The sequence below is a fragment of the Sideroxyarcus sp. TK5 genome, assembly GCF_054601595.1.
The window spans coordinates 222,833-277,189 of record NZ_BAAHSJ010000004.1 but is presented as its reverse complement, the minus strand read 5'-3'; the positions used below and the strand labels follow the sequence as shown (position 1 = coordinate 277,189).

Below are 54,357 nucleotides of genomic sequence, written 5' to 3'. Positions count from 1 at the left end.
GCTGGTGGTGGGTCGCCGGCTTGCCGCGAAACTGGGCCGGGAGCCGCGCATCGCCGCAACCCTCGACGCACCCAGCGTCGCCGAGGAAGTGCAACCGGTATTGCAGCGCCTGATGGACGCGCTCGGCGAATTGCATGCGCGGGCGGGCGAAAACAAGCTGCTGACTGTTTCTGTGATCGCCCATCGCGAAGGGGAAAATCAGGTGGGCGTGCGCTCCATCCTGCCGGCGCCTGACCCTGGGCACACGGCCCCGCGCTTTGCCTATCCGCCCATGTTGAATCTGGCGGCAGCTCAGTTTTTTGCCGGGCTGGCCCGACACTACCTGTGGGCACAGATGCACGACGTTTTCTTCAGCTCCCTGATGGCGGAGAGCCGACGTCGGCTGCAACACATGGAAGGCGCCATGCAGCGCCTGGAAGAAAAATCCGGCGAGTTGCAGCGCAAATACAACCTGCTGCGCCAGGAGGAAATCACCGAGGAAATCGAGATCATCATGTTGAGCAACGAAGCTTTGCAGCGGTCGCGCCGGACTGAAATAGGCTCCAAGGCTGGCGGATCGGTCATGGCAGGCGCGGCATGATTTCTTCGACGCTACTGGCGCTGAGCGTGATTCCCGCGCTATATGCTTCGCTCAATACGTGCGAAATGAAAGGGCGGAAAACATGATCGAAATTATCCCAAATTTCCATCCTGCAATCGTGCATTTCCCGATTGCCTTTACTACGGCAGCGCTGGCCTTCACCGTTATCGGCACGCTATTCAGGAATTGGTCTTATGCGGCGCAGTGCTTGATTACAGGGCGTTGGATGTTATGGGGCGCGGCATTGTTTGCGCTCATCACCGCCGTGTTCGGCTGGTTCGCCTTCAACAGCGTTGCGCATGATGAAGTGAGCCATGCCGCCATGAAAGTGCATCGTAATTGGGCGCTGGGCGCATTGGCCGCATTGCTTGCGCTCGCAGCCTGGGATGTGTGGCGCGGGCGTTCCGGCAAGATGCCATCGCCAGTTTTGCTGGTTTTGCTGGTTGCAGCATGGCTGCTGGTGACAAGCACGGCGTGGTACGGCGCCGAGTTAGTGTATCGCTATGGTCTTGGGGTGATGGCCTTGCCCGATGTCCATGCCGGGCAAGGCGCAGCGCCGCATGATGCGGGTGAGCACGAACATGATCATGCGCATTAGATTTTGTCGTTGTTATTACTTAAAAGGAGAGCAGGATGCGTAAAACAGTTGTATTGATGATCATGTTGGTATTGAGTGGCTGTATGGGGCTGCATGGCGGTATGGGGCAGGGAGGTGGCGAGCGGGAGAGTGGCGGTAGCTCTCACCAACATTAGGGTGGCGGCGCAACGCAACCGGCTTGCCAGTTTGATTGTGTTGTGCCGGGCCAAAATTTACTGGCAGTCATCTAGCCAGCTTTTATACGAAGGAGGCAAACCATGAGTGCCAACATCAAGAGCAGCAAAGCTAAAGCGGAAACCAATCTGACCGAAGAGCAACGGCAGCAATATATTGAGGTTGCGGCATACCATATCGCCGAGAAAGGCGGATTTGACAGCGGTTGTGATTTAGCAAATTGGCTGGTTGCGGAAGCGGAAATCGATCAGTTGCTGGCTGAGGGTAAGCAAGCGTAGGTGGGCAAACTTGCCCACGCTGATTGAACAAAACGCGGTGAGCAAACTCCACCATACTCGATTGCAAGGCCGCTTGAAGCACGCTTAGTTAAAAATTATGTTCATCGTCATCCCCGGAAATTCAAGAGAGTTGCACCGCTACCTGACCACCAGATTCCTCATTTCAGGAATAGTGATCAGCGTGCTGGTCGGCGCGCTTGTTTATTATCTGGAAAACTGGCGAGTTGAAAAGATGGCCTTTGAACAAGCTGTGGCAAGCGCCAGACATTTTGATTCCCCTGAAATGCGCAAACTGGTTGCAGCGGACAATCAGGTGAGTCATCCAGAACTTGCCAAGCTATTGGAAAACTCCGGCTTCGTTGGCATACGTATTTTCGATCTTTCCGGGGAGGTGTTGATAGATGCATGGAGGCGTGAGGCAACAAACCTTCGATCTTCTGCACAAGCGCACCGGCATGATTTTCCGAAACCGGGCAAGCATCACTATAACTGGCTGACGAACGAGGGCGAAGATTTTTTGCAAGTGGTCATACCGTTGCTGGATTCGAGGGATATGGCCGAAGTGTATTTCGAAGGCGTTTATCGTCTCGATGCCGGAACGCAATACGCGAGAAAACACCAGGCGCGCAATGCTGTGCTGACATCTTTCGCTGCGGTGATTTTGATTTTAATCCTGCTCTACCCGGTTTTGTTGGGATTGACGCGGCGCTCCGAGTCCTTATCCCAATCGCTTCTGGATTCGAATCTCGAATTGTTGCAATCATTGGGTAGCGCCATTGCAAAACGAGATTCTGATACCGACACGCATAATTATCGCGTGGCGCTATATGCGGTCAGACTTGCCGAGGCAATGAGGTTGAACAGGGACAGCATTGAATTCTTGATTGTCGGGGCATTTCTGCACGATGTCGGGAAAATCGGCATTCCAGACCAGATATTGCTTAAGCCGGGACGATTGACTACGGAAGAGTTCGAGATCATGAAACGCCATGTGATATTTGGAGGCGAAATTATTCAGGATTCCACCTGGTTGAAGCGCGCCCGGGAAGTGGTGCTTTTTCATCATGAAAAATTTGATGGTAGCGGCTATCCGCACGGTATTTATGGCAAGGATATTCCGCTTAATGCAAGGTTGTTTGCGGTGGTGGATGTATTTGATGCATTGATGTCAAAGCGACCTTACAAGGAACCCATGCTGCTGGAGGATGCATTAAAAGTTTTGCAGGATGGCGCGAGTAAGCATTTCGATCCTGATGTCATCAGCACCTTTGAATCTGTTGCACCTGCGCTATATGGCGAGATTGGGCAAGCTGATAAAACCTATTTGCATGCGGCACTGAAAGCGATAATCAGCAAGTACTTTTGACGCGACGATGGTTATTGCAGAAAAGAAGGTGCTGTGGTCAGCGCTGAACAAAGAGCAGCATGCTGTTAGAAAGGTTGTAACGCCAACATCATGCTTTTCATCCCAGCGAAGTTCACGGCAACCTCATACCGCAAAGCATTTTCGGCGAATTGTGCGCGCTCTACATCCATATCGACCGTATTGCCATCGGCGCTCGGTTGGACAGGTTTCCGGTACATTACAGGAGAGCCAAGGATCGAAGCACCGGCATAACCCTCCAAGTGCGTCGGCGAGGTCTTCACTACCGGCAACGGAGAGGACGTACCGGCCATCGCGTTCTTCAACGCGCTGGCAAAGTCAATGTCCCTTGCCTTATAGTTCGGCGTGTCGGCATTGGCGATATTGGAGGCCAGTAATTCCTGGCGCGCTCCGAGCAAATTTAATGCTGTTTGCTGGAAGTGCATTGCGTTGTCTAGCCGGTTGATCATGGTACTCTCCTATGAATGTATAAACGCCGCCTACCACGACTGGCATCTTAAGTCAGGTTGTAAGTTTGTTATTTGCCGATTAGCAGCTGTTTTCTTCCCTTTTTCAGACTTATCCATTCGATTCGAAGAAAGCGTGCTATACGGTGGCGGAAGGGCTGGAACAAGTATAGACTTTGAACGGCGGAAAAATGCGCGCAGCCTCGTGTTCCCGCCATCACGCTAAACGCAAATAACATAGTGCAAAGGAGCCCATCATGACACCCGACATCGATCCGGTTTGTGGCATGAAGGTTGCGCGGGATAAGCCGCATTATCTGGAATATGCTGGTCTGCACTATCGTTTTTGTTCACAACACTGTCTGGAAAAGTTTCAGGCGAATCCTGCTGCATACCTCAAAGCGGATGTAACTCCGCCCGCCGTTCCGGCATCCCCTGTCGCCGGGAGCTACACCTGCCCGATGCATCCCGAAGTGGTACGCAGCGAGCCGGGCAGTTGCCCGATCTGTGGCATGGCTTTGGAGCCGCGCAACGCCCAGGCGGAAGACAATGCCGAATTGCATGACATGACGCGCCGCTTCCGGGTGAGCGCGACGCTGGCTTTCCCGGTGTTCGTGATGGCGATGGTCACCGACCTGCTGCCGCAGGCGATGCCGGAATCCCTCTCGATGACGACGCTGCAATGGCTGGAATTTGCGCTGGCCACTCCGGCGGTGCTGTGGGGCGGCTGGCCGGTCTTTCAGCGCGGCTGGGCTTCGGTGGTCAACCGCAGTCTCAACATGTTTACGCTGATTTCTCTGGGGGTCGGCGTGGCGTGGAGTTACAGCGTGGTGGCGATGCTGCTGCCGGGAATTTTCCCGCCCGCGATGCGCAGCATGATGGGGACGGTGCCGGTTTATTTTGAGGCGGCGGCGGTCATCATGGCCCTGGTGCTGCTGGGGCAGGTGATGGAATTGCGCGCGCGCAGCCAGACCAGTGCGGCGATCAAGCTGCTGTTGGGTCTCGCGCCCAAGACCGCACGCATCGTGCGCGCAGATGGTAACGAGGAAGACATTACGCTGGAGCAGGTGCAGCCGGGCGATGTGCTGCGCGTGCGTCCCGGCGAAAAGGTGCCGGTGGATGGTGTGGTGCTGGAAGGCGCCAGTGCGCTGGATGAATCCATGGTCACCGGCGAATCCATCCCGGTGGAAAAGACTAAGGGTGCGCGGCTGATCGGCGCCACGGTGAATGGTACCGGCAGCCTGTTGATGCGTGCCGAACGCGTTGGTGCCGATACGCTGCTTGCGCAGATTGTGCACATGGTGAGCGAGGCGCAACGTTCGCGCGCGCCGATCCAGCGACTGGCCGATGTCACGGCGGGATATTTTGTTCCGGCGGTAATTGGGGTTGCGCTCGTTACCTTGGCGGTATGGGGCATCTGGGGGCCGGAGCCGCGCTTGGCGCATGCCATCGTCAATTCTGTTGCGGTATTGATCATTGCCTGCCCGTGCGCGCTGGGGCTGGCCACACCAATGTCCATCATGGTTGGTACCGGACGCGGTGCGCTGGCAGGTGTGCTGATCAAGAATGCCGAAGCGCTGGAGATCATGGAAAAGGTGAATACGCTGGTGGTGGACAAGACCGGTACGCTGACCGAGGGCAAGCCGAAACTGACTTCGGTCATCCCGCTCGCCGGGTTCGACGAGAGTGAAGTGCTGCGGCTGGGTGCCAGCCTGGAACGCGCTAGCGAGCATCCGCTGGCGGCGGCGATTGTGAACGGTGCGCAGGCATGGACCCATCCCCCCTCCAACTCCCCCCTTGAAGGGGGGAGAGTGAGCACGCTCCCTCCCCTTCAAGGGGAGGGCTGGGGTGGGGATGGGTTAAAACTCGCGCCAGTTATGGACTTCCGCTCTTACACCGGCAAGGGTGTGGCGGGAATGGTCGAGGGGCGCGCAGTTGCGTTGGGCAACCTCAAACTGTTCGAAGAATTACAGATTGACGCAGGCGAATTGCCCGCACGCGCCGAAGCGCTGCGCGGCGATGGCCAGACGGTAATGCTGCTGGCGATTGACGGCAGGGCGGCAGGGCTGATCGGCGTGGCCGATCCGGTCAAAGCTTCCACGCCAGACGCGATTCACGCGTTGCATGAGGAAGGTGTGCAGGTGATCATGCTTACCGGCGATAACCGCATCACGGCGGAGGCAGTCGCGCGCAAATTGGGCATCGACCGCATTGAGGCAGAAGTGTTGCCCGAGCAGAAGGCTTCCATCGTCAAGCAACTGCAAACGCAGGGACACATCGTGGCGATGGCGGGCGACGGCATCAACGATGCGCCGGCATTGGCGCAGGCGCAAGTGGGCATCGCCATGGGAACCGGCACCGATGTGGCGATGGAAAGTGCCGGCGTCACGCTGGTCAAGGGTGACCTGAGCGGTATCGTGCGCGCAGTGCGCCTGAGCCGCGCCACCATGCGCAACATCCGCCAGAACCTGTTCTTCGCTTTCATCTACAACGTGCTGGGCATCCCGATTGCAGCGGGCGTGCTGTACCCGTTCTTCGGGCTGTTGCTCTCGCCCATCATCGCGGCGGCGGCGATGAGTTTCAGTTCGGTATCGGTCATTACCAATGCACTGCGGTTGCGCCGTACTGTGCTTTAAGGAGGTAGCCATGTCTGACACACACGAAACACAGCATCTATCCAGAGGACGCTGGGTGTTCTACGGTTCCCTCGCAATCGTCGGATTTCTGCTCTTCACCGAGCACCGCGCACATGTTCTTGGAATATTGCCTTACCTGTTTCTTCTGGCATGTCCGTTGATGCATCTGTTCATGCACCATGGCCATGGCAACCATGACCAGCACCCGCATGATCATGAGTCGTCGGAAGGAGGGGAAAAATGAATATGGACGCTCCTGCTTATGGGCTGTGGTCCCTGGTTATCATCAACTCTGCGGTGTTCATCATTTTTGCGTTCAGCTTCACCAAGCCGCAAACAAAGCGTGACTGGCGCTCCTTCAGCGCATTTTCCGCATTCATCGTGGCGTTGTTCGCCGAGATGTATGGTTTCCCGCTAACGATATACCTGCTGTCCGGCTGGCTGCAAAGCCGTTACCCGGGAGTGGATGTTTTTTCCCATGACGCCGGGCACCTGTGGCATACCTTGTTCGGCTGGAAAAGCGATCCGCATGCTGACCCATTGCACCTGCTGAGTTTTCTGTTCATCGGCGGCGGTTTCATCCTGCTCTCATCCGCATGGAAAATACTTTATCTGGCGCAGCGCAGGCATAGATTGGCAACCACAGGGCTTTACGCCAAGGTACGCCATCCCCAATACGATGCTTTCGTACTCATCATGTTCGGCTTCCTGTTGCAGTGGCCAACCATTTTGACGCTATTGATGTTTCCGGTATTGGTGTGGATGTATGTGCGGTTGGCGCGTACGGAGGAGCGGGATGCCGAAGCGGAGTTCGGCGAGCGTTGGCGCGAGTATGCTGCATGTACGCCAAGATTTGTTCCAAATCGTTTCATGAGCAACAAAATTAAAGGAGAGTCACCATGAACGAAACTGTCGAGGACTATGTCTGCCATATGCAGGTTCCATCCAACTCATTTGCCACAGAATACGCAGGCGACCATTACGCATTTTGTTCGGCCCAGTGCAAGGAACGCTTTCTGGCAAATCCGCATTTATATATTGGATTTCCCGGGCGCAAGGCACCTGCGCAGGAAGGGAAGCAAGTCATCAAGCGCCGTAGTTTTTTGTTGTCGAAGCCGCTTGTTACAACACAAGCCGAGCAGGTAAAACAGGCAATGCTTGAGATGATGGGAATACATGAGATTTACATCAAGGGGAGTAAAATCGAAATCCAGTATGACCTCATACAGGTTACCGCCGAGCAGATTGCAGACAAGTTGGGATTGATAGGAACCAATCTTGGTGGAGGCTGGATGGATCGCCTCAAGCTGGCGTTTATAAACAACCTGGAAGAAATCGAAATCAGCAGCCTTGAAGTTGAAAAGAAAAAGAAGTGTTGTCACTGATTGCCTAAAGAGGTAACCAAATAAACTCGACTTGGTTGTAGTCGAACAGCAAGGCGCATTCAGTTTTCGCGGATGACCGCTGTCCCACAATACGTCACCCTCGATACGCGCCACCGTGATCCCGCTTGATCGTAGTGGGCGTTTGTCTTCCTGATGCCGACTACCGCATTGGCACCGATGTCCCGCGCCTTCTGGGCCAGCCTGAGCAATGCATCCTTTTCCGCGAGGAGATACTCCCAGTCTGACGCTGCCTCCGTCGGCGAAAGCGCTTCCACGTAGCCAAGCGTCTTGGCAATCTTGAAGCTAGGTACATCGTCCGTTGTGACGAGTAGCACTTGGCTTCTGATCAAATCGAGTTCATGCTCAAGTTGATCGAGTTGTGGTTTAACCATGGCTTTGGTTCTGCGACTCCAGCGTATCAAGGCCGCGCCAGCCAGAAGCAAAGCGAATAGGGGTAACACGCCAAGTAGGCTGCTTGATTGAGTTGCTGCTGCGATAGTCATTGGTTTCTCCAATCAGTTTTGATCCAGCTTCGCACAGTTCTTCAAAACTGCAAGTACGCGGTGAGGAAGCAGCTATGGACAGGTTGCCTCTTTTTCAAGCCTCGTGTGCTCGAAATGTGTCCTTGCTGGGCACATTTCGGAAATCGCCTGGCTGATCGTGCCGATACAGTGGCGCAATGCATATCCGATTTTTCAATTTGTCTGGACGCTGGTTTCCTGTTGTCCTTTGGGGCATGGCGGCCTACCTGGCATTTGGCCGTGTCTATCTCGTTGCTTTGAATCTAACCGAAAGCCTTCCTGGAACCGTTTTCCTGATTGAAAAAGATGTCATGCCGCAACGCGGCGAATTGGTTGCGTTCAGATGGGAGGCTAACTGGCCTTATCCCCACGGGTGCATTTTCGTCAAGAAGCTGGTCGGGTTGCCAGGCTCGGTTGTATCAGCGCAGGGGAGGGAATTCTTCGTGGACGGCGCTCCGGTCGGGCGCGCGAAAGAATATGCCAGAACCGGTGAGCCTCTGGAGATTGGCCCGCGCGGGAAGATTCCAGACGGGCACTATTACGTGGCCGGTTCACATCCCGATAGCCTTGATTCACGGTATCAGCTTACTGGCTGGGTTGGCAGGAATCAGATTGTCGGGAAGGCGCATCGAATTTTCTGACGTGTGGCGCATTGGAATTGTTGTGATGGGTAACGAAGGCGTCTCAATGGAGGTCATCCAAAGGTTGCGGCGGCTCTGGATTGCCGTCCTTCATCAGGCGATCGAAGACGCGAAGGGCAACGTGAGGTCAGTCGAGAAACCGGGAAGAAATATTGGCGGCATACAGCGCGAAGCCTTGATGTGGATATTTAACGTTGAATTCGCGAAGCGAGACCTTGTCCCCCTCGCCCTCCGGGAGAGGGATGGGGAGAGGGAAACGGGCATGCCCGTTAATGGCATTTTCAATGGAGTTAATTCTTTCAACTCGGTCTGTGGCTTTCTGGATATTGATCCTGATCGGGCACGGCAGCGGCTTCGTGTTGTACCCGAGATTCGGTGCGGCCTGGGCAGAACGCGATTAGATGTTGGCGAAGAGGGAGATGGACTTTGTTAAATTTCATCAGGAAGGCGATTCGTCTTGACGGTGAAAGTCAGGAGCGTGTCGTGATGCCAGCCGTGAGCGCATCCATGCATGTGGAAATCGACGAGGAGATTCCTCGCTATCCGCCGTTCATGAAAGGACTGCCTGCAACAGACCCGGCAAAACTCATCGAGACGCAGCGGGAGTTAATTGATCAAATTCGCGAAGCTGGGCTTGCATCTCCCGACATTTTCGAGCGATTCTATCTTGAGTCTTTGCGCCGGTTTGCCTCCTACGCGCATCTCTTGCCGGCAAGCCAAACTCATCATCACAGGGGTGCAGGGGGGCTGCTTCGTCATGCGGCAGAGGTTGCACTGTGGTCGCTCCAGTCGGGTGATCGAGTGTTATTGCCCGGAGAGCAGGCGCCGCGAAGACGTCGTGAACTGGAGCCACGCTGGCACCTTGCAGTGTTCCTTGCCGCGCTTTGCCACGACGTGGGGAAGCCTGTGACCGATCTTGTTGTCAGCAGCAGGGATGGATCCAAGGTTTGGAACCCATTCGTGGAAGACCTGTACGCTTGGGCCAACAGGCATGGCGTGGATCGTTACTTCCTGCATTGGCGCGAGAATCGTGGCAAAAAGCATACGACTGTTTCCTCGTTGTTTGCCGAACGCATCATCAGTCAGGCTGGTCTTGCCTGGATTGCGGAAGGGGATGCAGAGTTCGTGCCCTGGATGATGGAGACGATCAATGGCCATCCCAGCGCGGAGAATCCGATTAACGATCTGGTCATTCGATCAGACCAGGTCAGTGTCGAGCGTGATTTGCGCAGTCTTGGCGTCGCGTTTACCGGTTACGAGATCGGCCTTCCGGTGGAACGCTTCCTGCTGGACATCATGCGCAGGCTTGTTCGGGACGGGAGTTGGAGGATCAACGAACCCGGCTCCCGTCTCTGGCACATGGATGGGCATCTCTACTTGATCTGGCCAATCGCCGGTGAAGAAATCGCCGCCGTCATCAATCAGGAAAAAATACCGGGGCTGCCGCGAACTCCAAACAGCATCCTGGACATGCTCGTTGATCGGAAGTTGGCGAACATCCGGGAAGATCAAGTTGAAGGGAATCGCTATTGGGTGATCGCTCCCGCTGTGCTGGCCGAGAAGATACCCAACATCAGACTGACCGCCATCAGGCTGCGCGATACGACCATGGTTATTGATCCTGCGCCGCCATCAGTTCAAGGAAAGATTTTCGGCCAAGAGAAGCAGTTAAAGGAGCAGCCCGATATTCCTGAACCCCAATTGCCGACTGTAACTGAACCGCCGATCTCGCCAGCGTCCAGCCAGGTTCACGATAAGCCAGAAAAGGCGGAAGCCGCCAAGCTGATTCAGATAGATCAACTCGACGGCCCAGTCGGTGAAGCAATGAAAGCGCTTGCCGATGACATTCAATCCGGCAAGAAATCTTCCAGGAGTTTGATCCACGTCGATTCTTCCGGAGCACCTTGCCTCAAGTGGCCTGATGCGCTAAATGGCTATGGGCTGGAGAGCAAAGCCATTCTCGATGAACTGTCGCGCCGGAACTGGCTCGTTCTTGATCCGCTGTCGCCCTTCCGCAAGGTTGTGGAGATAGAGATTGAGAGCGGCGAGAAATGGAAGGTTGTTCGGCTTCAACCGGTAGTGAGGCAACTTATGGAGATTGGGGGCGCCCAATCAGAACCGGCTGTCTCACCGACGCAGTCCAGTGTTTCCAGCCAGCAGCAGCCGACAAAGCAGGGCGAGATCGAGATGGCGGGCGAAGATACGCGACTTGAAGCGATACAAAGTATCATTGCCACCTTGAGGGACGGAGTGAGAGAAGGCATCCTGACATCGGAACAGGATGGCGACTTTATCTGGATACCATCACGGAAGGCCGAACCACTGTTGATAGAGCGACTCAAGTTGAAGCGGGTGAAAATAATGCAACTGGGCGGCGTTGTTCCCGACGCGTTTATATCTCAAACCCGGAAAAGGTCACATTGCTATCGAATACCAGCCATGCCTTTAACGAATAAAGCAAAAGAACGATGAATACGTTGCAACGAGCAGAGGTTGAATGTTTTCTTTCCAGCGGCAACCACGACGATATCTTATTCAAGATATGGCCAGGCGATTCGGTCGTTGGTCGGACGATAAATGGGGATACCGCACTGCGTAGCGCGCTCATTTCAGCGGTTCGGGAACGAGCCGAACAAGCTGCCGTATCTGCATACCAGGAGTATTTCGGCCTAGACATAATTTCACGCGAGAAATTTGCACCCATGGTGCGAGGGTTGTTTCCGCAGAGCGAGCAATTGGTCATCCTCGACATGCTTGAACGCTCGGTCGTCTTTCTTACACCTGCGACGATAAACACTGTCCTTGAGAAGACAACGTGGCTCAAGACCGCGTGGAATCTGGCGAATATTTACCTTGCCAGTTTGGATGCAAAGCCACTTTCTGAGAGTGCTCCAGACATTGTTGGCCTGAGCGAAGAAACAACCTGCTACGTGTCCATGAAGTATTTCAGCAACAGCAATCCGCTCGAAGATTACGTGGTTCACGAAGCGGCTCATATTTTCCACAATTGCAAACGTGAGACGATCGGACTGCCCGCAACCCGTCGTCGTGAATGGCTGCTTGAGATTGATTACGCCAAACGCGAAACATTCGCCTATGCCTGCGAAGCCTATAGCCGCATTCTTGAGCTTGGCGAAACCCGCGCAGCGCGCAGCAGACTTCTGTCAGAACTTGCCGAAGGGCCAATGCCGCCGGACGAGCGTGTTGAGGGGGCTGAATATGTCGATATTCTTCGAGAGGCCGTTGCCGCCAGAAATGGATGGAAGCGTATGTTTGAGCGGTGTTCTCCTCCAAGGCTAACTCACCACAATTAAGCGATAGCGGTACATTATCCCGTTGAACACTGAAGGCACATCTGCGAATCTGATGTGACTCGCGTCACCGAAATGCGCCCTAAAAGTTCGCATTTCAAAATCCATCGCTGATGCCACGCGCCCAGAATCGACCTCATGTCGATTTGCCACCATCTTTTTGCCATGCTGCTTTTCAGTCTGACACCTATCGCACACGCTGAAGAACTCGGTGTCGTCGGGCCGACCTACGATATTGCCGAGCCGGATCTGCTGGAAGTCATCCAGTCGCGCCTCAATCGGATGGAGAAAAGCGGTGAGCTTGCTAGGAAGCAAGCCGAATACCGCGATCATGTCATTGGTGCAGTCGAGAAGCCAAAACCTGTCCCAGGTCTTAAGACGACAGCTGCCAAGCGCACTTATTTTATCGACCCAACATGGACGCTGGATCGGGACATCCGAAGTGCCGATGGCGCGCTTCTGTTCGCGCGCGGACAGAAGGTAAATCCACTGGATCACACATCTCTTCGCGAAAAGCTCGTCTTCTTTGATGGCAGGGATCGACGGCAGGTCTCCTTCGCCCGGCAGTTGTTGCGGAATCAGGATCGAGCAGTAAAGCCGATTATGGTTGCCGGTGAACCCTTGAATCTCATGCGCGACTGGAAGCGCCAGATTTTCTACGATCAGGGTGGAACGCTGGTTCGCCGTTTGGGCATTCATCAGGTGCCAGCCGTCGTGAATCAGGACGGGAAGAGGTTAAGGGTCGATGAAGTCCTTCCGTGAATTCGCGCTCCTCCTCATGCTCACCATCGCCGCTGGTGGGGCATCAACGCCAGCCTCTGCAACCGCGACCTGTACCGGCCGATTTGCGAACCCGATCACGGATATATGCTGGAGTTGCATGCTCCCTATCAGGTTTGGCGGCCTTGACCTGGTATCCATGGGGCAGGAAGACACAACCAATCCCGGCGGCTCCCCTGTTTGCATGTGCCCGGCGCAATTGCGGGTGGGGTTCAAGGTGAGCTTCTGGGAGCCGGTTCGTCGCGTGGATGTCGTGCGTCGTCCGTTTTGCATGACCAGTCTCGGTGGCGTTGAGCTGAATCCAGGGTTTGATGCGCCGCGAGGTTCGCGTTTCAGCCAGGACAGCACCTCCACCTCGTCCTTCTATCAGGTGCATTGGTATGTCGATCCGATCATCTTCTGGTTGGAAGCCATCTTCGACAATGCCTGTCTGGAGCAGAGTTCCTTCGACGTGGCCTACCTCACCGAGCTCGATCCAATGTGGCACGACGATGAACTGACGTTCATTTTCAATCCCGATGTCGCTCTGTTCGGCAATCTGTCGGCCCGTGCTGCCTGTGCCGCAGATTGCGTTGCGGCAACAGCAGGGTTTCCACTGAACACGTTGTTCTGGTGCGCGGGATGCCAAGGAAGCCTCTATCCACTTAACGGAAACGTGCAGGCACATATTGGCGGTGTCCAGGCATCTAGTCTGGAGATGACCCGCCTGATTGCGAAGATGCATCGTGAGGGGCTGATGTGGGCGGCATCTGGCGAGGATGGGCTCTGTGGCTATTACCCGCAGCCGATCATGGACAAGGCCGGCTACAAGTATCAGATGCTGTACCCGATCCCGCAGACGGCACAGATTGCTGGCAAATGCTGCCAGCCCTTGGGGCGATCGACGGTCCTGTGGGGGGCGGGCAAGGAATATCCTTTTGAAGGCGAAGACTTCGCCTACATGGTTTTTCGAAAACGCAACTGCTGCCAAGGGGCCTTTTGAAACCATGAATCAATATCGATGCGGCGTACTCATCGCAGCTTCAATTGCGTGTTCAGTGTCGAGCATTGCATGGGCGCAGGCTGTGCTGCCAGGCGATGGCGACATGCGCGTGGCGCGGCAACGTATGGAGGAGGCTCTTAAGGGGATGGGGCCAGCAAGAGTAGCGAATCCGTTGTCTGTGCCGAAAACTGACGCATTACCGAAGCCAGTAGCCAAGAGTCCGGATATTTCCCAGATTGCAGAGTCCTATCGCCATGCGTCTCCGCCAAGATCAGAAATGCCATCTGACATCCCTGAGCTGATGGTCTTCGTCTCGTTCTCGATGCCGAAGGAAGCGCTTGAGCGAATCGTCGCCCAGTCGGAAAAGTCGGGCGCCGTCCTCGTCCTTCGCGGTCTCAAAGGCAACTCCCTGAGCCGAATGGGGGAGGAACTGGCCGCTCTGGTCGGGAAGAGAAATGTCACAGCCATTATTCATCCCCCAGCCTTCAAACAGTTCAAGGTGGCTCAAGTACCGGCGTTGGTAATCGCCCGGTCCGGGCAAGCGACCAAGATTGGTGAGGACGGATGTGCTGCTCCGGCAAGCTATATCAAGGTTGATGGCGACGTTGGTCAGGACTACGCACTTGATCTCATCGAACGCCAAGCACCGAACTGGGCAGAAGCGGCAAGGCGCTATGCCGCAAGATTGGCTGGGTCTCGTCCGTGAGGTGCCTATTTGTCTGGTGCATGGTTTTCATGGCGACCGCGACCAACGCGGTAGCACAGGGCTACGACGCAGGTACGGCATTCACTGATGGCAGGGCGCTTGGATCAGGCTCGATCAATGGTGCCTTTCAGGGCATCGGTAGCGGGAATGCCGCGTCCATGGTTCCAGGTTACGGGCAGAGCGCCACGCAAACTCAGTTGTTCCAAGGCGGGCAGGGGCAGCTATCTGGACCCGGTGTCACCAAGGTTACGGACTGCGCTAGCCAGGTGCCGGATGCCGACGCCTATCGGCGGCAGGAGTGTGATGCAGTGAATTTTGTGGCACGCAACCCGAGCGTGAGGCCTGCCTTCTCGATTGATCGTGCCACCGATCCTCTGATAAGTCGTGCCAATTCCATCGCCAGCAACCCAACCTTGCAGATCACTGGCGTTAATATCGGGGCGACTACGGAGCAGTGCCGTGTGGTGACGGAGACGACGCCGGCGACGTTTTCGACAGAGGTCTGTACCGAGTACCGGCCCGTGAGCAGTAATTTCTGTTCGACTGCCCGCCAGATCGCCGTCGATCAACATCATCTGTACCAATGTGTCGAGCAGATGCAAACGCTCAGCGATGCCACCTGCTACATCGGTCGGCAGATTTCGGTGAACACCAGCTACAACTATCAATGCAACCAGACGGTGCAGGGATATGAAACGTTGAGCTGCCGGCGTGGAGTCTCGGCCACAGTCGGGTTTGGCCAATGCACGCCCGGCGCCTGGCTGGGAAGGGCCGCGTTCATGGATTGCAGCTGGTGCGTAGACCCGTACATGGCCATGAACATCTTCTGCGGAAGCGATGGCCGGTCGTATGTGGTGGAACCTTACCGATCCTACGATGGTGTGAATCGCTACGATTACAACTGGATCGGCTATCCATGGGACGGGAGTTACGGCCGGTTCCCGGTTGCGGTGGCTCCAGGGCAGTCGGTTACCGACTATTACGTCAGCAACCTCGGGTTCGGCTGCAATCTCTATGTGTATTTCAGCGTCAGCTGCAGCTCAACGACCTGCACGCCTTCAATGCGCAATGTCAGTTCCGGGTGCAATTCCTCAGGAGGAACTGGCACTGGGGCGCCACTCCAATTGCCGATGTCAAAAACTGTCAGCAGTTGGACATCCAATGAGTGCGCCACTCTGCAGCAGCGGGCACAGTAATGAGGGCACTGACGTTTGTAGCTCTTCTTCTCATGGCTTTCGTGGGCCAAGCGGTTGCCGGCGATTGTCGACTGGAAAGCTCGACCTGCGTTGATAGCACCCCAAGCAAGACAATATCTGGTGTTGTCGTGACATTGGCCGACGTAGGCGGCTGTTGGGAGCTCCAGGATAACTACACCTGCATCAAACCAGATTCGATTGATTACTGTTCGGCACTGACAGCGGCTGGCTGCGGACAAACCAGCTCGACCTGTAGCGATACCGCCTTCAATGGGACCTGCAATACGTACACGAAGACATTTAGGTGTGGCTCCAGCCAAGGAACCCCCACCAACACGGTCCGCTTGGATAACACCTACACGCTGGCGACGGATACCGCGAATACGAGCCAGTGCAGCAGCTATGCTCAAAATTCCCGCTGTCGCCTGGCGGCTCATACCTGTGTCGATTCGATGCCATGCAAGGCCGATCCCAGCGGGGCGACGGTGTGTCTGGCCGGTGTGACGCCGCCAGCGGGTGGACTCAACTCTACGGCTACATGCTGGCGCTATCAGGATGACTATTCCTGCATTGCCGAGAATCACATCGACTATTGCGCGGCCATCAAAGCAACCGAAGGGTGTGCGCTGGTCAGTTCGACCTGCGACAGCACGGCATTCGACGGGTCATGCAACCAATATACCCGACGGTATCAATGCACCAACGTTACGGCTTCGACGAGCACCCCAACGGTGGTTGAGCTGAATACGTCCTACACCATCACGTCGAACACACTGGATACCAGCCAGTGCAGCTCATTCGCACAAAGCACCAATTGCGTCCATGCCGCGACGACCTGCACCGATAGCACGCCTTGCAAAACGATCAATGGCCTACAGGTCTGCTTGACTACCGTATCACCATTGCCGGTCGATGCACAAAGCTCGGGGGATTCCTGCTGGGCTCGCTCTGAGGATTACACCTGTGCCGGCGCGACGCTGACCAACGATTGCCAGGAGCTGATTGATCGGGGTTGTACGCAGGTATCCTCCCAATGTATTGATCAGTTAGCTTCCGGAGCCTGTGACATGAGCGAAAGGACGTATTCATGTCAGACGTCCCCGGCATCACAGAGCCAGCGCACGGTATGCGATCAGCGATCATTTTGCCAAAGTGGAACCGGATGCTTCGACACCAGTAATCCTGCCGATCAGGATTTTGGGAAAGCAATGGCATCGATGGAGGCGGCGCGCGAGGCAGGCGTTTATGGTGCAGATCAACGACTGTTTAAGGGCGTAGGGGAACAGTGCCGTAAGAAGCTCTTTGGCCTGGTGAATTGTTGCAAGAAGGGTGGGGGCGGTGCTGCCAGAAGCAACAATGTACTGATGTCCACCATGATTCAGGGCGCTTTTGCCGGTGGTCAGATGGCGATCAATGCGGGCAGCAAATACATGTTCGACTTCATGTACCCCCAGTACTCCGGCTATATCGAAGCCGGTGCCCAGGCAATGATTTCGTCGGAGGTGCTTTTTACGCCAACAGATTTTCAGCCGTCGTTCAGCTTTTATGGAATGACATTTTCCACGGGAGCAGTGACCAGCGGCCTGCTCGGTGGCCCCGTCTATTCGCTCGGATCGCTGGGTAGTTTCAATTTGTATTTCGATCCCTATTCTCTGGCGGCGGCAGTGGCAATTCAATTGATCTCGGAGCTTCTGTCGTGCGAGCAATCCGAGCAGCTTCTGGCGATGCACAGGGATGCCAACCTATGCGTTCATGTCGGGTCATTCTGCTCTGCGCGTGTGCCAATTATTAAAACCTGTATCGAGCAGACAGAATCGTATTGCTGCTTCAACTCCCGCCTGGCTCGGATCATCAATGAACAAGGCAGGGGACAGGTGGGTAAAGGATGGGGTAGTGCCGAGGGGCCAGACTGCTCTGGATTCACCACGGCGGAGTTTGAGCAACTCGATTTTTCTCGCATCGACATGAGCGAATTCGTCCAGGAAATCACCGCCAGTGTGCGTGTACCAAGTGCTTCGTCTTTCGGGCAGAACGTCCAAAGCACCGTCCAGCAACGCGTCAACAACTACTACAACCCATGAACCGATCTACGAAAGCACTCACGATGGCTCTCTGCTTTTTCGCGCTTCTCGCGAGCAAGGATATTCTTGCGGCGGATTTGAAACAGCATCTGATCGCAGCGATTGATGCACCCAATGGCCAGTCCGACGGAGAGTTGAGTGGGTCAATAGCTGAATTTTTCAAGGCACAGACACGTTCCTCTGCCCCCGTGATGGTTCATGTCAGGACGGTAAAGAAATTTGCCGAAGCGGGATGTGCTCGCCTGCAAGCGACCTTGATGCAGGATGCGGTGCCAACCCAGGACGGAAAGCTGATTCCGTTTGCAGTCCGCTACGAACTCAACCTGTGCCGTGACGGACAGCCGCCGACCGAAGGGATCGACCTCGATGCGGCATCACGGGCGCTTTCGCACAATCAACCCATTCAGAAATGAGATAAGATTCATTTTTCCATAAACAACCAACCGGGGAGAAACTCAATGAACAAATCCGATCTGATCGAAGCGCTGGCTACCAAAGCTGATTTGTCCAAGGCGGCCGCTGGCCGTGCCTTGGATGTTCTGATTAACGAGATTGTAACGGCTGTTGCCAAGGGCGATTCGGTAGCCCTGGTTGGCTTCGGCACGTTCAAGCCGGCAGCACGCAAGGCGCGCGAAGGCAAGAACCCGAGAACCGGCGAGAAGCTCAAGATCGCGGCGACGACGGTGCCCAAGTTTGCTGCCGGCGCCACCTTCAAACAGGCCGTTGCCAGCAAGGGTAAAGCCAAGAAGAAATAAACAGCACGGGAGCAATACCCGGCTGAATAATCAACGAGCGTTGAGTTTTTCTTGCATTTAGGGCCAATGCAAGGCAAAATTCAACGCTCGTTTATCTTTTGGGGGGCTTATGGCACACAGAGAGGTTGCTGTCTCCTCTGTCGCCGAGTTGGGGAAAATACTTCGTGCGGTTCGAAAGGAATCTGGACTGACCCAGCGCGATGCTGCGGCGCTGTGCAATGTCAGCCTGCCTTTCCTCAACGGACTGGAGCAAGGAAAGCCCACGGCCCAGATCGGGAAGGTATTGTCCGTCTGCAACCGTTTCGGCATTGATGTCAGTCTGAAACTGCCGGGTGAAACGGCATGAGCGCCTTGATTGTCTCGACCAACGGGATACCGGTCGGAGCCTTGGATGTCGAGAAAGGGCAGTGGAGATTTGCCTACGCGACCGGGTGGAAAGATTACGCGCTTTCGCCAAACTTCCCGATTGCCACCCAGAAATACGAAGACACTGCAAACGACAAGCCGGTCGAGTGGTTCTTCGAGAACCTGTTGCCCGAAGGCCGACTGCGCGATCTGATCGCCACGCGAGACAGGATAGATCCTCGTGATACATGGGCGCTTCTGGTCAGACATGGGCAGGACACCGCAGGGGCGCTTTCGCTGATTCCGGAAGGACTCGCGGCAGCGACACAGGAAATCCTGGCACCACTTTCAAAAGAGGCTCTACAGGAAAAGATCAAGGCATCCAGAGCGCGCAACCTTCCCCTGATGGCGTCATGGGACGAAATCCGCATGTCCCTGGCGGGCGCCCAGGAAAAACTCGGGCTGCATATTGACACCAATGGCGCAATGTTCCTCCCGGAAGGTTCGGCGCCATCAACCCATATTGTCAAGCCGGAAAATGCCAGCGCAGATTTCCCGCATTGTCCGGCCAACGAATTTTTCTGCATGCGTCTGGCTCAGGAGCTGAAGGTTCCAGTACCTGCGGTTGGATTGCTGCATCTCCCCGAGCCGCTGTATATCATCGAGCGATTTGACCGGGAGCCTTTGGAGAAGAGCGAGGAGAAGGGTGCTGCATGGGCATTCAGGAGGATTCACCAGATAGACCTGTGCCAGGCGATAGGAGTGGCGCCGTCGAAGAAATATGAGAGCGAAGGCGGCTTGGGTTTGCACCACCTGTTTGGTGTGCTGCAAGGCGGCTTCATGGATCGCCCCATCGTAGCTGCCAACGCCGTTGTCCAGTGGGTTGCTTTCAACTACCTGATCGGAAATCTGGATGCACACGCAAAAAATATTGCCTTCCTGATGCGCGGCCACAAAGCTGCGGTGGCGCCGTTCTACGACATGCTCTGTGTGGAAGCGTATCTGCCCAGGCAGACCATGGCCATGTCAATCGCCGGAGAGAACAAGCCAGGCTGGATAGAGGGGCATCATTGGGATGCGATGGCCTATGAGGCCGGTGTGGCGCCAAGGCTCGTCCGCAGCGTTTTGTCGCGCATGAGCGCGGATTTGCCGGAAGCGATTTCCAGGGTGATCGGCGATGAAAGGCTGCTGCCAACCGAACAGGATTTTCTGCGAGAGAAAGTGCTTTCCGTCATCGAAGATCGAAGAGGCTTCGTTGCCGATGCGCTCAAGACCAGGCAGTCTACAATCGCTGAACTATTGACGAAGCGGGAATTTGATCCGTCGGTAACGGAGCGGTTGTCCAAGATTTCCTGATGTGTAGTGATGGGTTGGTCAGCGGCAAGTATTGAGGAAAAAATGATTGAGGCACCTATCAGCACTCCACCGCAAGCGTACATGGACATCATCAGTTCGCAGATAGACAAAGCGCGGGGTCTTCTGGAGGCTGGCGAAAAGCTTCAGCCGTTCGCCTTAGTTGGCAACCTGACTACCAAGGAAATCATTCCAGTGATGATACAGCCGGGCAGCGGCGAGGACAAAGACCAGTCTGCGCGAATCATCCAGTCAGCGGCGTTGGCATTGGATGCTGATTTCGTGTTCACGATCATGGAAGCATGGTCGCTTCGGCCAGACAAAATACCGCAGATGAACGCGATCCTTGAAAAATACGGAAGCATCGGCGCATCACCCTACGCGATAGATGTATGTTCCCTCGCACTGGAAACACGACGTGGTGTGTGGGTCGCGCAGCAGCAGATAAAGCACAAGGGAATTTCCAAGAAGAAACGGACAATTGGGGTAGTCGAGTTTCGCTATTTCACGGAAGCTCAAGGTAGATTTATGCATCTGCTGCCAAAGAGAGAAGACGATGAACTACCGACAATTTTACATTGAGGGTTGAAGCATGAACCGGTCCGATCTCATCAATCGTTTAGCCGAACTGCATCCGCAACTACTCGCCAAGGATGCTGACCTTGCCGTTAAAGTGATTCTGGATGCCATGTCCGAGGCGCTGTCACATGGAGGGCGTATCGAGATTCGGTGCTTCGGTAGTTTTGGTCTGAATTTCCGGCCCCCACGTCTGGGGCGAAATCCCAAGACCGGTGAAAAGGTGAAAGTGCCGGCCAAATATATGCCGCATTTCAAAACGGGTAAGGAGTTGCGTGAGCGCGTTATCCTTGCCGCAGGGAAATGATATAAAGCTTTGAAGCAGGGCGTGCGTCAGGAAGCGGGTTGAGATTCCACAAAGCGCTTATTCCAGGCCGCAGCAGACAATGCCTCTGTTTGACCAATAGGCCCCGTCGCACGGCACCCCATACACTCCACCATCCATCCGTTGATATCCACTTCAAGAGATTTGGTGTGTTGGCTACCGCAGAACGGACACGGGGCGAGATTGTTCATGGTTTCTTCGCTGGTTTGTCATCAGTATATGAAAATATGGAACGATGCGCTCGATCTCAATGATGGCGTTACCACTCCGTCACCCCCTTTGAGGGGATACGTTTCTGGAAAAGGATGCGCCCTCGTCGGCTTGCTGGCGAAGGCCATCAAGGTAGCTGGCCAGTTCGTTGATATGAACATACCGGCGACGGTCTCGAAGTATGGTGGGTATCGGGAAGACGCCTTTGCTGATCTGGTTGTGAGCAGTTCTGGGATTGATGCCGATTTCCTGTGCCGCAGCAGCGAGAGGGAGCAGCAATCCGCCGTGCCGGCTAGTCAGAAGGGCGAGGCTATCTTGGTGTTCAGTGGCGTGCATCCGATTCTTTCGCAATCATGGTTGTTCATCGTACCTCCACGCAAAAAAACAAGAGGTTGAAATGCGTCCTCCGAGTGCACATTTCAGCTCCGAATAATTTTGTGACATCCCTATGATTCCTGAATGGCCTATATCTTTCGATAGGCCATTTTCAAGACACAAGTCATTCCGTATCTGAAACGAGATTTGGGATTGATGTATGTGAATCGTGGGCTTCATAGAGATGAATACCTTTGACGTGGTTCGCGCTGCTGCCGGAGGAATGGCGGTGGTGCCAGAAAAGCAGGCAGGTGAGATTGTTGGTGGAATCTCGGTAAAGACTCTAAGAAACCTTAGAGCCGAAGGAAAAGAACTGCTCCCAACTATTGAGATTGGCGGTCGCCGGTATGTCTGTATCTCTGATATTGCTGAATTCATTGACCGGCGACGCCCCAAATCAATTCCTGTAGCATCATCGACTCCAACACTTCAAGCTGATCCGCCACCAAGACGGGTCGGTCGTCCCAAAAAATCCGAGTTACGCAAAGCGATGGATTTGCCTAATCGTGCTGGCAGATAGGCTACGGACTGGAACTAAATTAGCCACGTATCCACCGCGAACGCGGTACAAACAATCATCAGACAGTCCATATTGGTAGACTCAAAAATTGAGAGTCGGGATTGCTTACGTCAATTCAGAGACAAAACGGGGACAGTTGCGTGGGGATGCAGCGGGACATTCGGGGACAAAACGGGGACACTGACAGAGGAATATTTAAAATTATCCACAGGAAAGTGCCCGATAATCGATAAAGTTGGCGTGTGATTATTATAAATAATAAGCCCGTAACGCATTGAGCTATATGGGCTTTTATTGAATAACTGGCGGAGAGGGGGGGATTCGAACCCCCGTTGGGATATTATCCCAAACACGCTTTCCAGGCGTGCGACTTAAACCGCTCATCCACCTCTCCGGAAGGGCGCGCAGAATAAACTAGAACGGCTTGCGAGGCAAACGGAATTGATCATGCCATCGGAGCAAGGCCGCGAATACGCTGGCCGGACTGTCATCAGCCAGCCCGTGAGCCTCCAGCATCTCTATCAGTCCCGCCCGGTCGACGCGAAGGAATGGGTTGGTCGCCTTCTCCAAAGCGATGGTGAACGGCACGGTCGGTCTGCCCTCTGCGCGCAGCTCCCGTGTATCTGCCATGCGTTGCCGGATGGCGGTATTGTCGGGTTCGCTATGCACGGCGAAGGCCAGCGTGTACTCGGTGTATTCGTGCGCGCAATAGACCAGCGTCTCGTCCGGCAAGCCGGCCAGACGCTGCAGGGACCGATATAGCTGTTCGGGAGTACCCTCGAAGTTCTTGCCGCACCCGGCTCCGAACAGGATGTCGCCGCTGAAGACTGCGCCCGGGGTGACATAGGCGATGTGGTCGACCAGATGCCCAGGCAACTCCCATATCTCGAATTCGGCCGGGATATCCTGCAACGCCAGCCTGTCCTGTTCCTGCAAGGGATGGGTGATGTGCGGATTGTTCGGATGGCTTCGTCCGTACACCGGCACGTTATATACTCCGCGCAGTTCCGCGATGCCGCCCACATGGTCACGATGTCGATGGGTACAGAGGATGGCGGTCAACCGCAAACCGTTCGAGCGCAGGAATTCGAGCACCGGCTCCGCCTCGCCGGGATCGACGATGACGACCGTGTCTGACTGGCCGTGGATGGCCCAGATATAGTTGTCTTCCAGTGCGGGGATGGGCGTGATTTTCAACATGATGGGTCTGCAGGTCCGATGCCGAATTCTAAAGTAATCACGAAGAGTCTGAGTGAATGGTTCGCCACGGAGCAGGGCGGCTATGTGCTGACACGCGAGCAGGCCTATTTCGACCATACAGTGAGTGACATCTTCGGCTTCAACGCGCTGCAGATCGGTGTACCCGGTCAGGACTTCCTGCGCAACAGCCGCATGCCGCTGCGCTTCACGGCCGGCAACCACACGGGCAACGACGTGCGCCTGATCTGTTCCGAACTGCCTTTTGACAGCGCCAGCCTGGATCTGGTGCTGATGCCTCATGTGCTGGAATTCTCCGACAATCCGCACCAGATCATCCGCGAAGTGGAGCGCGTGCTGATGCCGGAAGGCAATCTCATCATCAGCGGTTTCAATCCTTATAGCCTGTGGGGATTGCACCGCAAGCTCGGGCGCAAGCAAGGCTATCCATGGGATGCCCGTTTCATCGGCTTGCCCCGCTTGAAGGACTGGCTGGCGCTGCTGGGATTCGAAGTGGTCGGCGGCCGTTTCGCCGCCTATGCGCCGCCGTTCCGGCAAAAGAAGTGGCTGGAGCGCTCAGCATTCATGGAAAAGGCGGGCGACAGATGGTGGGCGGTCGGTGGCGGGGTCTATTTCCTGCATGCGGTGAAACGCGTGCCCGGCATGCGCCTGATCAAACCCAAATGGAACGAAGGCTTGGTGCGTAAACTGATGCCGGCCTCTCCCAAACTGAATAAAGGAACACAGAAGCGTGGAACAGATGAGTGATGTGGTGGATGTCTTCAGCGATGGTGCCTGCAAGGGCAATCCAGGTGTCGGCGGCTGGGGCGTGCTGTTGCGCGCCAAGGGCAAGGAGCGGGAATTGTGTGGCGGCGAAGCGCACACCACCAACAACCGCATGGAATTGATGGCCGCCATCGCGGCGCTGGAAACGTTGACGCGCCCCTGCAAGGTGCGCCTGCACACCGATTCGAAATATGTGCTGCAAGGTATCACCGAATGGCTGCCGGGCTGGAAGCAGCGCGGCTGGAAGACCGCCAGCAAACAGCCGGTGAAGAACGAAGACCTGTGGCGTCGTCTGGACGATGCCGTGACCCGTCACCACATCGAGTGGGTATGGGTCAAAGGCCATGCGGGCCACGAAGGCAACGAGCGCGCCGACGCGCTGGCCAATCGCGGCATCGAGACATTGAGGGAGCAGGCATGAGACAGGTAGTGCTGGATACGGAAACGACCGGACTGGACCCGAAGCAGGGCCACCGCATCATCGAAGTCGCGGCCATCGAACTGGACGGGCGCAAGTTGTCGGGACGCACCTTCCACCGCTATATCAATCCGGAACGAGAGATCGACGAAGGCGCCGCCGCCGTGCACGGCCTGACGCTGGACCGTTTGCAGGACGAGCCCAAGTTCGCCGAGATCGCACCGGCCTTGCTGGAATTCATCGCCGGCGCGGAGCTGATCATCCACAATGCGCCGTTCGATATCGGCTTCCTCAATGCCGAGTTGGCACTGGCCGGTCTGCCGAAACTGGACAACCCGGTTCTCGATACCCTGAAGGTTGCCAAAGAGCTGCATCCGGGCAAGAAGAACAATCTGAATGCACTGTGTGATCGTTATCAGATCGACAACTCGCACCGTACCTTGCACGGTGCATTGCTGGATACGGAGCTGCTGGCCGAAGTCTATCTCGGCATGACGCGCGGGCAGGGGAGCCTGCTGGGAGAAGACACCGTGAACACCGAGACCCCACGTGACAGCCAGCGCACCGAACGCATCTCAGCATCTGTACGCGTCTTGCTCGCCAGCGAAGAAGAACTGTCTCAGCATGAAGCGCAACTAGGCGACATCGACAAGGCCAGCAAGGGTGCCTGCATCTGGCGTCAGCTGGAAATGCCGGGATGAGCGCCGGATCGCCTGTTGCAACGGACGTCCTGATCATCGGTGCCGGTGCGGCGGGTTTGATGTGTGCGTTGACCGCCGCCCAGCGCGGCCGCACCGTGGTATTGCTCGATCACAACAACAAGCTGGCCGAGAAGATCCGCATATCAGGTGGCGGCCGTTGCAACTTCACCAACCTGAACGTCAAGCCGGACAACTACCTTTCGTACAATCCGCACTTCTGCCGTTCCGCGCTGGCCCGATTCACACCGCAGCACTTCATCTCACTGCTGGAGAAGCACGGCATCAGATATCACGAGAAGACGCTCGGCCAATTGTTCTGCGACGATGGATCGGAAGCCATAATCGACATGCTCAGATCCGAATGCGATGCCGCCGGGGTGCGCTGGGCCATGCCGTGCACAGTCGGACAGATAAATCATGGGGAAGGTTTCAGTGTGCAGACCTCGCACGGCCTCTACCGAACCAGTTCACTGGTCGTCGCCACCGGCGGACTTTCCATCCCCAAGATCGGCGCGACCCCCTTCGGCTACAAGGTGGCCGAGCAATTCAACCTGCCCGTGACCAAGCTGAAACCCGGACTGGTGCCGCTCAGTTTCCATCCGGAAGCCTGGGCCGTCTATGCCGACCTGTCCGGGGTGTCGTTGGATGCGATCGTCGGATTCGGCAAGCAGAGCTTCCGCGAGAACCTGCTGTTCACCCATCGCGGCCTGAGCGGCCCGGCTATCCTGCAGATATCTTCCTACTGGGAGCCGGGGCAGCCGCTATCTATCGATCTGCTGCCCGATCATGACCTGCACGCCATATTTATGGAACAACGCACCAACAGGATGCTGCTGGCCAACTTCCTGACGCAGTATCTGCCCAAGCGCCTGGCAGAGATCATCGCCACGCATTGGAGCGAGAACCTCCCGGTCAATCAGCATTCTTCCAAACAGCTCGCCGCCTTGGCAGACAAGATCAAGGGCTGGCAGATCACACCTAGTGGCACTCTGGGTTATGGCAAGGCGGAGGTGACCTGCGGCGGCGTGGACACCCGCGCCTTGTCCTCCAAGAGCATGGAATGCAACGACGTGGCGGGGCTGTATTTCATCGGCGAAGTGGTGGACGTCACCGGACAGCTCGGCGGCTACAACTTCCAGTGGGCATGGGCTTCCGGACATGCTGCGGGACTCGCCGCGTAGGGAGGAGAGGACATGGCGGTAGAAACCGAACTCAAACTGCACATCTCACCCGACCGGCTGCAACGTCTGAAGCGTCACCCGCTCCTGCGCAGCCACACTGTCGGGCGCGCGCGCGTGCTCAAGCTGTACAGCATCTACTACGACACTGCCGATCTGGCCTTGCAGCGCAATGCCATGGCCTTGCGCCTGCGCCGCGTCGGCAAGCAGTGGCTGCAGACCCTGAAGGGCGGCGGGCGATCGAGCGCCGGACTGCACCAGCGCAACGAATGGGAGACGCCCGTCCCCGCAGAGCGGTTGGATCTGGAGGCCCTCAAACTCATCGGCGGCAAACTCCCGCACGGCGCACGCAACCATCTGCAGGCGGTCTTTGTCACCGATTTCACGCGCAATGTACATCTGCTCGATTTCGAAGGCGCCCGGATCGAACTGTGCATGGACAGTGGCGAGATACGTGCCGGACAGAGTATGTGCCCCATCTCGGAACTGGAGCTCGAACTCATATCCGGTGCGCCGCAAAAGTTGTTCAAGCTGGCACTCGCGCTGATCGAGGTCGTGCCGTTGGAAGTCGAACACACCAGCAAGGCCGAATATGGTTACCGCCTTTTCTCCGCCTCCGGGCCAGCGGTAAGCAAGGGCAAGTTCGCCGCATTGACGCCGTCCCAGGGTGTCGGCAGCGCTCTTCAGGCCTTGGTCGCATCCTGCCTGTCGCATATACAGGCTAATGTGCCCGGGGCATTGCTGAAGCTGGACGAGGAATATCTGCATCAGATTCGTGTCGGCCTGCGCCGATTGCGCGTGGTGCTGTCGGTGGCCAGACGTTTCCAGCCCGAACCGGAACTGGATGTCTTGTATGGTGAGGTATCCGGGTTGTGCATCGAGCTGGGCCGCGCCCGCGATTGGGACGTGTTCGTCACGCAGACCCTGGCACCGATCTGCGCCCGCTTGCCCGAGCATGAAGGCTTGCGTGACTTGCTGGGCACCTGCGAGCGGATGCGTCGCAAACAGCATGCCGGCGTGGAAAATAGCTTGGCCTCACAGGATTTCCAGCGTCTGTTATTGCGTTTCGGCGTATGGCTGCATCATGACAAGGCAGAAAGTCCCAAGCCTATGCTTGAAAAGTTCGTCCGCAAGATACTCGAGAAACGCAGCAGACAAGTCATGGTGGTAGGGGATGCGCTATCCAACAAGGTGCCGGCACAGTTCCATGCCCTGCGTATCACCTGCAAGAAACTGCGCTACAGCCTGGAGATGTTCGGCAGCCTCCTGCCGCAGCACAAGTACAACGCCTATCTGGACAGGTTGACCGTCTTGCAAGACATTCTGGGCACCATGCACGACATCTCTGTCGCGCATCGGCTGCTTGATGAATTGGAGAATACATCCCGGCACGATACACTCGCGCTGGTACGGGGCTGGATGGAGCACGACTATGCCGAGCACATCACCCTGTTCAACAGGAACTGGGCCGGTTTCGCGAAACAGACAAAGTGCTGGTAAAGGCTCCGCAAGGGGAGAGTATCTTGAAGACAGGAAAGGCCATACAACGATGAGCAAGAAACCAACGAACCTGCGTGTCCCGGTCACACAGGGCTTGAAAGACATCTACGCGATGGATATGCACCTGCCATACCAGGCGGCATGCGAAGGCCGCTTCAGCGTGACGGCTTTCGGCCGCTTGGCCGCCGCGATCTCGGTCGTGCGTACCGCGCTGGTACAAAAGAACACCCGGATACCCGGGGCCATCGAGGCGCTGGACAAGGCGGTCGAAACACTGTCGATGGTGCGTGCACGCGGCGACAGTACCGATGTATGGGAGATCAGGGAGGATGAACGACCCAGTGTGGTGTCGGGGATCGAAGTCGCGGAGGAGTGCATCGGCGTGCTCGATGTAGCCTTGCTCGAACAAAGTGCTGCCATGCTGATGAGCTTGATGGCCGACACCTCCGGTGACCAGGTGACCAGCTGATTCAGGAAGGGGGAGTGGAGGCGCGACCCAGAGTCGAACTGGGCTCTACGGATTTGCAATCCGGTGCATAACCGCTTTGCTATCGCGCCGTGTGGCAAGAAGCACAACTTAAAAGCACGGGAAAGCAATTTGTGCTTTCCCGGAAATTTGGAGCGGGAAACGAGACTCGAACTCGCGACCTATACCTTGGCAAGGTATCGCTCTACCAACTGAGCTATTCCCGCAGAAGAGAAGGTGCGCATTATATGGTGAAAGATTTTTGTGTCAACACAGATACGAAAAAATTTCACACTTTCTCGCATCGAAATCCGCGTATGTATAATGCGCGCCCCATCGGCATCATATGAATCCTAGCTGATTCAGCGCGTCGCCAGCCCGGATGGTGAAACTGGTAGACACAACGGACTTAAAATCCGTCGGGAGGAAACTCCTGTGCCGGTTCGATTCCGGCTCCGGGCACCAAACAAAAAGTGGTTTCAGAATCCGATACTTGAATATTTTTCTACGCGTACCCCATTTTGCCCATGCGTGGCGGGGATTTGCGGCAATCCAACATTTTTTTGGCCTATATATTTTTTCCTGTTGCAAAAGCTCACAATATCTAGAACAATCCGCCTCGGAGTTGATTCCACCCGATAACCAAAGGAGAAACGTATGAACCGTAAAGAACTGATTGATGCACTTTCCGCAAAGACAGGCAGCAGCAAGGCTGACGCAGATCGCAACATCGCAGCACTGATCGAAATCATCACCGGCGCACTGAAGAAGGGCGACAACGTTGCATTGGTTGGCTTCGGCACGTTCGAAGTTCGCAAGCGCGCAGCACGTACAGGCCGCAATCCTGCTACCGGCGCAGAGCTGAAGATCAAAGCTTCCAAGGCACCTGCATTCAAGGCAGGCGCTACGCTGAAGGCAGCTGTGAACGGCGGCAAGAAGTAATCACTCCAAAAGACAATGCGATCCTGATGTTCCCATCAGGATCGCACTTGTAGGAATTAAAAAAGGTTGAATCTTTCGATTCAACCTTTTTTGTTTATTGCTTGTTTCCTAGAGCCGACGCGGATCACGTTTGTCCCTGTATGCCAGTCCGGCAAGCCTTGCGCTATCGCATGATGCAATGAGTTCGGGCGTTATGCGCCACTCCCAGTTCCCGCTTCCGGTCCCTGGCAAATTCATGCGATGTGCACTGTCCAGCCCCAGCACATCCTGCAACGGGAAGATCACTGCATTGGCAACCGAAGCCGAAAGCGCGCCCATCATCACCCAGTTGATCTCCTGCCCATCCGTGCGCAGATAGCTTTGCGCGAATTCCCGCTCGTGAGTCGATGCCCTATGCCACCAGCCGATGCTGGTATCGTTGTCGTGCGTACCGGTATAGGCAACCGCATTCGCCGTGTAGTGATGTGGCAGGAAATAGTTGCGTTCGTCTTCACCGAAAGCGAACTGCAGGATGCGCATGCCGGGCAGATTGAACTTGTCACGCAGGGCGATCACCTCGGCCGTGATCAGTCCCAGGTCTTCGGCGATGATGGGAAGTTCCTTGAACGCACCGAGTAGCGCTTCGAAGAGCGCCTCACCCGGGCCCGGCATCCACTGCCCGTCGATGGCATTCGGTGCCCCTGCAGGGATGGCCCAGTAATCGGCGAAGCCGCGGAAATGATCGACTCGCACCAGATCGAACAGATTGAATGCGTGGCGCAAGCGCGCGATCCACCACCCATACCCGGACGCTTGGTGGGCAGCCCAGCGATAGAGCGGATTTCCCCACAGCTGGCCGGTCGCACTGAAGTAGTCGGGCGGCACGCCCGCCACGACAGTGCATCGGCCACGTTCATCCAGCTCGAACAGTTCCTGGTGCGCCCATACATCGGCACTCTGGTATGCCACGAAGATGGGCACATCCCCCACCAGATACACACCACGCTCGTTGGCGTACTTCCTTAGCGCCTTCCACTGCGTATCGAAGCACCATTGGCTGAATTTCCAAAATGCGATCTCGCCGGCATGTTGCCTGGCCGCTTTGCTCAGTGCCTTGGGATCGCGTTTGACCAACTCGTCCGGCCATTCAGACCAGTCGCGCCATGACTCGTGTGCCCATAGTGCCTTGAACATCGCGAAGTCATCCAGCCAATGTTTCTCACGTTCGCAGAAGTCCTCATAGGCATCTCCCATGCGCTTGCCCGGCTGGGCGAAGAACCGGCCGGCCGCCAATCTCAGCAGGCCGGTCTTGAAGGCGATGACAGCCGGATAGTCGACGCGGCTTCCCGAGAAAGTGAGCGGGGCGACCAGCTCGTCCGGCGTCAGCCATTTGTGTTCTTCCAGTGCATGCAGATCGACCAGCATGAGATTACCGGCAAAGGCTGAACTGCTCATGTAGGGGGAATTGCCGGGGCCGACCTCACCCAAGGGCAACATCTGCCAGAGGGACTGGCCGGTCTGTTCCAGCCAATCGACGAAGCGATACGCTTCCTGACCAAAATCCCCGCAACCGTGAGGGCCCGGAAGGGAAGTGGGATGCAGCAGAATGCCGCTGGAGCGGATGGATAATGGATTCAACTTGTTTACTCGTTGTTGTGTTCCGCCTGAACGCATGCTACCAGCTTTCGAAACGGTAATATCCTTGTTGCATATCCGGCTATCAATCCTTTCCGAACAGGTCGCGGCTATAGACCTTGTCTGCCACGTCGCGGATATCGTCGGTGATACGGTTGGCAACGATGACATCAGCCTCTTTCTTGAACTGAGCCAGGTCGTTCACCACGCGAGAATGGAAGAAGCTCGCTTCCTTCAACGCCGGCTCGTACACGATGACCTCGATACCCTTGGCCTTGATGCGCTTCATGATCCCCTGGATGCTGCTCGATCGGAAATTGTCCGAGCCAGCCTTCATCACCAGCCTGTGGATCCCCACCACGTTGGGCTTGCGCTTAAGGATGTCGAAGGCGATGAAATCCTTGCGGGTGGTGTTAGCCTCGACGATGGCGTGGATCAGGTTCTGCGGCACATCGCTGTAGTTCGCCAGCAGCTGCTTGGTGTCCTTGGGCAGGCAGTAACCGCCGTAGCCGAATGAAGGATTGTTGTAATGGTCGCCGATGCGCGGATCGAGGCTGACCCCCTGGATGATTTGCCGCGTATCCAGCCCGTGCGTGGCAGCATAGGTGTCCAGTTCGTTGAAGTAGGCCACGCGCATCGCCAGGTAGGTGTTGGCGAACAGCTTGATCGCTTCGGCCTCGGTGGAATCGGTGAATAGGGTGGGGATGTCCTGCTTCACAGCGCCCTGCTTGAGCAGGTTGGCAAAGGTCTCGGCACGCTGGGAGCGTTCGCCGATGACGATGCGCGAGGGATGCAGGTTGTCGAACAGCGCGCGGCCTTCGCGCAGGAATTCGGGCGAGAAGATCAGGTTATCGCAGTGGAACTGTTCGCGCGCCTTGACGGTGTAGCCTACCGGGATGGTGGATTTGATGATCATCACCGCCTTTGGGTTGATCGCCATTACGTCCTGAATCACCGCCTCGATGGAGCGCGTGTTGAAGTAATTGGTCTCGGGATCGTAATCGGTCGGCGTGGCGATGATCACATAGTCGGCACCGCTATAGGCGTCTGCCTTGTCCAGCGTGGCGCGGAAGTTCAGTGTCTTGTGCTGCAGGTACTCCTCGATCTCGACATCTTCGATGGGCGACTGCTTGCGGTTGAGCATCGCCACCTTCTCGGGGAGGATGTCGAGCGCGACGACTTCGTTATGCTGGGCCAACAGGATGGCATTGGAGAGTCCGACGTAGCCGGTGCCGGCGATAGCGATCTTCATAGGTGGAAATCCGGATTGGTCTGTTTCGATATATGCGATTGGAACAGACGTAGTTTACCGGAATTTGACGGCGATCCCCGCGTCAGGCTGTGCCCAGCATCGCTTTCAACCTTGCCAGCTTGTCCATACCTTCCGACTTGCTCACCGCAGGCGCGCTGCCGATCTGCGTCACCCCGGCGAACACGATATCGTCCTGCGGCAATTCGGCGATGAAGCGACTGGGATCGCACCCGGCCGTTTCCTTGCCGCGCTTGCGCCGCGTGCAATAGCTGATCTGCAGGGAGCGCTGCGCGCGCGTGATGCCGACATACATCAGACGGCGTTCTTCCTCGATCTGCTCCGGTTCCTCGCTGCGCTCGTGCGGCAGGATGCCTTCTTCCACTCCCACCAGATAGACATGGCCGTATTCCAAGCCCTTGGCGGCATGCAGGGTGGAAAGAGACACCGCGTCCAGTTCCTTGTCCTGCGATTCGAGCAGGTTGAGCAGGGCGATCAACTGCGTCATGGCGATCATGCTCTTGTCATCCGCCTCGGACTTTCGGTTCATCCAGCCCGTGAAATCCTGCACGTTCTTCCATTTGTTCTCGGCCTGCTTAGGCTCAAAGCTGTCGAACAGCCAGGTCTCGTAGTCGATGGCGGCGAGCAGATCGTTCATCACCTCGTTGCATGGTTCCTTTTCGGCACGCGACTGCATGCGGTTGATGAAATTGCAGAAGGTGATCAGATCTTCGTGCTGGCGCGGCGGCAGCAGTTCGGCCATGGCCGGCTCGAACGCCGCCTCGAACAGGCTGATATGGCGCGTACCGGCATACGACGCCAGTTTTTCCAGCGTGCTGTTGCCGATGCCTCGTTTGGGCGTGGTGATGGCACGGATGAAAGCCGGATCGTCGTCCGGATTGGCGATCAGCCGCAGGTAGGCGGTCAGGTCCTTGATCTCGGCATGTTCGAAGAAAGAGGTGCCGCCGCTCACCGTGTAAGGCACCTTGTGCGTGCGCAACTGCTGCTCGAACACGCGCGACAGGTGGTTGCTGCGATACAGGATGGCGTAATCTGCGAAGCGTGTGCGGTGTTCGAATTTGTGAGCCAGCAGGCGCAGCACCACCGATTCCGCCTCGTTCTCCTCGTCCTTGGCCGCGAACACACGCACCTGGTCGCCGGGACCATGTTCGCTCCACAGCTTCTTATCGAACAGCTTGGTGTTGTGCTTGATGAGATGGTTGGCGGCATGCAGGATGCGCTGCGAAGAGCGGTAGTTCTGCTCCAGCTTGATCACCTGCAAGGTTGGGTAGTCTTGCTGCAGGTTGCTCAGGTTGGCCGTGCTCGCGCCACGCCAGGCATAGATGGCCTGGTCGTCGTCGCCCACGGCGGTGAGCGCCGCGCGGTCACCCGCCAGCAGCTTCATCATCTGGTACTGGCAATCGTTGGTGTCCTGATATTCGTCCACCAGCAGATAGCGGAAACGGTGCTGCCAGCGTTCAGCCACCTCGGCATTGCTCTGGAACAGCTCCACCGGCAGGCGGATCAGGTCGTCGAAATCCACCGACTGGTAGGCGCGCAGCGTCTCCTGATACCGCTGGTAGAGCAGGGCGAGGCGCCGCTGCTCCTCATTCTCGGCCAGACTCTGCGCCTGCGCCGGGGTGAGGAAGGCCGCCTTCCAGTTCGACATCACACTCTGCGCGTTGCGGATCTCCTGCTTGTCCGGGCTACCCAGCAGCTCGCTGATGATCTTGCCGGTGTCGGCTGTATCGAAGATGGAGAACTGCTTCTTGTAGCCGATATGCGTCGCTTCCTCGCGCAGGATCTGCATGCCCAGCGCATGGAAGGTGCTGATGGTCAACCCCTTGGTCTCGCGCCCCCCCAGCAGCTTGCCCACCCGCTCCTTCATCTCGTTGGCCGCCTTGTTGGTGAAGGTGATGGCCGCCACGTTGCGCGCCGGATATCCACACTCGTTGATCAGGTAGGCGATCTTGTGCGTGATCACGCCGGTCTTGCCACTGCCCGCACCGGCCAGCACCAGCAAGGGCGAACCCAGATGTTTGACGGCTGCGCGCTGGGTGGGATTGAGTTTGCTTAACATTGAGATGACCGGGGACTGCCTGCCGCGTAAAGTGTCTGCAACAAAGATGCGAAACGATATGGATATTGATTCATAATCGAGCCTGACGACTGCGTCAGATGATCGTGACCGACCCAACGAAGAAGCGGCCCGTATGCTACCAGATGCCAACCCGATCTATGGTGAATCCCCCCGCTGCGACCTTCATGCGGATTTGCATGAGATCGTTGCAAGGCATTGTGGCGAAAAGACTAATCTGCTGCAGCTGCTGATCGAAGTGCAGGCCTGCGCCGGCTACATCCCGGCCGATGCCGCCTCCTATATTGCCGCCACGCTAGCCATCCCGCGCTCCCGCATCGAGAGCGTCGCCTCCTTTTATTCCTTCCTGCACCTGAAGCCCGCAGGCGAATATCGAGTGCTGTTCTCCGACAACATCACCGACCGCATGCTGGGCAACCAGGACCTGATGGAACAGATGTGCCGCCAGCTGTGGGTGCAACCGGGCAAGGTCTCCGAGGACGGCCTGCTCAGCATCAACACCACCTCCTGCACTGGCATGTGCGACCAGGGCCCGGCCATGCTGGTCAACGGGCGCGCCATCACCCGGCTCGGCTCGCAGCGCATCCAGGAGATCGGCCAGTTGATCCGCAACCGCACACCGGTCGCAGAATGGCCGGAAGACTATTTCAAGGTGGAGAACAACATCCGCCGTGGCGGGTTGATCCTGAACAACAAACTCGCCTATGGCCAAGTGCTGCAAGCTACCAAGGCGCTCAAACCAGAAGCCATCATCAGCACGATCAAGGAATCCAATCTGCGCGGTCGCGGCGGGGCGGGTTTCCCCACCGGCATGAAGTGGGAAGCCTGCCGCAACGCCGATGGCGAAGCGCGCTATGTGGTTTGCAACGCCGACGAGGGCGAACCCGGCACCTTCAAGGATCGCGTATTGCTCACCGCCCAGGCCGATCTGGTGTTCGAAGGCATGACCTTGTGTGCACGCGCAGTCGGTGCGAAGAAAGGCTTCCTCTACCTGCGCGGGGAATACCGCTATCTGCTGAATCATCTGCATGCCGTACTGCAACGCCGCCGCGACAGCGAACTGCTGGGCGAGGACATCCTCGGCGAGCGGGGTTTCGATTTCGACATCGAGATCCATCTCGGTGCCGGTGCCTATATCTGCGGTGAGGAATCCGCGCTCATCGAATCGCTGGAAGGCAAACGCGGCGTGCCGCGCAACCGCCCGCCGTTCCCGGTCACCAACGGCTATCTGCAACAACCCACCGCCGTGGACAACGTCGAGACCTTCTGCCAAGCCGTGATGGCGCTGCATATGGGCGCGCCGGCCTATCGCGCCATCGGCACCGAGAAATCCAGCGGCAGCAAACTCATCTCCGTCTCCGGCGACTGCGCCAGCCCCGGCATCTACGAATACCCGTTCGGCGTCAGCGTGCGCCAGATCCTTACTGACTGCGGCGCGGTCAACACACGCGCCGTGCAGATCAGCGGCCCGTCCGGCATGTGCATCGGCGAACACGAGTTCGACCGCAAACTCGGCTTCGAAGACCTGCCCACCGCCGGTGCCTTCATGGTGTTCGACGACAGCCGCGACATGTTCGAGGTGGCGCGCAACTTCGTGCATTTCTTCGCGCACGAAAGCTGCGGCTTCTGTACCCCGTGCCGCGTCGGCACCTCGATGCTGAAACAGACCATGGACAAAGTCGCCGCCGGACACGGCACCCAGCACGACCTGACCGAGATCGAGAATCTGGACCATGTGTTACAGACCACCTCGCACTGCGGCCTCGGCCGCACCGCCTGCAACCCGGTGCTGCATACCCTCAAACACTTCAGGCCCGCCTATGAGACCCGCCTGAAATCGCTGGATTTCGAACCCGCCTTCGACCTCGACGGCGCACTGGCCCGCGCCAGGCAGATGACCGGACGCGACGATGCCGGGGCACACCTGAAGGAAAACGAATGACCGACACCTTCCAGTTAGACGGCGTAGCCGTCCCGTTCGAACCCGGCCAAACCGTGATGCAGGCGGCACTGGCCGCCGACCATTACATCCCGCACCTGTGCTACCACCCGGAATTCAAGCCGCACGGCAGCTGCAAGCTGTGCACAGTCAAGGTCAACGGTCGCACCATGGCGTCCTGTACCATGCCGGCCGAAGCCGGGCTGGAAGTGGAAAGTGAGATCGAAGAACTCAACGCACTGCGCCGCACGCTGGTGCAGATGCTGTTCGCCGAAGGCAACCATTTCTGCCCGTCGTGCGAAAAGAGCGGCAACTGCATGCTGCAGGCGCTGGGCTACGACCTTGAAGTGCACGCCGCCGGTTTCCGCCACCAGTATCCCGACCGGCCGCTGGATGCCTCGCATCCCGACATCCTGCTCGACTTCAACCGCTGCATCCTGTGCGAACTGTGCGTGCGCGCCTCCAGCGAGGTCGATGGCAAGAACGTGTTCGCACTGGCAGGGCGGGGCAACAGCAAACACCTCATCGTGAATGCGGAATCCGGCCAGCTCAGGGACACAGACATCGCGCTCAGCGACAAAGCCATGCAGGTCTGCCCGGTCGGAGTGATCCTGCCCAAACGCGTCGGCTTCAGTCAGCCCATCGGAGCACGCCGCTACGATGCAAGCCCCATCAGTGCGCAGGCACTGGCAGACGCACCGCGTCCGCCGTCGGGAGCGGAACATGACTGACAAGAAGAAACTGCGCATCGCGACCACCTCGCTGGCGGGCTGCTTCGGTTGCCACATGTCCATCCTCGACATCGACGAGCGCCTGTTCCCGCTGCTCGAACTGGTCGAGTTCGACCGCTCACCCATCACCGACATCAAGCACTGCGGCCCGTGCGACATCGGCATCGTCGAAGGCGGCATCTGCAACGCGGAGAACGTGCATGTGCTGCGCGAGTTCCGCAAGAACTGCAAGGTGCTCATCGCCATCGGTGCCTGTGCCATCAACGGCGGATTGCCTGCCCAGCGTAACCACCTCGACCTCAGCGCCTGCCTCACCGAGGTCTACCTCACCGAGCCGGGGCTGGTACACGGTCACATCCCCAACGACCCCGAGCTACCGCTGCCGCTGGACAAGGTGCATCCGCTGCACGAAGTGGTGAAGGTGGATTACTTCATCCCCGGCTGCCCGCCTTCAGGCGATGCCATCTGGAAATTCCTCACCGACCTCATCTCCGGCAAGACGCCTGAGTTGGGTCACGGACTGATCCATTACGATTGATGCAACGGGCGCTGGCGACACAAGATATGGAAAAGGTTCACCCATGACCAAGGCTGGCAGCAACGCGCCCATCCACCGCTTGGCGCTGCGAGTGAAAGACACTGCGCAACTCTTCGACTCCATGGACCCGACGCCGTTCCGCAACAAGGACCTGGACCCCAAAGCCCATGAGTTCATCGAATCCTGGGCTACCACCCATCCGGTGAACAGCCGCTTCCAGCTGATCATCCATCTGGAGCAGTGGCCGGAAAGCGGCGACCCGACCGAGATGATCAGCAAGGCGACGCATAACCACTTCATCTATCAGGCGGAAAGGACGCGGCGCAGACTGCGGCAGGTACTGAAGCAGGGACGCATGAGCCTGTTCATCGGCGTCACCTTCGTCTCGTTCTGCCTGGTCGCGGCGGATTTCATCGGCGGCCTGGGGGAGGGGCCCGGTTACCGCATCGCCCGCGAAAGCCTCACCATCGTCGGCTGGGTCGCCATGTGGCGTCCGATGCAGATATTCCTCTACGATTGGTGGCCCATGCTGCGCAAGATCAGATTGTTCATGCGCCTGAGCAACGCGCATGTGCAGGTGGTGCAGGGCAAGTAAGCAGCAAGGATGATGCTTCGGTAGCGGGCAGACGGAAAATGAAGGAGGGTGCCACCCGGATTCAAGGCATGGGTGTACTGCAGACGCGATCTCGACCGGTCTGTTTCGCTTGGTAGAGTTGCATGTCTGCCTCATGGATCAGTTCTTCCAGCACCATCTCCGCACTGCGCGTCGCAATACCGAAGCTGGCCGTCATCGACAACACACCGTCGCCAGCGGGGATACGCAACTCGCTCACCGCCCGCCGCAGACGCTCGGCATGGTTCACCGCCTGCTGCAAGCCGGTCTCAGGCAACAGCAGCACGAACTCCTCGCCGCCCCAACGCGCCACCACATCGCTGCTGCGCGACATCCGTTTCAGCATGTTGGCCACTGCCACCAGCGCCTCGTCGCCGGTCTTGTGCCCGTAACGGTCGTTGATGGATTTGAAATGGTCGATGTCCATCACCGCAAGGCTCAGCGGCCGGTCATGCCGCGTCGCCGTATCCACCAGCGGCTGCGCCGCCTCCTGGAACGCACGCCGGTTGTTCAGCTGCGTCAGCGCATCCTGCCGCGCCACCTGTTCCGCCAGATAGCGCGCTTCGCGGTGCTGGCGCATCCAGTGCGCGAGGGCCAGCGCCAGCAGGGTCGCCTCAATCAGCAGACCGATCTCGGCCGCATGGAAAGTGAGCATGTTGAGCGGGATCTTGCCCCACACCGACAATGCGGTAAGCCCGACGCCCAGCATGCCGAAGAAGGTGGCGAACAGGAAATAGCGCGCCGACGGCCGCTGCCGCCAGACGCTGACCAGACCCAGCACGAACATGCCAGCAGTGAAAGAGCTCATGCTCACGAAAGCCAGCAGCCCGGCCAGCAACTGGCTGCCCAGCAACAGAGCGAGCAGCATGCCGCCGAGGGAGAGCCCCATGCTCCAGCACACCACGCGCTGGGTGCGGGGCAGATACTGCGCCAGCATCAGGAAACGCGAAGCGAACAACAATCCGAACGCGTTATAGACCACCATGGAGACCAGGATCACATAGCGCTGGAAACCCGTGGACTGCGGCCACAGCCAGCCCGCGCCATGCCCGGTGTAAGCCACATTGCAGAACAGGACGCTCAGCAGCGCCAGCGCATAATAAAGATAGCTGCGCTCACGCGTCCCGGTGTACAGCAACAGGTTGTAGGCTCCCAGCGCGATCATGAAGCCGAAGAAGAATCCGTAGAAATAACCGAACTGCAAGCGATGGGATGCGTAGACCTCCGGCGTCATCAGCTCCAGCGGCAACGCCATCGGATCGACCGACGCCACCCGCAGCAGCACCTCGCTGCGCCCCGGCGGCAACTGCAACGGCAGCACATAACCCATGCCCGGCATCAGCCCCGGCGCATCGGGCAGTTCATCCCCGGTATGCACCGCATGGCGGCTGCCGTCCGCATGCATCACATACACATCCAGCCGGTCCAGCCAGGTCACGCCCGCCTGCAACATGCGCGGCTGCACCTCGCGCGTATCGTTCTCCAGCGACAGATGTAACCACACCGGTCTGGAGCCGATGCCGAAATCGGGCACCGCCATCGTAACCGGCTTGAAGGCACCCGACCGCAACTGCGACAGCGCCTCGTCCAGTTCCAGCGCGACATCCCCCTCGACCAGCTGTACCGCATAGAGGCCGAGCGAACCCGTCGGCACTTCCGACAGGCGAAAAGCGTCCGCCGCCTTCGCCAAGGGCGCTACGCAAAGCAAATAAAGGAGCAGCAGCTTCAAGAAGCTGGCAGTCAAAGTGTTCAACGGAAACCCTATCCAGGATGAAGCCGATGTGACACGTACTGAAAGAACCACTTCAGCGCGCCGCATCTTAGCACCGCAGACACTCCGATGCAGTCGTGACAGCGGCCTATATATTCTGGCCTGCTGAAGAGGAGGGCCTGAGCAGTCAGGCATCGATTCTTTAGGGATGGATGCTCCGACTCTGAAGTCTGGTGCCGGAAAAAAATGCCCCCATCCTTTTCAGGACAGGGGCAAAGGTCTCAACTAAGGGGGAAGTCAAGACCTCACGCTCAGGGAGGAGAAACGTGAAGTAACTCTCGTTACTGTTGCCGTAGATAAGCATTCGCTAATAAAGTTCCGAAGATTTTTTTATTTTCAGAACCCATGGCTCCGTCATTCATGCGAGGGAATTCGCCTTTAAGTATTTTTCCTGAATTGGCATAATCCAGCCCCGCAATAACCCATTAGCCCTCGAAAGAAAGAGGGCTATTTAATCTGCAGGTCAATAAATGCTCCCACCCATCGAACAACGCCTCGCCACCGAAATATCCGCAAAGCCGTCCCAGATCGCCGCCGCCATCGCCCTGCTGGACGAGGGCGCGACCGTCCCTTTTATCGCTCGCTACCGCAAGGAAGCGACGGGGGGCTTGGATGACACGCAACTGCGTATGCTGGAAGAGCGGTTGCGTTATCTGCGCGAGTTGGAAGAGCGCCGCGCGGCGATCATCGCTTCCATCACTGAGCAGGGCAAGATGACGCCGGAGCTGTTGCAGGCGGTGTCGCTGGTCACCGACAAGACGCACCTGGAAGACCTGTATCTGCCCTACAAGCCCAAGCGCCGCACCAAGGCGCAGATCGCTCTGGAGGCGGGGCTAGAGCCATTGGCGAATGCGCTGCTGGCGAATCCGACGCTTAACCCGGAAGAGGAGGCGGCCAAGTATCTGCGCGAACCTTTCACCAGCGCGGCGGGCGATGCCAACCCCGGCGTGGCGGATGCCAAGGCGGCGCTGGATGGCGCGCGACAGATATTGATGGAGCGCTTTGCCGAGGATGCCGTCTTGCTGCAAGCTCTGCGCGAATATGTACAGCAGCACGGGGTGGTGCAATCCAAAGTCATCGAGGGCAAGAACGAGGCGGCGGAGAAATACGCCGACTATTTCGATTACGCCGAATCCATCAACACCATCCCTTCGCATCGCGCGTTGGCGGTGTTCCGCGGTCGCCGCGAGGAGATGCTGAGCGTGGAACTGCGGCTGGATACGGAAAAAGAAAAACCCACCTGGTCTTCACCACACAACCCGTGCGAGGCGCGCATCGCGGCGCGTTTCAACATCAAGGACATGAACCGTCCCGCCGACCGCTGGCTGCTGGACACCGTGCGCTGGACTTGGCGCGTAAAGATGTTCATGCATCTGGAGACCGAGCTGATGGGCGCGCTGCGCAGCAAGGCCGAGACCGAGGCCATCAACGTGTTCGCGCGCAACCTGAAAGATCTGCTGCTGGCCGCACCGGCCGGGCCGCGCGCCACCATGGGGCTGGACCCCGGCCTGCGCACCGGCGTGAAAGTGGCGGTGGTGGACGAGACCGGGAAGGTGGTGGATACCGCCACCATCTACCCGCACCAGCCGCGCAATGACTGGAATGTGTCCATCGCCATCTTGGCACAGATGGCGCAGAAACATAAGGTCTCGCTCATCTCTATCGGCAACGGCACCGCATCGCGCGAGACCGACCGCCTGGCGCGCGACCTCATCAAGCTGCATCCCGAACTCAAGCTCACCAGCATCGTCGTGTCAGAAGCGGGCGCGTCGGTGTATTCCGCATCGGAGTTCGCCTCGCGCGAATTGCCGGAGCTGGATGTGAGCCTGCGCGGTGCGGTGTCCATCGCACGCCGCCTGCAAGACCCGCTGGCCGAGCTGGTAAAGATTGATCCCAAATCCATCGGTGTGGGCCAGTATCAGCACGACGTGAGCCAGGTGCAACTGGCGCGCTCGCTGGATGCGGTGGTGGAAGACTGCGTGAACGCGGTGGGCGTGGATGTGAACACGGCCTCGGCGCCTCTGCTGGCGCGCGTCTCCGGCCTCTCCAGCAGCGTGGCGCAGGCCATCGTCAACCATCGCGACCTCAAGGGTAAGTTCGCCAGCCGCGCCGAACTGCGCGAAGTGCCGCGTCTGGGCGACAAGACCTTCGAGCAGGCGGCGGGCTTCTTGCGCATCATGGGCGGCAATGACCCGCTCGATGCTTCGGCGGTGCACCCCGAGTCGTATCCGCTGGTGCAGCGCATCCTCGAAGACATCAAGCAGGACATCAAGGGCGTGATCGGCAACGGCAAGCTGCTGCATTCGCTCAACCCCTCGAAGTACGCGAACGAGCAGTTCGGTATCCCCACCATCTCCGACATCCTCAAGGAACTGGAGAAGCCGGGCCGCGACCCGCGCCCCGAGTTCACCACCGCCAGCTTCAAGGAAGGCGTGGAAGACCTGAAGGACCTGGAGCCCGGCATGATCCTCGAAGGCGTGGTGACCAACGTCGCCGCGTTCGGCGCGTTCGTGGACATCGGCGTGCATCAGGATGGTCTGGTGCACATCTCCGCGTTGGCCGACAAGTTCGTCAAAGACCCGCACACCGTGGTGAAAGCGGGGCAGGTGGTGAAGGTGAAGGTGCTGGAGGTGGACGTGAAGCGCAAGCGCATCGCGCTCACCATGCGCATGTCCGACACGCCGGGGCAGGGCAGGGCCGAGCCGCAGCATGCGCCGCGCGACCAGCGCCATGCGGGCAAGCCGCACAAGCCTCAGCAACAACGCCAGCCCGAGCCGGCGGGGGCGATGGCGGCGGCGTTCGCGAAGTTGAAGGGATAAAGGCACCTGCGTGAAGCCGGAAGTCCTGCAAGCGCTGGTCACACGCACCATGCCTTACGGTAAGTATCAGGGGCGGTTGATCGCCGACCTGCCGGGCAACTATCTGAACTGGATGGCGCGCACCGGTTTCCCGAAAGGGGAACTGGGGCAGCTGCTGGCGCTGATGCATGAGCTGGATCACAACGGTCTTTCTTCTTTGCTCGATCCGCTACGCAAGCTGGAATGAGCGCACAATGAACCTCGCGTTTGAGCGTTCATTCATTGAGGGAGTATCAATATGCTTGTGACCTTTACTACCGAGGCTTATGCCGATATCACCATGTTCGGGGATGTCGGTCTGGCCATGCTGAAGATGATGGGACACAGCGCTACAGTACCCGGCGCGATCCGCGCCGAAGATGTGCCTGTGGCGCTGGAGCGTTTGACAGCTGCGGTGAGTGCCATGCCCGCCACCGCGCCGACTTCGGCCAAGGATGCGGACGAGCCTAATGTCAGCCTGAGGAACCGTGCACTGCCGCTCATTGAACTGCTGAAAGCCGCTGCCAAGGCGGAAGCGTTTGTAAGCTGGAAGTAGGAGAGCGCAAAGCAATGAAGCCCCGCAGGGCTTTTGTGTGTCGCTCGATCGAAGCGAGGTGCAACTGGATTGGCGTCCCCTACGAGATTCGAACTCGTGTTATCGCCGTGAAAGGGCGGTGTCCTAGGCCTCTAGACGAAGGGGACTTTGCTCTAAAACAAAATAGCCCGGAAGGGCTATTTTTTACTGCCTCTGTGCAAACACTGTGCAACGGTAACTGGCGTCCCCTACGAGATTCGAACTCGTGTTATCGCCGTGAAAGGGCGGTGTCCTAGGCCTCTAGACGAAGGGGACTGCGGTACTGCTTCTTTTCTTGGTGGAGGTAAGCGGGATCGAACCGCTGACCTCTTGCATGCCATGCAAGCGCTCTCCCAGCTGAGCTATACCCCCAGGTGGTCCCTGAAAAGAGCGCGCATTATATTGATGCCCCCTTGCCTTGTAAAGCGCCGGGGCAGTTATTTTGCGAGATTCTTCTCGATGCGCTGCAATACCATCTCGCGCGGGAACAATACAACCAAGGCATCGACGGATGGTGCCTGCGTCTGACCGGTGAGCATCACGCGCAAAGGCATGGCAAGCTTGGGCATCTTCAATCCGTGTTGCGTGATGACTTCCTTGATCAAGGCACTGATGGAAGGCGCATCCCATGTTGCGGTTGCCAGTCTGGCGGCGAAATCGCGCAATGCGGGAATGGCTTCCGCACTGAGTTGCGCCTCCATCAGGGCTGCATCGGGATGCAGGTCGATATAGAACACTTCGGCAGCATCGGCCAACTCGTTCAAAGTGGAGACGCGTTCCTTATATAAGCCGACCACAGAGGCGAGAGCGGGGCTGTTGCCGACTGTGATGTCGCGAGCTTCCAGACGCGGGCGTACCTTGGCAGCCAGCGCCTCGTTGTCCATCTGCTTCATATAGTGGTTGTTCAGCCATTTCAGCTTCTCGGTGTTGAACTGTGCCGCAGACGGCGTGATGTGGTCCAGATCGAACCACTGGCAGAACTGATCTACCGAGAACACTTCATCGTCGCCATGCGACCAGCCGAGGCGAGCGAGGTAGTTGATGACCGCCTCGGGCAGATAGCCGTCTTCATCATATTGCATGACACTGACGGCACCGTGGCGCTTGGAAAGTTTGGTGCCGTCGTCGCCCAGGATCATGGACAAGTGGGCATAACTGGGCACGTTAGCGCCCAAGGCTTTGAGGATATTGATCTGACGCGGCGTGTTGTTGACATGGTCGTCGCCGCGGATGACTTGTGTGATGCCCATATCCCAGTCATCTACCACCACACAGAAGTTATAGGTCGGTGTGCCGTCTGAACGGGCGATGATCAGGTCGTCCAGCTCGGTGTTGCTGAATTCGATGTGGCCCTTGACCATGTCGTCCCAGCCCACGACGCCATCGGTCGGGTTCTTGAATCGGATCACAGGTTTGACGTCAGCCGGGATCGCGGGCAGGGTCTTGCCAGGTTCTGGACGCCAGGTACCGTCGTAGCGCGGCTTTTCACCACGGGCACGCTGTGCTTCACGCATGGCTTCCAACTCGGCCGGTGTGGTGTAGCAATAATAAGCATTACCAGAGGCCAACATCTGCTGGATGACTTCCTTATAGCGCGGCATGCGCTGCATCTGATAGAACGGGCCTTCGTCGTAGTTCAGTCCCAGCCAGTTCATGCCGTCCAGAATGGCTTGTACCGCTTCCGGTGTAGAACGTTCGACGTCGGTATCCTCGATGCGCAGGATAAACGTGCCGCCGTGCTTGCGTGCATAAGCCCAGGAGAACAGCGCGGTGCGCGCGCCACCGATATGCAGATAGCCGGTTGGACTGGGAGCGAAACGGGTACGGACGGTCATCGTTGCTTTCCTGATTCAGACTTTTTATGAAGGCGCGCATTCTACAGCGTTGGATTAGCCTGAGAAACAAATTGACCGGTATGGGCGGCTGTGATTAAATGCGCGCCCTGAATTGGGCGGTTAGCTCAGCGGTAGAGCACTGCCTTCACACGGCAGGGGTCACTGGTTCGAACCCAGTATCGCCCACCAAATTGAAAAGCCAGCAAGTTACCTTGCTGGCTTTTTCTTTGTCCGCTTCCCGCTACTTCTTTGTTTGACATAATATACATTATGCGCAATAAATAGGAATATGGGAAATGGCAGGATGCTCAGATTTGAGGCGTTATCTCAATTTAAACAGTCTGTTGAAGTTGTGGCTGGTAGCCAGCCCAACTTCGTCAACAGAGATATTGCGCAGTCTGGCAATCTCCTCGGCGACATGCTTCACGAAAGCCGGCTGATTGGTTTTGCCCCGATGCGGTGTCGGAGCCAGATATGGCGAATCCGTCTCAATCAAAATCTTGTCGAGCGGGATTTTCTGCGCGACTTCTTTGATGCTGGTCGCATTCTTGAAAGTCAGTATGCCGGAAAACGAAATATAGAAGCCCAGATCGATAGCAGCTTTAGCAACGTCCAGGCTCTCGGTGAAGCAATGCATCACACCTCCGACCTCGCCGGCCTTTTCCTCAGCCATGATGCGCAATGTATCGTCCGCAGCCGACCGGGTGTGGATGATGAGCGGCTTACCGCTTTCGCGCGAAGCGCGAATATGGGTGCGGAACCGCACTCGCTGCCATTCCAGGTCGCCAGTCAGTCGGTAATAGTCCAGACCGGTTTCGCCGATCGCGATGACTTTGGGATGTTGGACCAATGCTACGAGTTGTGCCTGGTCAGGCTCTTCGTCCAGCTCATAGTCGGGATGAACGCCAACGGAGGCATACAGATTGTCATGCGCCTCCGCCAGCGCCAATACAGCGGGGAAACTACTCAACTCGACCGACACGCACAGCGCGTGGCTCACCTGATTGTCCTTCATATTGACCAACAGCTCATCGAGCTGCTCGACCAAACCCGGAAAATTTAAATGACAATGGGAATCTATGAACATGCTCAGGCAGTAAATAGCTGTCGATAGGACATCAAAAGGGACTCAAGGAAGAGTCTGGGATTGAGCGGATGGTAGGCAGCACGGCGCGCCTCCTGCAATTCCTTCTGGAACCTCAATAAGGCTTGCGTGGTGGTAGTTTGCGCCAATTTCTCCAACTCATTCGACCGCTCAGGAAAATAACGAACGGACCCGGCCAGTTTTGCCGAAGTCAAATCATGGCTCCATTGCTGCAGGCAATGGATGATGTGTACCGGGATCCCGCGTTGTAATTTTTCGGCCAGTGCCAATGCGTCCATCCTTGATGGCTGGCGGATCGCCTCCAGCAAGGTAACACGCTCTTCGGCTCCCTCGCCAGACTCTGCCCAATCCAGAGCCTGCAACGGGGCGAAACCGGTTTGCGCCAACGCTTGCGCCGGGTTCTTTACCCCCTGTTGCGACAGCCATGTCGCACCGGCTTCCCTGGTAGGCGTGGCGACAGGGAATGCCAGACAGCGACTGAGGATGGTAGGCAGCAGTTGTTGCGGCTTATGTGTGACCAACAGGAACAGCAACTTGTCAGTCGGCTCCTCCAGCGTCTTGAGCAAGGAGTTGGCTGCGTTATTGTTCATTGCTTCGGCGGGATAGACGACCACGACGCGATAACCGCCGCGGTGGGCAGAAAAATTGGCGAAGCCGGACAAAGCGCGTATCTGGTCGACCGAGATCTCACGCGATGGCTTTTTGCTGCTCGACTTTTCTTCTGCTTCATCGGAATTGGACAAGGCATCCGGTTGCACCAGACGGAAATCCGGGTGGCTTTCCTGCTCGAACCAGCGGCAAGCATCGCAACTTCCGCATGCCATGCCTTGAGCTGTCGGCGCATCACAGAGCAAAGACTGCGAGAAACTCAAAGCCAGATCTAGTTTTCCTATCCCCTGGGCGCCCTTCAGCAGCACGGCATGCGGCAACCTGCCACGCAAGTTGTGCAGCGCTTGCCATGATTCAGATTGCCACGGGTATAGTTGTTTCATATCAGAGTGCTGCAAGCACATCCGAAAGTTGTAGCTGAACTTCTTTCAGCGACTTTTCAGCGCGTATCACAGCGTATCGTTCGGGAGTTTTCGCGACTCGTGCCAGATATGCCTGACGTACCTTGTCGAAGAACTCGCCTTGTTCACGCTCGAATTTATCCAGACTCGCATTATTGGACAAACGTTCTCTGGCCACTTCGATGGGAATATCGAACAACAAGGTAAGGTCTGGCTGCAGGTCGCCGTGCGTCCACTGTTCCAGTTGCTCCAGCTTGGAGACCGACACCCCCCTGCCACCGCCCTGATAGGCAAAGCTGGCATCGCTGAAACGGTCCGAGATAACCCATGTCCCGCGCTGCAGCGCGGGACGGATCACCTGCTCCACGTGCTCGCGGCGCGAGGCGAACATCAACATGGCTTCGGTCTCGGCATGCATCGATTCATGCAGCACCAGCTCACGCAGCTTCTCTCCCAGCGGCGTACCGCCCGGTTCTCGCGTTACAAGCAGGTCGACACCACGTTCGCGCAGGGCATTGGCGAACCATTCCAGCCCGGTGCTCTTCCCTGCCCCGTCTACGCCCTCGAATGTGATGAATCTGGCTTTGTTCATTATCTCTTCAATTGGTATTGTCTGACTGCCTTGTTATGCTCTACCAGACTACGGGAGAAATGCGAACTGCCATCTCCTTTTGCCACGAAGTACAACTCTTTGCCCAGCGGGGCATGCATGGCCGCCTGGATGGACTCCAAGCCCGGCAATGCAATCGGCGTGGGCGGCAAGCCATAGCGAGTATAGGTGTTGTAGGGCGTATCAGTAGTCAGATCACGTCGGCGCAGGTTACCGTCGAAGGTTTCCCCCATGCCGTAGATCACAGTCGGATCGGTCTGCAAACGCATGCGTTTTGCCAAGCGATTCAGGAATACGGTGGCGATCATGGCGCGATCACTGGCTTTGCCTGTTTCTTTCTCAATAATGGAGGCCAGTGTCAGCGCTTCATATGGAGTTTTGAGCGGACTCCCGGGATCCCGTTGCTGCCAAGCAGCCTCTAGATGGCGTTTCATGGTCTGATATGCTTGCCTGTATACGGTCAAGTCACTGGCTCCGGTCGTAAAGAAGTAGGTGTCAGGGAAAAACAGACCTTCGGCGGCAGTTTCACTCACCCCTATGCTTTTCAGCAGCTCGACTTCGTTCATGCCCACACTGTCATGACTTATCTTTGGATGCGCATCAACCAGCTTGCGGAATTCCTTGAACGTGGTGCCCTCGATGATGCGGACCTGTATCTGTCGCCGATCGGTCCTGCCCTCTATGAGCATCTCCAGCAAGCCGAATAACGAGACAGGTTGTTCAAGATAATAATTACCGAACTTAATCCGCTTTGCCTTGCCGGTCACACGAGCCAGCATCAAGAAAGACCCTTCGCTCCGAAGTACACCCGCCTGTTTTAATTTTTCGGCCGTATTCGCCAGAGTCCCTCCCTCCTCGATCTTGAATTCGATCGGCAGATTGTTCAAAGGCAGGTTCGAAAACAGCTGATAGCCAATAAATGCCAAAACCAAAGTCATGGCAAAGAACAGGGAACCGATTACATTCAGTGTGTTAGTTCTGCGCATCATTCAACCACGACTGGATCGCCAGCGAGATCTTCCGCTGACTAAAGACTTTATCTTGCACTCTGGCGACGGGCCACAGGCCGAACACGCTGTTCACCAGAAATATCTCGTCGGCTTGCAGCAGATCGTTCAAATTCAATCGAGCCACAGCGCATGAGACACCATGGTATCCCGCCCAGGCGATCACACGATCCCTTTGTACGCCAGCCACTCCGTTTTCCGACAGATCCGGTGTGGACAATCTTCCGTTGCTCACCGCGAACACATTGGAACGGGTTCCGGATATTACAAAACCCGCTTCGTCCTCCAGCAACCCTTCGGCTGCGCCGGCGGCCTGACACTCGGCTGCTGCAAGGACGTTCTCCAGTCGGTTCAGATGCTTGATGCCCGCCAATCGCGGTTGACGGGAAAGCTTCAGGTCGCACAGATGGGGTTTGATACCGTCTGTATAGAAGGTGGCGTCATACACAGGTGCCGTGTGGAAGCTGACCACGCGCGTGGGACTGGAGCGTAACGGTGGCGCATAGCCGCGCTCCCCTAGCCCACGGGTCACCATGATCTTGGCAACACCGCTTCCCGCCCCGGACAGCTGCGCTATTTCCTGCAGCACGACATCCTCACCGGGGCATGGGATCTGCAAGGCGTGACAATCGTGGCGCAGCTTTCCGAAATGACGCGCCCAGCAAAATGGGCTTCCCTGCTGGACACGGAGTGTTCGAAACACGCCGTCGCCATAGGAAAGCCCTCGATCTGCTACTGAAATGGTATCAGCCGGTTCGCCGTTGACCAGCATCACGGTCCAGGAAGTCAGACCTTACGGAACACCAAGGTGCCGTTAGTCCCGCCAAAACCGAAGTTGTTGTTCATCGCCACATCGATCCTCATGTCGCGCGCCGTATTGGCGCAGTAATCCAGATCGCATTCCGGGTCCTGCTCGAAGATGTTGATGGTCGGTGGCGAGATCTGGTTATGGATCGCCAGCACGGAGAACAGGGATTCGATACCGCCCGCACCACCCAGCAAGTGTCCGGTCATCGACTTGGTGGAGTTCACTACCAGCTTCTTGGCGTGATCGCCGAAGGCCGCCTTGATGGCATCGGATTCGTTCTTGTCGCCGAGCGGAGTAGATGTTCCATGCGCATTGACGTACTGCACGTCGCTTGCACCGACACCCGCATCGCGCATCGCATTCAACATGCTGCGCTTTGGACCATCCATGTTGGGTGCTGTGATGTGATAGGCATCCGCACTCATGCCGTATCCGGCCACCTCGGCATAGATTCTGGCACCACGCGCCTTGGCATGCTCATACTCTTCAAGCACCAGCACTCCCGCGCCTTCGCCCAACACGAAACCGTCGCGATCCTTGTCCCACGGACGGCTGGCTGTAGCCGGATCGTCATTGCGGGTGGATAGCGCGCGCGAAGCAGCAAAACCGCCTACCGCCAAGGGGCAAACGGTCGATTCGGCACCACCGGCCACCATCACGTCAGCATCGCCATACTGGATCATGCGCATCGCTTCACCGATGCTGTGGGTTCCAGTAGTACAAGCAGAGACCACTGCGAAGTTCGGACCACGCAGACCGAACATGATGGAGAGATTGCCGGAGATCATGTTGATGATGGTTCCGGCAATGAAGAATGGGGATATCTTGCGCGGACCGCCGGCAAGATATTCGTTTTGAGTCTCTTCGATGGAAGGAAGACCACCGATACCGGAACTGACGCAAACACCGATACGATCGGCATTTGCTTCCGTCACCTCGATCCCGCTGTCCTTGAAGGCCTCGATCCCGGCCGCCATGCCCAAGTGGATGAATCTATCCATCCGTCGGGCATCTTTCGCCGGGATATATTGCGTCGCATCGAAATCCTTGACTTCGCCAGCGATCTGGCTGGCCAGAGCGGAAGCATCGAATCGTGTGATCCGGGTGATCCCGGACTTGCCTGCCACGATGTTTTGCCATGTTGCGGCGACACCGTTACCTACGGGAGTGACCGCCCCGAGGCCGGTCACTACGACTCTTCGCTTAGTCAAACTGAACTCCGATGATATTTTGGATGATAGGGATTACTTGGAATGCGCGTTGACGTAGTCCAGCGCTTGCTGAACGGTAGTGATCTTTTCTGCGTCTTCGTCAGGGATCTCAACGCCGAATTCCTCTTCCAGCGCCATCACCAGTTCAACCGTGTCCAAAGAGTCTGCGCCCAGATCGTTCACAAAGGACGATTCGTTCTTGATCTCAGACTCGTTCACGCCCAATTGTTCTGCGACGATTTTTCTAACGCGTTGTTCGTTGTTGGACATTGTCATACTCCCATTTAGTTAATGTATAAAAAACGCGGGCATTCTACCAAACTCGCGCCGAATTCCAAACTACCGCTTACTCCATGTACATGCCGCCATTGACATGCACTGTTGTTCCCGTGATATAGGCAGCGCCCGGCCCCGCCAGGAATGCCACTGCCGCTGCGATATCTTCTGGTGTCCCCAGCCGTTTCAACGGCACATGCTCGACCAGCTTGGCGCGCTGCTCGTCGCCGAGCGCCTGCGTCATGTCAGTGTCGATGAACCCCGGTGCCACGCAGTTCACGGTGATGTTGCGGCTGCCAATCTCCTGCGCCAGTGATTTGCTGAAGCCGACCATGCCAGCCTTGGAAGCTGAATAGTTGGTCTGGCCGGGATTGCCGCTGCTGCCCACCACCGATGAGATGTTGATGATGCGGCCCGCACGTGCCTTCATCATCGCGCGCAGCACTGCGCGGGACAGGCGAAACACGGATTTAAGGTTGGTGGCCAAGACTTCATCCCACTCCTCTTCGCTCATGCGCGCCAGCAGGTTGTCCTTGGTGATGCCTGCATTGTTGACCAGGATGGTGACTTCGCCGAATTGCTTGCGCAGGGTGTCCAGCACCAGATCGATCTGTGCAGCGTCGTTCACATTCAGCGCCATACCAGCACCAGACACACCCGCCACGGCAAGATATTCGCTGATTGTCTGAGCTCCTTTGTCGCTGGTGGCCGTACCGATCACGGTCGCTCCCTGCTTACCCAGCTCCAGAGCGATAGCTTGTCCGATGCCGCGCGATGCGCCGGTAACCAGGGCGATCTGTCCTTGCAATGTCATAACTCCCTCCTTTATGCGAGTGCGGCCAGAGCTGCCTTCAGCGCTTCGCCGTCATTGATGGCCATGGCCTGCTGATTGGTGTCGATGCGTTTGTTCAAGCCGGCCAATACCTTGCCCGGCGCACATTCCACGTTATGCGTGATGCCTTGCTGGCCGAACGCCTGCACCGTTTCGACCCAGCGCACCGGTGAGTACAACTGGCGTACCAGCGCATCCTTGATCCTCGCAGCATCGTTATAGGCGGCGACATCGGCATTATGCAGGACCGGGACGGCAGGTGTTGTGACCGTCACCCCCGCCAGATAGGAACTCAACTTCCGGGCTGCTCCCTGCAACAGACTGCAATGCGACGGCACGCTCATCGGCAGCATCAAGGCACGCTTGGCACCCTTGGCCTTGGCCAGCTCCATGCCGCGCTCGACTGCCGAGCGGTTGCCCGCGATCACCACCTGCCCCGGAGAGTTGTAGTTCACGGCTTCCAGCACTTCACCCTGCGCACCTTCGGCACAGACTGCGCGCACAGCCTCATCCTCCAATCCGAGGATGGCGGCGATACCGCCCACGCCTTCCGGCACGGCTTCCTGCATGCACTGCGCGCGGTAGCGCACCAAAGGCAAGGCATCAGCAAAAGTCAAAGCGCCCGCAGCGACCAGCGCTGTATATTCGCCCAGACTGTGACCGGCCATCATGACCGGCTGGGTGCCGAGCTGCGATTCCCACGCACGATAGACCGCCACACCGGCGGTCAGCATGATGGGTTGCGTGTTGACCGTGGCATTCAGTTCTGCGTCTTCACCTTCAGCGACCAGCTGCCACAGATCCTGCTTGAGCACATCCGAAGCTTCTGCGAAGGTATCGCGCACGGCTGTGAAGTCCGCATAACCATTCATCATGCCGCGCGACTGGGAACCCTGACCGGGGAATACGAAAGCGAAACGAGCCATTTATATAAGTCCTACCACTTGATGAGTACCGCGCCCCAGGTGAACCCGCCACCAACGGCTTCAATGAGAATGTTCTGGCCAGACTTGATGCTTCCGGCGCGCACTGCGACATCCAGTGCCAACGGGATGGATGCGGCCGAGGTGTTGCCATGCAAACCGACAGTCTGCACGACCTTATCCATGGACAACCCCAGCTTCTTGGCCGTCGCTTCGATGATGCGGATGTTGGCTTGGTGCGGCACTAACCAGTCGATATCGGTACCGGCAAGCCCCTGCTCTTCCAGCAGCTCCTCAACAACATCACTTAATACCTTGACTGCAAACTTGAATACAGACTGCCCGTCCATGGAAATCTTGGGGTCTGCCTTGAGCATCTCACGATGACGACCATCTGCATGCAACTTGGCACCGACGATGCCAGGCTCCTCGGAAGCACGCAAAACAACAGCCCCTGCCCCATCCCCGAACAGCACACAGGTCGTGCGATCATTCCAGTCCAGCATGCGCGACAACACTTCGGCCCCGACGACCAGAACGGTTTTTGCCTGGCCACCACGGATATACAGGTCGGCCGTATTCAATGCGTACACGAATCCGCCACAGACTGCCTGCACATCGAAGGCCGGGGAGCCGTTTCGAATACCCAGCTTGTCTTGCAGGATACACGCCGTACTCGGGAAGGGCATGTCCGGCGACGTCGTTGCGACGATGACGAGGTCTATCTCGTCAGCCAGAATACCTGCCGCTTCGATCGCTTTGAGACTGGCCTGACAGGCCAGATCGCTGGACAACTCCCCGTCTGCCGCCACATGGCGCTCGGAGATACCGCTACGGGAGAATATCCAGTCATGCGATGTATCGACCATCTTCTCGAGATCGAAGTTGGTCACCGTCCTGGCAGGCAGGTAACTCCCCGTGCCGATGATTCTGGAATAAGTCTTCAAACAGCCTCCCCTCCGTTGGCCTGGCGCGCGATATGCCATTTTTCTATGTGTTCGCTGATATGTTCCAGCATACCACCCCGCGCCTCTTCTGCTGCACGCTCGATCGCACATTCGAAGGCAAAGGCATCTGCCGAGCCGTGGCTCTTGACCACGATCCCCTTCAGACCCAAGAAACTTGCACCGTTATAACGACGGTGATCGAGACGATGCTTGAAAGCCTTCAATACCGGCAATGAGACCAACGCTGCGATCTTGGTCAGTGCGTTGCGGCCGAACCCTTCTTTAAGGAACCCGCCCATCATCTTGGCCACGCCTTCTGCGGTCTTCAACGCGACATTACCGACAAATCCGTCACAAACAACCACGTCCGTGACACCCTTGAAGATATCGTCGCCCTCGACATTGCCATAGAAGTTTAAATCGCTTGCTTGCAGCAACTCCCCTGCCTTTTTGACAGTCTCGTTGCCCTTGATGTCTTCACTG

The 54,357-nt window shown here is 57.2% G+C and carries 59 protein-coding genes and 8 tRNA genes (2 of these 67 only partly in view); 41 read left to right on the top strand and 26 right to left on the bottom strand.

Translation table 11 applies throughout. The features are described 5' to 3' along the window. The 4 genes from ACYPYQ_RS09405 to ACYPYQ_RS09390 form a co-directional block, all read left to right on the top strand. Positions 1-580 carry the 3' portion of a F0F1 ATP synthase subunit gamma gene (locus ACYPYQ_RS09405; RefSeq protein WP_459723411.1) on the top strand. 323 nt of this gene lie to the left of the window's left edge, so only the last 580 of its 903 coding nucleotides appear in the window; the start codon falls outside the window, past its left edge; it ends in the stop codon at positions 578-580. 82 nt (positions 581-662) lie between these two features. Beyond that, entirely contained in the window at positions 663-1,178 is a 516-nt protein-coding gene (locus ACYPYQ_RS09400; RefSeq protein ID WP_459723405.1) for a DUF2231 domain-containing protein, read from the top strand. Positions 1,179-1,435: 257 nt separating this feature from the next. After that, positions 1,436-1,630: a DUF2934 domain-containing protein gene (locus tag ACYPYQ_RS09395; protein ID WP_459723403.1), complete on the top strand. Its 195-nt coding sequence runs from the start codon at positions 1,436-1,438 to the stop codon at positions 1,628-1,630. 97 nt (positions 1,631-1,727) lie between these two features. Continuing rightward, entirely contained in the window at positions 1,728-2,996 is a 1,269-nt protein-coding gene (locus ACYPYQ_RS09390; RefSeq protein ID WP_459723398.1) for an HD-GYP domain-containing protein, read from the top strand. A 65-nt stretch (positions 2,997-3,061) separates the two neighbouring features. Here ACYPYQ_RS09390 and flgB read toward each other — a convergent pair whose 3' ends face one another. Beyond that, positions 3,062-3,463 carry a flagellar basal body rod protein FlgB gene (gene flgB, locus ACYPYQ_RS09385; RefSeq protein ID WP_459723393.1) on the bottom strand — a complete coding sequence of 134 codons (402 nt, stop codon included), beginning with the start codon at positions 3,461-3,463 and terminating at the stop codon, positions 3,062-3,064. A gap of 254 nt (positions 3,464-3,717) precedes the next feature. Here flgB and ACYPYQ_RS09380 point away from each other — a divergent pair, with 254 nt between their 5' ends. Genes ACYPYQ_RS09380 through ACYPYQ_RS09365 form a run of 4 tightly spaced genes read left to right on the top strand, consistent with a single transcriptional unit; the run spans position 3,718 to position 7,481 of the window. Next, positions 3,718-6,096 carry a heavy metal translocating P-type ATPase gene (locus ACYPYQ_RS09380; RefSeq protein ID WP_459723390.1) on the top strand — a complete coding sequence of 793 codons (2,379 nt, stop codon included), beginning with the start codon at positions 3,718-3,720 and terminating at the stop codon, positions 6,094-6,096. A gap of 10 nt (positions 6,097-6,106) precedes the next feature. Further along, the gene (locus ACYPYQ_RS09375) at positions 6,107-6,340 is read left to right on the top strand and encodes a DUF2933 domain-containing protein (protein WP_459723386.1); all 234 of its coding nucleotides are present in this window, start codon (positions 6,107-6,109) and stop codon (positions 6,338-6,340) included. Then, complete coding sequence (locus ACYPYQ_RS09370; RefSeq protein WP_459723383.1) at positions 6,337-6,999, top strand: methyltransferase family protein; 663 nt, start codon at positions 6,337-6,339, stop codon at positions 6,997-6,999. Before ACYPYQ_RS09375 ends, ACYPYQ_RS09370 begins: the two co-directional genes overlap by 4 nt. Beyond that, a complete protein-coding gene (locus ACYPYQ_RS09365) occupies positions 6,996-7,481 on the top strand; it encodes a YHS domain-containing protein (RefSeq protein ID WP_459723379.1) in 486 nt (161 codons plus the stop codon). Before ACYPYQ_RS09370 ends, ACYPYQ_RS09365 begins: the two co-directional genes overlap by 4 nt. 59 nt (positions 7,482-7,540) lie before the next feature. On the opposite strand, the gene ACYPYQ_RS09360 is transcribed toward ACYPYQ_RS09365, so the two are convergent. Then, positions 7,541-7,984 (bottom strand): heavy metal-binding domain-containing protein, encoded by a 444-nt coding sequence (locus ACYPYQ_RS09360; RefSeq protein ID WP_459723375.1) that lies wholly within the window; start codon positions 7,982-7,984, stop codon positions 7,541-7,543. A 176-nt stretch (positions 7,985-8,160) separates the two neighbouring features. Between ACYPYQ_RS09360 and lepB the strand changes: the two genes are divergently transcribed. The 15 genes from lepB (at position 8,161) to ACYPYQ_RS09285 (ending at position 21,035) form a co-directional block, all read left to right on the top strand. Then, positions 8,161-8,643: a signal peptidase I gene (gene lepB, locus ACYPYQ_RS09355; RefSeq protein WP_459723371.1), complete on the top strand. Its 483-nt coding sequence runs from the start codon at positions 8,161-8,163 to the stop codon at positions 8,641-8,643. 25 nt (positions 8,644-8,668) lie between these two features. Then, positions 8,669-9,076, top strand: a complete 408-nt coding sequence (locus ACYPYQ_RS09350; RefSeq protein ID WP_459723369.1) for a hypothetical protein — start codon at positions 8,669-8,671, stop codon at positions 9,074-9,076. Continuing rightward, positions 9,070-11,115, top strand: a complete 2,046-nt coding sequence (mobH, locus tag ACYPYQ_RS09345; protein WP_459723367.1) for a MobH family relaxase — start codon at positions 9,070-9,072, stop codon at positions 11,113-11,115. The genes ACYPYQ_RS09350 and mobH overlap by 7 nt, the downstream gene beginning before the upstream one ends. Beyond that, positions 11,112-11,957 carry a hypothetical protein gene (locus ACYPYQ_RS09340; protein ID WP_459723365.1) on the top strand — a complete coding sequence of 282 codons (846 nt, stop codon included), beginning with the start codon at positions 11,112-11,114 and terminating at the stop codon, positions 11,955-11,957. The genes mobH and ACYPYQ_RS09340 overlap by 4 nt, the downstream gene beginning before the upstream one ends. A 135-nt stretch (positions 11,958-12,092) precedes the next feature. Next, entirely contained in the window at positions 12,093-12,716 is a 624-nt protein-coding gene (gene traW, locus ACYPYQ_RS09335; protein ID WP_459723363.1) for a type-F conjugative transfer system protein TraW, read from the top strand. Next, entirely contained in the window at positions 12,700-13,716 is a 1,017-nt protein-coding gene (traU, locus tag ACYPYQ_RS09330) for a conjugal transfer pilus assembly protein TraU (RefSeq protein ID WP_459723360.1), read from the top strand. The genes traW and traU overlap by 17 nt, the downstream gene beginning before the upstream one ends. Beyond that, positions 13,652-14,422: a type-F conjugative transfer system pilin assembly protein TrbC gene (trbC, locus tag ACYPYQ_RS09325; RefSeq protein ID WP_459723358.1), complete on the top strand. Its 771-nt coding sequence runs from the start codon at positions 13,652-13,654 to the stop codon at positions 14,420-14,422. The genes traU and trbC overlap by 65 nt, the downstream gene beginning before the upstream one ends. 29 nt (positions 14,423-14,451) lie before the next feature. Beyond that, positions 14,452-15,618, top strand: a complete 1,167-nt coding sequence (locus ACYPYQ_RS09320; RefSeq protein WP_459723355.1) for a hypothetical protein — start codon at positions 14,452-14,454, stop codon at positions 15,616-15,618. Continuing rightward, a complete protein-coding gene (locus ACYPYQ_RS09315) occupies positions 15,618-17,699 on the top strand; it encodes a conjugal transfer protein TraN (protein ID WP_459723352.1) in 2,082 nt (693 codons plus the stop codon). The genes ACYPYQ_RS09320 and ACYPYQ_RS09315 overlap by 1 nt, the downstream gene beginning before the upstream one ends. 23 nt (positions 17,700-17,722) lie before the next feature. Further along, positions 17,723-18,112, top strand: a complete 390-nt coding sequence (locus tag ACYPYQ_RS09310) for a hypothetical protein (protein WP_459723350.1) — start codon at positions 17,723-17,725, stop codon at positions 18,110-18,112. Positions 18,113-18,157: 45 nt separating this feature from the next. Next, positions 18,158-18,454, top strand: a complete 297-nt coding sequence (locus tag ACYPYQ_RS09305; protein ID WP_459723348.1) for an HU family DNA-binding protein — start codon at positions 18,158-18,160, stop codon at positions 18,452-18,454. Positions 18,455-18,563: 109 nt separating this feature from the next. After that, a complete protein-coding gene (locus ACYPYQ_RS09300) occupies positions 18,564-18,800 on the top strand; it encodes a helix-turn-helix domain-containing protein (protein ID WP_459723346.1) in 237 nt (78 codons plus the stop codon). Further along, on the top strand, positions 18,797-20,155 hold the full coding sequence (locus ACYPYQ_RS09295) for a HipA domain-containing protein (RefSeq protein ID WP_459723343.1): 1,359 nt from the start codon (positions 18,797-18,799) through the stop codon (positions 20,153-20,155). The genes ACYPYQ_RS09300 and ACYPYQ_RS09295 overlap by 4 nt, the downstream gene beginning before the upstream one ends. Before the next feature lie 81 nt (positions 20,156-20,236). Next, positions 20,237-20,734 carry a hypothetical protein gene (locus ACYPYQ_RS09290; protein WP_459723341.1) on the top strand — a complete coding sequence of 166 codons (498 nt, stop codon included), beginning with the start codon at positions 20,237-20,239 and terminating at the stop codon, positions 20,732-20,734. A gap of 10 nt (positions 20,735-20,744) precedes the next feature. Next, positions 20,745-21,035 (top strand): integration host factor subunit beta, encoded by a 291-nt coding sequence (locus ACYPYQ_RS09285; protein WP_459723338.1) that lies wholly within the window; start codon positions 20,745-20,747, stop codon positions 21,033-21,035. 26 nt (positions 21,036-21,061) lie between these two features. On the opposite strand, the gene ACYPYQ_RS09280 is transcribed toward ACYPYQ_RS09285, so the two are convergent. Further along, positions 21,062-21,244 (bottom strand): Lar family restriction alleviation protein, encoded by a 183-nt coding sequence (locus ACYPYQ_RS09280; RefSeq protein WP_459723336.1) that lies wholly within the window; start codon positions 21,242-21,244, stop codon positions 21,062-21,064. Between ACYPYQ_RS09280 and ACYPYQ_RS09275 the strand changes: the two genes are divergently transcribed. Both ACYPYQ_RS09275 and ACYPYQ_RS09270 read left to right on the top strand, forming a co-directional pair. Then, positions 21,243-21,659, top strand: a complete 417-nt coding sequence (locus ACYPYQ_RS09275; RefSeq protein WP_459723333.1) for a hypothetical protein — start codon at positions 21,243-21,245, stop codon at positions 21,657-21,659. The two genes, ACYPYQ_RS09280 and ACYPYQ_RS09275, sit on opposite strands and share 2 nt — an antisense overlap. 163 nt (positions 21,660-21,822) lie before the next feature. Continuing rightward, the gene (locus tag ACYPYQ_RS09270; protein ID WP_459723331.1) at positions 21,823-22,158 is read left to right on the top strand and encodes a helix-turn-helix domain-containing protein; all 336 of its coding nucleotides are present in this window, start codon (positions 21,823-21,825) and stop codon (positions 22,156-22,158) included. A 303-nt stretch (positions 22,159-22,461) separates the two neighbouring features. On the opposite strand, the gene ACYPYQ_RS09265 is transcribed toward ACYPYQ_RS09270, so the two are convergent. Together ACYPYQ_RS09265 and gloB are read right to left on the bottom strand one after the other, a co-directional pair. Continuing rightward, positions 22,462-22,552: transfer RNA gene (locus ACYPYQ_RS09265), tRNA-Ser, on the bottom strand. A 20-nt stretch (positions 22,553-22,572) separates the two neighbouring features. Next, positions 22,573-23,358, bottom strand: coding sequence for a hydroxyacylglutathione hydrolase (gloB, locus tag ACYPYQ_RS09260; protein WP_459723328.1), 786 nt, complete (start codon positions 23,356-23,358; stop codon positions 22,573-22,575). 18 nt (positions 23,359-23,376) lie between these two features. Between gloB and ACYPYQ_RS09255 the strand changes: the two genes are divergently transcribed. From ACYPYQ_RS09255 to ACYPYQ_RS09230, 6 genes are read left to right on the top strand one after another with little or no spacing between them, the layout of a single operon-like run. Beyond that, positions 23,377-24,123 (top strand): class I SAM-dependent methyltransferase, encoded by a 747-nt coding sequence (locus ACYPYQ_RS09255; protein WP_459723325.1) that lies wholly within the window; start codon positions 23,377-23,379, stop codon positions 24,121-24,123. Beyond that, positions 24,116-24,562, top strand: coding sequence for a ribonuclease HI (rnhA, locus tag ACYPYQ_RS09250; RefSeq protein WP_459723446.1), 447 nt, complete (start codon positions 24,116-24,118; stop codon positions 24,560-24,562). Before ACYPYQ_RS09255 ends, rnhA begins: the two co-directional genes overlap by 8 nt. Next, positions 24,559-25,260, top strand: a complete 702-nt coding sequence (gene dnaQ / locus ACYPYQ_RS09245; RefSeq protein WP_459723321.1) for a DNA polymerase III subunit epsilon — start codon at positions 24,559-24,561, stop codon at positions 25,258-25,260. Before rnhA ends, dnaQ begins: the two co-directional genes overlap by 4 nt. Next, positions 25,257-26,441: a BaiN/RdsA family NAD(P)/FAD-dependent oxidoreductase gene (locus tag ACYPYQ_RS09240; RefSeq protein ID WP_459723317.1), complete on the top strand. Its 1,185-nt coding sequence runs from the start codon at positions 25,257-25,259 to the stop codon at positions 26,439-26,441. The genes dnaQ and ACYPYQ_RS09240 overlap by 4 nt, the downstream gene beginning before the upstream one ends. 12 nt (positions 26,442-26,453) lie before the next feature. Then, a complete protein-coding gene (locus ACYPYQ_RS09235) occupies positions 26,454-27,938 on the top strand; it encodes a CYTH and CHAD domain-containing protein (RefSeq protein ID WP_459723314.1) in 1,485 nt (494 codons plus the stop codon). Positions 27,939-27,987: 49 nt separating this feature from the next. Continuing rightward, a complete protein-coding gene (locus ACYPYQ_RS09230; RefSeq protein WP_459723310.1) occupies positions 27,988-28,407 on the top strand; it encodes a hypothetical protein in 420 nt (139 codons plus the stop codon). A 15-nt stretch (positions 28,408-28,422) separates the two neighbouring features. On the opposite strand, the gene ACYPYQ_RS09225 is transcribed toward ACYPYQ_RS09230, so the two are convergent. Together ACYPYQ_RS09225 and ACYPYQ_RS09220 are read right to left on the bottom strand one after the other, a co-directional pair. Then, positions 28,423-28,496, bottom strand: a tRNA-Cys gene (locus ACYPYQ_RS09225). Between the two features lie 59 nt (positions 28,497-28,555). Continuing rightward, positions 28,556-28,631, bottom strand: a tRNA-Gly gene (locus tag ACYPYQ_RS09220). Positions 28,632-28,780: 149 nt separating this feature from the next. On the opposite strand from ACYPYQ_RS09220, the gene ACYPYQ_RS09215 reads away from it, so the two are divergent. Together ACYPYQ_RS09215 and ACYPYQ_RS09210 are read left to right on the top strand one after the other, a co-directional pair. After that, positions 28,781-28,869, top strand: a tRNA-Leu gene (locus ACYPYQ_RS09215). 192 nt (positions 28,870-29,061) lie between these two features. Beyond that, positions 29,062-29,346 (top strand): HU family DNA-binding protein, encoded by a 285-nt coding sequence (locus ACYPYQ_RS09210; RefSeq protein ID WP_459723306.1) that lies wholly within the window; start codon positions 29,062-29,064, stop codon positions 29,344-29,346. A gap of 108 nt (positions 29,347-29,454) precedes the next feature. On the opposite strand, the gene malQ is transcribed toward ACYPYQ_RS09210, so the two are convergent. From malQ to ACYPYQ_RS09195, 3 genes are all read right to left on the bottom strand, one after another. After that, a complete protein-coding gene (malQ, locus tag ACYPYQ_RS09205; RefSeq protein WP_459723302.1) occupies positions 29,455-30,963 on the bottom strand; it encodes a 4-alpha-glucanotransferase in 1,509 nt (502 codons plus the stop codon). 82 nt (positions 30,964-31,045) lie between these two features. Further along, positions 31,046-32,212, bottom strand: a complete 1,167-nt coding sequence (locus ACYPYQ_RS09200; RefSeq protein ID WP_459723299.1) for a nucleotide sugar dehydrogenase — start codon at positions 32,210-32,212, stop codon at positions 31,046-31,048. Between the two features lie 82 nt (positions 32,213-32,294). Beyond that, entirely contained in the window at positions 32,295-34,289 is a 1,995-nt protein-coding gene (locus ACYPYQ_RS09195; RefSeq protein ID WP_459723295.1) for a UvrD-helicase domain-containing protein, read from the bottom strand. 133 nt (positions 34,290-34,422) lie between these two features. Here ACYPYQ_RS09195 and ACYPYQ_RS09190 point away from each other — a divergent pair, with 133 nt between their 5' ends. From ACYPYQ_RS09190 to ACYPYQ_RS09175, 4 genes are read left to right on the top strand one after another with little or no spacing between them, the layout of a single operon-like run. Further along, entirely contained in the window at positions 34,423-36,249 is a 1,827-nt protein-coding gene (locus tag ACYPYQ_RS09190; protein ID WP_459723292.1) for an NAD(P)H-dependent oxidoreductase subunit E, read from the top strand. Then, a complete protein-coding gene (locus ACYPYQ_RS09185) occupies positions 36,246-36,977 on the top strand; it encodes a 2Fe-2S iron-sulfur cluster-binding protein (RefSeq protein WP_459723289.1) in 732 nt (243 codons plus the stop codon). Before ACYPYQ_RS09190 ends, ACYPYQ_RS09185 begins: the two co-directional genes overlap by 4 nt. Beyond that, a complete protein-coding gene (locus tag ACYPYQ_RS09180) occupies positions 36,970-37,515 on the top strand; it encodes an NADH-quinone oxidoreductase subunit B family protein (RefSeq protein WP_459723287.1) in 546 nt (181 codons plus the stop codon). Before ACYPYQ_RS09185 ends, ACYPYQ_RS09180 begins: the two co-directional genes overlap by 8 nt. Positions 37,516-37,558: 43 nt before the next feature. Beyond that, positions 37,559-38,110, top strand: coding sequence for a hypothetical protein (locus tag ACYPYQ_RS09175; RefSeq protein ID WP_459723284.1), 552 nt, complete (start codon positions 37,559-37,561; stop codon positions 38,108-38,110). A gap of 61 nt (positions 38,111-38,171) precedes the next feature. On the opposite strand, the gene ACYPYQ_RS09170 is transcribed toward ACYPYQ_RS09175, so the two are convergent. Beyond that, positions 38,172-39,818, bottom strand: a complete 1,647-nt coding sequence (locus ACYPYQ_RS09170; RefSeq protein ID WP_459723281.1) for a diguanylate cyclase — start codon at positions 39,816-39,818, stop codon at positions 38,172-38,174. A gap of 551 nt (positions 39,819-40,369) precedes the next feature. On the opposite strand from ACYPYQ_RS09170, the gene ACYPYQ_RS09165 reads away from it, so the two are divergent. The 3 genes from ACYPYQ_RS09165 to ACYPYQ_RS09155 are packed head-to-tail and all read left to right on the top strand — an operon-like array spanning position 40,370 to position 43,292. Beyond that, entirely contained in the window at positions 40,370-42,718 is a 2,349-nt protein-coding gene (locus ACYPYQ_RS09165; protein ID WP_459723279.1) for a Tex family protein, read from the top strand. Positions 42,719-42,728: 10 nt separating this feature from the next. Then, positions 42,729-42,944 carry a DUF3820 family protein gene (locus tag ACYPYQ_RS09160; RefSeq protein ID WP_459723277.1) on the top strand — a complete coding sequence of 72 codons (216 nt, stop codon included), beginning with the start codon at positions 42,729-42,731 and terminating at the stop codon, positions 42,942-42,944. Between the two features lie 51 nt (positions 42,945-42,995). Next, a complete protein-coding gene (locus ACYPYQ_RS09155) occupies positions 42,996-43,292 on the top strand; it encodes a DUF1840 domain-containing protein (RefSeq protein WP_459723275.1) in 297 nt (98 codons plus the stop codon). Positions 43,293-43,362: 70 nt separating this feature from the next. Here ACYPYQ_RS09155 and ACYPYQ_RS09150 read toward each other — a convergent pair. From ACYPYQ_RS09150 to gltX, 4 genes are all read right to left on the bottom strand, one after another. Further along, a tRNA-Glu gene (locus ACYPYQ_RS09150) sits at positions 43,363-43,438 on the bottom strand. 72 nt (positions 43,439-43,510) lie between these two features. Continuing rightward, positions 43,511-43,586, bottom strand: a tRNA-Glu gene (locus tag ACYPYQ_RS09145). 20 nt (positions 43,587-43,606) lie between these two features. Further along, positions 43,607-43,682 (bottom strand) — tRNA-Ala (locus ACYPYQ_RS09140). Between the two features lie 65 nt (positions 43,683-43,747). After that, complete coding sequence (gltX, locus tag ACYPYQ_RS09135) at positions 43,748-45,145, bottom strand: glutamate--tRNA ligase (RefSeq protein WP_459723273.1); 1,398 nt, start codon at positions 45,143-45,145, stop codon at positions 43,748-43,750. Between the two features lie 114 nt (positions 45,146-45,259). On the opposite strand from gltX, the gene ACYPYQ_RS09130 reads away from it, so the two are divergent. Further along, positions 45,260-45,334: transfer RNA gene (locus tag ACYPYQ_RS09130), tRNA-Val, on the top strand. A gap of 133 nt (positions 45,335-45,467) precedes the next feature. On the opposite strand, the gene ACYPYQ_RS09125 is transcribed toward ACYPYQ_RS09130, so the two are convergent. From ACYPYQ_RS09125 to plsX, 11 genes are all read right to left on the bottom strand, one after another. Next, the gene (locus ACYPYQ_RS09125) at positions 45,468-46,232 is read right to left on the bottom strand and encodes a TatD family hydrolase (RefSeq protein ID WP_459723271.1); all 765 of its coding nucleotides are present in this window, start codon (positions 46,230-46,232) and stop codon (positions 45,468-45,470) included. 2 nt (positions 46,233-46,234) lie between these two features. Beyond that, the gene (holB, locus tag ACYPYQ_RS09120) at positions 46,235-47,242 is read right to left on the bottom strand and encodes a DNA polymerase III subunit delta' (protein ID WP_459723269.1); all 1,008 of its coding nucleotides are present in this window, start codon (positions 47,240-47,242) and stop codon (positions 46,235-46,237) included. A gap of 1 nt (position 47,243) precedes the next feature. Continuing rightward, positions 47,244-47,852: a dTMP kinase gene (gene tmk, locus ACYPYQ_RS09115; protein ID WP_459723267.1), complete on the bottom strand. Its 609-nt coding sequence runs from the start codon at positions 47,850-47,852 to the stop codon at positions 47,244-47,246. Then, positions 47,852-48,859 carry an endolytic transglycosylase MltG gene (mltG, locus tag ACYPYQ_RS09110; protein ID WP_459723264.1) on the bottom strand — a complete coding sequence of 336 codons (1,008 nt, stop codon included), beginning with the start codon at positions 48,857-48,859 and terminating at the stop codon, positions 47,852-47,854. Before mltG ends, tmk begins: the two co-directional genes overlap by 1 nt. Beyond that, on the bottom strand, positions 48,843-49,649 hold the full coding sequence (gene pabC / locus ACYPYQ_RS09105) for an aminodeoxychorismate lyase (RefSeq protein ID WP_459723262.1): 807 nt from the start codon (positions 49,647-49,649) through the stop codon (positions 48,843-48,845). The genes mltG and pabC overlap by 17 nt, the downstream gene beginning before the upstream one ends. A gap of 14 nt (positions 49,650-49,663) precedes the next feature. Beyond that, positions 49,664-50,896 (bottom strand): beta-ketoacyl-ACP synthase II, encoded by a 1,233-nt coding sequence (fabF, locus tag ACYPYQ_RS09100; protein WP_459723259.1) that lies wholly within the window; start codon positions 50,894-50,896, stop codon positions 49,664-49,666. Positions 50,897-50,929: 33 nt separating this feature from the next. Then, positions 50,930-51,166, bottom strand: a complete 237-nt coding sequence (acpP, locus tag ACYPYQ_RS09095) for an acyl carrier protein (protein WP_459723256.1) — start codon at positions 51,164-51,166, stop codon at positions 50,930-50,932. A gap of 76 nt (positions 51,167-51,242) precedes the next feature. Next, positions 51,243-51,986 carry a 3-oxoacyl-ACP reductase FabG gene (gene fabG, locus ACYPYQ_RS09090; RefSeq protein ID WP_459723251.1) on the bottom strand — a complete coding sequence of 248 codons (744 nt, stop codon included), beginning with the start codon at positions 51,984-51,986 and terminating at the stop codon, positions 51,243-51,245. Positions 51,987-51,997: 11 nt separating this feature from the next. Next, positions 51,998-52,930, bottom strand: coding sequence for an ACP S-malonyltransferase (fabD, locus tag ACYPYQ_RS09085; RefSeq protein WP_459723249.1), 933 nt, complete (start codon positions 52,928-52,930; stop codon positions 51,998-52,000). Positions 52,931-52,941: 11 nt separating this feature from the next. After that, positions 52,942-53,913: a beta-ketoacyl-ACP synthase III gene (locus tag ACYPYQ_RS09080; protein WP_459723247.1), complete on the bottom strand. Its 972-nt coding sequence runs from the start codon at positions 53,911-53,913 to the stop codon at positions 52,942-52,944. Beyond that, positions 53,871-54,357, bottom strand: the 3' end of a protein-coding gene (plsX, locus tag ACYPYQ_RS09075) for a phosphate acyltransferase PlsX (protein WP_459723245.1). The gene runs 554 nt beyond the window's last position; 487 of the gene's 1,041 nt are visible here — the last part of the coding sequence; its start codon lies off the right edge, out of view — the gene reads right to left on this strand; its stop codon occupies positions 53,871-53,873. The genes ACYPYQ_RS09080 and plsX overlap by 43 nt, the downstream gene beginning before the upstream one ends.

What these genes read in the sequence shown, in the direction of transcription:
- ACYPYQ_RS09400 (WP_459723405.1), top strand. Translation starts at nt 663, where the DNA reads ATGATCGAAATTATCCCAAATTTCCATCCTGCAATCGTGCATTTCCCG.
- ACYPYQ_RS09395 (WP_459723403.1), top strand. Translation starts at nt 1,436, where the DNA reads ATGAGTGCCAACATCAAGAGCAGCAAAGCTAAAGCGGAAACCAATCTG.
- ACYPYQ_RS09390 (WP_459723398.1), top strand. Translation starts at nt 1,728, where the DNA reads ATGTTCATCGTCATCCCCGGAAATTCAAGAGAGTTGCACCGCTACCTG.
- flgB (WP_459723393.1), bottom strand. Translation starts at nt 3,463, where the DNA reads ATGATCAACCGGCTAGACAACGCAATGCACTTCCAGCAAACAGCATTA.
- ACYPYQ_RS09380 (WP_459723390.1), top strand. Translation starts at nt 3,718, where the DNA reads ATGACACCCGACATCGATCCGGTTTGTGGCATGAAGGTTGCGCGGGAT.
- ACYPYQ_RS09375 (WP_459723386.1), top strand. Translation starts at nt 6,107, where the DNA reads ATGTCTGACACACACGAAACACAGCATCTATCCAGAGGACGCTGGGTG.
- ACYPYQ_RS09370 (WP_459723383.1), top strand. Translation starts at nt 6,337, where the DNA reads ATGAATATGGACGCTCCTGCTTATGGGCTGTGGTCCCTGGTTATCATC.
- ACYPYQ_RS09365 (WP_459723379.1), top strand. Translation starts at nt 6,996, where the DNA reads ATGAACGAAACTGTCGAGGACTATGTCTGCCATATGCAGGTTCCATCC.
- ACYPYQ_RS09360 (WP_459723375.1), bottom strand. Translation starts at nt 7,984, where the DNA reads ATGACTATCGCAGCAGCAACTCAATCAAGCAGCCTACTTGGCGTGTTA.
- lepB (WP_459723371.1), top strand. Translation starts at nt 8,161, where the DNA reads ATGCATATCCGATTTTTCAATTTGTCTGGACGCTGGTTTCCTGTTGTC.
- ACYPYQ_RS09350 (WP_459723369.1), top strand. Translation starts at nt 8,669, where the DNA reads ATGGGTAACGAAGGCGTCTCAATGGAGGTCATCCAAAGGTTGCGGCGG.
- ACYPYQ_RS09340 (WP_459723365.1), top strand. Translation starts at nt 11,112, where the DNA reads ATGAATACGTTGCAACGAGCAGAGGTTGAATGTTTTCTTTCCAGCGGC.
- traW (WP_459723363.1), top strand. Translation starts at nt 12,093, where the DNA reads ATGTCGATTTGCCACCATCTTTTTGCCATGCTGCTTTTCAGTCTGACA.
- traU (WP_459723360.1), top strand. Translation starts at nt 12,700, where the DNA reads ATGAAGTCCTTCCGTGAATTCGCGCTCCTCCTCATGCTCACCATCGCC.
- ACYPYQ_RS09320 (WP_459723355.1), top strand. Translation starts at nt 14,452, where the DNA reads ATGGCGACCGCGACCAACGCGGTAGCACAGGGCTACGACGCAGGTACG.
- ACYPYQ_RS09315 (WP_459723352.1), top strand. Translation starts at nt 15,618, where the DNA reads ATGAGGGCACTGACGTTTGTAGCTCTTCTTCTCATGGCTTTCGTGGGC.
- ACYPYQ_RS09310 (WP_459723350.1), top strand. Translation starts at nt 17,723, where the DNA reads ATGGCTCTCTGCTTTTTCGCGCTTCTCGCGAGCAAGGATATTCTTGCG.
- ACYPYQ_RS09305 (WP_459723348.1), top strand. Translation starts at nt 18,158, where the DNA reads ATGAACAAATCCGATCTGATCGAAGCGCTGGCTACCAAAGCTGATTTG.
- ACYPYQ_RS09300 (WP_459723346.1), top strand. Translation starts at nt 18,564, where the DNA reads ATGGCACACAGAGAGGTTGCTGTCTCCTCTGTCGCCGAGTTGGGGAAA.
- ACYPYQ_RS09295 (WP_459723343.1), top strand. Translation starts at nt 18,797, where the DNA reads ATGAGCGCCTTGATTGTCTCGACCAACGGGATACCGGTCGGAGCCTTG.
- ACYPYQ_RS09290 (WP_459723341.1), top strand. Translation starts at nt 20,237, where the DNA reads ATGGACATCATCAGTTCGCAGATAGACAAAGCGCGGGGTCTTCTGGAG.
- ACYPYQ_RS09285 (WP_459723338.1), top strand. Translation starts at nt 20,745, where the DNA reads ATGAACCGGTCCGATCTCATCAATCGTTTAGCCGAACTGCATCCGCAA.
- ACYPYQ_RS09275 (WP_459723333.1), top strand. Translation starts at nt 21,243, where the DNA reads ATGGTTTCTTCGCTGGTTTGTCATCAGTATATGAAAATATGGAACGAT.
- ACYPYQ_RS09280 (WP_459723336.1), bottom strand. Translation starts at nt 21,244, where the DNA reads ATGAACAATCTCGCCCCGTGTCCGTTCTGCGGTAGCCAACACACCAAA.
- ACYPYQ_RS09270 (WP_459723331.1), top strand. Translation starts at nt 21,823, where the DNA reads ATGAATACCTTTGACGTGGTTCGCGCTGCTGCCGGAGGAATGGCGGTG.
- gloB (WP_459723328.1), bottom strand. Translation starts at nt 23,358, where the DNA reads ATGTTGAAAATCACGCCCATCCCCGCACTGGAAGACAACTATATCTGG.
- ACYPYQ_RS09255 (WP_459723325.1), top strand. Translation starts at nt 23,377, where the DNA reads ATGCCGAATTCTAAAGTAATCACGAAGAGTCTGAGTGAATGGTTCGCC.
- rnhA (WP_459723446.1), top strand. Translation starts at nt 24,116, where the DNA reads ATGAGTGATGTGGTGGATGTCTTCAGCGATGGTGCCTGCAAGGGCAAT.
- dnaQ (WP_459723321.1), top strand. Translation starts at nt 24,559, where the DNA reads ATGAGACAGGTAGTGCTGGATACGGAAACGACCGGACTGGACCCGAAG.
- ACYPYQ_RS09240 (WP_459723317.1), top strand. Translation starts at nt 25,257, where the DNA reads ATGAGCGCCGGATCGCCTGTTGCAACGGACGTCCTGATCATCGGTGCC.
- ACYPYQ_RS09235 (WP_459723314.1), top strand. Translation starts at nt 26,454, where the DNA reads ATGGCGGTAGAAACCGAACTCAAACTGCACATCTCACCCGACCGGCTG.
- ACYPYQ_RS09230 (WP_459723310.1), top strand. Translation starts at nt 27,988, where the DNA reads ATGAGCAAGAAACCAACGAACCTGCGTGTCCCGGTCACACAGGGCTTG.
- ACYPYQ_RS09210 (WP_459723306.1), top strand. Translation starts at nt 29,062, where the DNA reads ATGAACCGTAAAGAACTGATTGATGCACTTTCCGCAAAGACAGGCAGC.
- ACYPYQ_RS09200 (WP_459723299.1), bottom strand. Translation starts at nt 32,212, where the DNA reads ATGAAGATCGCTATCGCCGGCACCGGCTACGTCGGACTCTCCAATGCC.
- ACYPYQ_RS09195 (WP_459723295.1), bottom strand. Translation starts at nt 34,289, where the DNA reads ATGTTAAGCAAACTCAATCCCACCCAGCGCGCAGCCGTCAAACATCTG.
- ACYPYQ_RS09190 (WP_459723292.1), top strand. Translation starts at nt 34,423, where the DNA reads ATGCTACCAGATGCCAACCCGATCTATGGTGAATCCCCCCGCTGCGAC.
- ACYPYQ_RS09185 (WP_459723289.1), top strand. Translation starts at nt 36,246, where the DNA reads ATGACCGACACCTTCCAGTTAGACGGCGTAGCCGTCCCGTTCGAACCC.
- ACYPYQ_RS09180 (WP_459723287.1), top strand. Translation starts at nt 36,970, where the DNA reads ATGACTGACAAGAAGAAACTGCGCATCGCGACCACCTCGCTGGCGGGC.
- ACYPYQ_RS09175 (WP_459723284.1), top strand. Translation starts at nt 37,559, where the DNA reads ATGACCAAGGCTGGCAGCAACGCGCCCATCCACCGCTTGGCGCTGCGA.
- ACYPYQ_RS09165 (WP_459723279.1), top strand. Translation starts at nt 40,370, where the DNA reads ATGCTCCCACCCATCGAACAACGCCTCGCCACCGAAATATCCGCAAAG.
- ACYPYQ_RS09155 (WP_459723275.1), top strand. Translation starts at nt 42,996, where the DNA reads ATGCTTGTGACCTTTACTACCGAGGCTTATGCCGATATCACCATGTTC.
- gltX (WP_459723273.1), bottom strand. Translation starts at nt 45,145, where the DNA reads ATGACCGTCCGTACCCGTTTCGCTCCCAGTCCAACCGGCTATCTGCAT.
- ACYPYQ_RS09125 (WP_459723271.1), bottom strand. Translation starts at nt 46,232, where the DNA reads ATGTTCATAGATTCCCATTGTCATTTAAATTTTCCGGGTTTGGTCGAG.
- holB (WP_459723269.1), bottom strand. Translation starts at nt 47,242, where the DNA reads ATGAAACAACTATACCCGTGGCAATCTGAATCATGGCAAGCGCTGCAC.
- tmk (WP_459723267.1), bottom strand. Translation starts at nt 47,852, where the DNA reads ATGAACAAAGCCAGATTCATCACATTCGAGGGCGTAGACGGGGCAGGG.
- mltG (WP_459723264.1), bottom strand. Translation starts at nt 48,859, where the DNA reads ATGATGCGCAGAACTAACACACTGAATGTAATCGGTTCCCTGTTCTTT.
- pabC (WP_459723262.1), bottom strand. Translation starts at nt 49,649, where the DNA reads ATGCTGGTCAACGGCGAACCGGCTGATACCATTTCAGTAGCAGATCGA.
- acpP (WP_459723256.1), bottom strand. Translation starts at nt 51,166, where the DNA reads ATGTCCAACAACGAACAACGCGTTAGAAAAATCGTCGCAGAACAATTG.
- fabG (WP_459723251.1), bottom strand. Translation starts at nt 51,986, where the DNA reads ATGACATTGCAAGGACAGATCGCCCTGGTTACCGGCGCATCGCGCGGC.
- fabD (WP_459723249.1), bottom strand. Translation starts at nt 52,930, where the DNA reads ATGGCTCGTTTCGCTTTCGTATTCCCCGGTCAGGGTTCCCAGTCGCGC.
- ACYPYQ_RS09080 (WP_459723247.1), bottom strand. Translation starts at nt 53,913, where the DNA reads ATGGCATATCGCGCGCCAGGCCAACGGAGGGGAGGCTGTTTGAAGACT.